Below are 55412 nucleotides of genomic sequence, written 5' to 3' on the forward strand. Positions count from 1 at the left end.
CCGCTGATCGGGCTCGCGGGAGGCGGCCACCTCGACGGTCAGCCCGAACCGGTCGAGCAACTGCGGCCGCAGCTCGCCCTCTTCGGGGTTCATGGTCCCGACGAGCAGGAAGCGTGCCGCGTGCCGTACGGAGACACCCTCGCGCTCGACGTACGAGGCGCCCATGGCGGCGGCGTCCAGGAGCAGGTCGACCAGGTGGTCGTGGAGGAGGTTGACCTCGTCGACGTACAGGATCCCGCGGTGCGCGTCGGCCAGCAGCCCCGGCTCGAAGGCCTTCACGCCCTCCGCGAGCGCCCGCTCGATGTCGAGCGCGCCCACGAGCCGGTCCTCGGAGGCGCCGACGGGCAGCTCGACCATGCGGGCCGGCCGGGTCTCGAAGGCGCCCGGCTCGTGCGGACCGTCGGGACAGGCCGGGTCGGGCCCGGCCGGATCGCACGAGAACCGGCACCCGGCGACGACGTCCACCCCCGGCATGAGCGCCGAGAGGGCGCGTACGGCCGTGGACTTGGCCGTGCCCTTCTCACCGCGGACGAGCACACCGCCCACGGCGGGCGACACGGCGTTCAGCAGCAGCGCGAGCCGCAGGTCGTCCTGGCCGACCACGGCCGTGAACGGGAACGGGGTACTCACTGGTCGTCGCCCTCCAAGTCGCCTTCGAGCTCCAGATAGGTGGCACGCAGCCGCTCCAGCGTGTCCGCGTCCGGCTCGGCCCACAGCCCCCGGTCGGCGGCCTCCAGCAGTCGTTCCGTGATGCCGCGCAGCGCCCATGGGTTGGACTTCTTCATGAAGTCCCGGTTCTCCGCGTCGAAGACGTACTCCGCGCTGAGCTTCTCGTACATCCAGTCGTCCACGACCCCGGCCGTGGCGTCGTACCCGAAGAGGTAGTCGACGGTCGCCGCCATCTCGAAGGCACCCTTGTAGCCGTGCCGCCGCATGGCGGCCATCCAGCGCGGGTTGACGACCCGGGCGCGGAAGACGCGATGGGTCTCCTCGCCCAGCGTGCGGGTCTTCACCTGGTCCGGTACGGCCGAGTCGCCGACGTACGCCTCCGGGCTCGCGCCCGTCAGGTGCCGGACCATCGCGACCATGCCGCCGTGGTACTGGAAGTAGTCGTCGGCGTCGACGAGGTCGTGCTCACGGGTGTCGACGTTCTTCGCGGCGACGGCGATGCGCCGGAACGCGATCTCCATGTCCCCGCGCGCCGCCCGCCCGTCGAGCCCGCGCCCGTAGGCGTAGCCGCCCCACACCGCGTACACCTCGGCGAGGTCGGCGTCGGAGCGCCAGTTGCGGGCGTCGATCAGGGGGAGGAGACCGGCGCCGTACGCGCCCGGCTTGGAGCCGAAGATGCGGGAGGTGGCCCGGCGCCGGTCGCCGTGCTCGGCGGTGTCCTCGTCGGCGTGCGCGCGGACGTAGTTGCGGTCGGCGGGCTCGTCCAGCTCGGCCACCGCGCGCACCGCGTCGTCGATCAGGCCCACGACGTGCGGGAACGCGTCCCGGAAGAAGCCGGAGATGCGGACCGTGACGTCGATGCGCGGCCGGCCCAGCTCCTCCAGGCCCACCACGTCGAAACCGGTCACGCGGCGCGAGGCGTCGTCCCAGACCGGGCGGCAGCCGAGCAGCGCGAGGATCTCGGCGATGTCGTCGCCCTGGGTGCGCATCGCGGACGTGCCCCAGACCGTCAGACCGACGGACTTCGGGTACTCGCCCGTGTCCTGGAGGTACCGCTGCACCAGGGAGTCGGCGAGCGACTGCCCGACCTCCCAGCTCAGCCTGGACGGGATCGCCTTGGGGTCGACGGAGTAGAAGTTGCGGCCGGTCGGCAGGACGTTCACCAGCCCGCGGGTCGGTGAGCCCGACGGGCCCGCCGGGACGTAACCGCCGTCCAGGGCGCGCAGGATGTGGGTGATCTCGTCCGTCGTCCGGGCCAGACGCGGCACGACCTCACGGCAGGCGAACTCCAGCACCGCGACGGCGTCGGGGAGTTCCCCTCCCAGGACCTCCCGTACGAGAGCGGTGCTCTCGGACGTCACCCAGCCGCGTTCCTCCATGCCCTCCGCCATCCGGCGGCACAGCTGCTCCAGCAGGTCGATCGCGTCCGCCCCGGTCCGCGCCGGCCCCTCGACGAGGTCCGTCAGCTCGACCGGCACCTTCACCGGCGCACCCGGCTCGGCGAGCAGCTCCTTCTCGACCAGGCCGAAGTACTCGGCGAGGCAGGCCCGCAGCCCCGGCAGCGCGTTCGCGGTGCCGCCCCACACCTGGGAGGCGCGCAGCACGGCCAGCACGAGGTTGACGCGCGGCTCGGCCTCCGGGCCGCCGCCGAGGATGTGCAGACCGTCGCGGATCTGCACGTCCTTGATCTCGCACAGATAGCCGTCGATGTGCATCACGAACTCGTCGAACGCCGCGTCGTCCGGCTGGTCCTCCACATGCAGGTCGTGGTGGAGTTCGGCCGCCTTGACCAGCGTCCAGATCTGCGCGCGGACGGCCGGGGCCTTCGTCGGGTCCAGGTCGGACACCAGCGCGTACTCGTCGAGGAGCTGCTCCAGCTTGGCCAGGTCGCCGTAGGTGTCGGCGCGGGCCATCGGCGGTACGAGGTGGTCGACGACCGTGGCGTGGCCGCGCCGCTTGGCCTGGGTGCCCTCGCCCGGGTCGTTGACGATGAAGGGGTAGATGAGCGGGAGTTCACCGAGGACGGCGTCCGGCGCGCAGCCGCCGCTGAGCCCGAGGCCCTTGCCCGGCAGCCACTCCATCGTGCCGTGCTTGCCCATGTGCACGACGGCGTCGGCGCCGAAGCTGTTTTCGAGCCAGCGGTACGCGGCCATGTAGTGGTGCGACGGTGGCATGTCCGGGTCGTGGTAGATCGCGATCGGGTTCTCGCCGAAGCCGCGCGGCGGCTGGATCATCACGACGACGTTCCCGAACTGGAGGGACGCCAGGACGATGTCGTCGCCGTCCACGTAGAGGCTGCCCGGCGGCTCGCCCCACGCCTCCAGCATCCCGTTCCGCAGGTCCGGGTCGAGCTTGTCGAACCACGCCCGGTAGTCGGCCAGCGGCACCCGTGCGGGCGCGGCGGCCAGCTGCTCCTCGGTGAGCCACTCGACGTCGTGGCCACCGGCGTTGATGAGCCGGTGGATCAACTCGTCGCCGTTGTCGGGGTGTCCCTCGACGACGTACCCGGCGTCCCGCAGCGCGTCGAGCACCCGTACCGCCGAGGCGGGCGTGTCGAGGCCGACCGCGTTGCCGACGCGGGAGTGCTTGGTCGGATAGGCGGTGAAGACGAGCGCGAGCTTCTTGTCGGCGTTCGGCTTGTGCTTCAACCGCGCGTGTCGTACGGCGATCCCGGCGACGCGGGCGGCCCGCTCGGGGTCGGCGACGTAGACCGGCACCTCGTCGGGCCCCTGCTCCTTGAAGGAGAAGGGGACGGTGATCAGACGGCCGTCGAACTCGGGGATCGCGACCTGCATCGCCGCGTCCATGGGGGAGAGGGCGGCGTCCGACGCGTCCCAGGCACTCCTGGACGAGGTCAGGCAGAGCCCTTGCAGCACGGGGACGTTCAGGTCGGCGAGCGCGCCGATGTCCCAGGCCTCCTCGTCGCCGCCCGCGGACGCCTCGGAGGCGTGTGTGCCGCCCGCCGCGAGCACGGTGGCGACCAGCGTGTCCGCCGTGCCGAGGATCTCGTACAGGCCCGCGTCCGCGCCGCGCAGCGAACCGCAGTACACGGCCAGCGCGTTGGCGCCGCGCGCCTCGATCGCGTCGCACAGCGTGTCCACGAACGCGGTGTTGCCGGACAGCTGGTGGGCCCGGTAGAAGAGCACGCCGACGGTCGGGCGGCCCTCGACGAACGCGCGCTCGCCGTGGACGCCGTACTCCGGCATCTTGCGCGGCTCCTCGAAGCCCTCACCCGTCAGCAGCACGGTGTCGGAGAGGAACCGGGCCAGCTCGGTGAGGTTGTCCGGGCCGCCCTCGACCAGGTAGCGCAGCGCCTCGGCGACGACACCGGCGGGCACCGACGACTCCGCCATCAGTTCGGCGTCGGGTACGGACTCCCCGCCGAGCAGCACGGTGGGGATGCCCGAGGCCTTCAGCTTCCGCAGGCCCTCCTCCCAGGCACGCTTGCCGCCCAGGAGTCGTACGACGGCGATGTCCGCGCCCTCGACGAGGGACGGCAGTTCGCCCTCGGCATCCACCCGGGTGGGGTTGCCGATCCGGTACGGGGCGCCGGAGGCACGCGCCGCCAGCAGATCGGTGTCGGCGGTCGACAACAACAACACTGTGCTCATGCGGGCGCTCCCGGTGGAATGAAAGGCAGTCCTTGCGGCGCGCCCGACTCGATGAGCCGCCACAGCGCGTCCGTGTCCGCGTGTTCCTCGATCAGATCGCCGAGCCGGTCGAGCTGCTCCTCGCGCAGCGCCGCGAACGACGTGTCGGCGGCCGGCACGAAACGACGGCCCGCGGCGGCCGCCACCTCGCGCAGGAAGGCGCGCCGGAAGCCGTCCGACTCCAGCGAGCCGTGCCAGTGCGTGCCCCAGACGGCGCCGACCCGGCAGCCGTCCAAGAACGGCTCACCGCCCGTCACATCGGCGACGCCGTGATGGATCTCGTAGCCCTCGACATGCTCGCCGAGCGCCTCCCCGACGGGCCGGGTCAGGGTCTTCTCGCGTGCGAACCGCACCCGGACCGGCAGGAGTCCGAGCCCCTCGACATGACCGGCGCGCGACTCGACCTCGTCCTCGATGTGCTCGCCGAGGACCTGGAAACCGCCGCAGATGCCCAGCACGGGCCGCCCCTCGGCGGCTCTGCGCAGGATGGCGTCCGCGAGTCCGCGCTCACGCAGCCACTCCAGCGCCTTCACCGTCCCCCGGGTCCCGGGGACGACGACGAGGTCGGCGTCGGCCAGCTCCTCGGCCCGGTCCACGAACCGCACGACGACACCCGGCTCGGCGGCCAGCGCGTCCACGTCCGTGAAGTTGGACATCAGCGGGATCGCGCAGACGGCGACGCGCAGCACGTCCTCGCCCACGGGGGAGGTCACCCGGGACTCCCGGACCGCTCCCCGCAACGACACCCGCAGCCCGTCCTCCTCGTCGATGCCGAGGCCGTGCCGGAACGGCAGGACGCCGTACGTACGCCGGCCGGTGAGGCCGTGGAGCATGTCGAGCCCCGGCTCCAGCAGGGAGACGTCCCCCCTGAACTTGTTGACGAGGAACCCGGCGACGAACTCCTGGTCCTCGCGCGACAGCAGCGCGACCGTCCCGAAGAACGAGGCGAACACACCCCCGCGGTCGATGTCGCCGACGACGAGCACGGGCAGCCGCGCATTGCGCGCGATCCCCATGTTCACGATGTCGGTCCGCCGCAGATTGATCTCGGCAGGACTGCCGGCCCCCTCACAGATCACCGCGTCATACGTGCCCCGCAACTCGGCGAGACAGTCCAGCACGGTGGAGAGGAGGGCTTCCTGCCGCCCGCCGTGGTAGCCACGGGCGGTCATCTCGCCCACGGGCTTTCCCATGAGGACGACCTGACTGCTCCGGTCGCTGCCCGGCTTGAGCAGCACGGGGTTCATGAGCGCGGTCGGCTCCACCCGGGCGGCCTGCGCCTGCATGGCCTGCGCGCGCCCGATCTCGGCGCCCTCGCGCGTTACGAACGAGTTCAGCGACATGTTCTGCGCCTTGAAGGGCGCGACCTTGACGCCCTGTCGCACCAGCCACCGGCAGATCCCGGCGGTCACGACGCTCTTGCCCGCGTCGGAGGTGGTTCCGGCGACGAGCAGCCCGCCGCTCATGACGTACGTCCCTTCCTGAGAAGCCTCTGTACGAGCAGCCGCCCGCCGGCACTCACGCCGAGGGCGAGCCAGCCGACGCGCCGTGACAGGCGTACGGCCCGCTCGATGTCGTCGACGTGCACGGCGCGCCCGGCGCCGTTGAGTTCGGGCCGGTGCTCGACGCGCCCGCCGTAGGAGAGGGTGCCGCCCAGGCGCACCCCGAGCGCCCCCGCGAACGAGGCCTCCACGGGCCCGGCGTTGGGGCTCGGATGCTTGACGGCGTCGGCGCGCCAGGCTCGTACGGCACCCCGGGGACTGTCACCCGCGAGAGCGGCGAGCACGGCGGTGAGACGAGCCCCCGGCCATCCGGCGACGTCGTCGAGCCGGGCCGAGGCCCACCCGTACCGCCGGTACCTGGGCGACCTGTGACCGACCATGGCGTCAAGGGTGTTGACGGCCCGAAAGCCCACGAGCCCCGGGACTCCGCCCACGGCCCCCCACACCAGGGCGCCCACCACGGCGTCGGAGGTGTTCTCGGCGACGGACTCGACGACGGCGCGCGCGATGCCGTCGGCGCCGAGGGCCTGGGGATCGCGCCCGCACAGATGCGGCAGCCGCTCCCTGGCCGTCTCGATCTCCCCGTCGGCGAGGGCGTCGCCGATCGCCCGGGCCTCCCGCCCGAGCGTGGTGCCCCCGACGACGGCCCAGGTGGCGGCGGCCGTCAGCGCGAGGGACGCGGCACGTGAGGGGCGTACGACACGGGAAGCGACGGCGGCGAGTCCGGCGGCACCGCCCACGCACAGGGCGGTGTGCAGTGCGCCCCACCCGCGGTGGTCCCGCCACAGCACCCGCTCCACGGCTGCCGCGCTCCGCCCGAACACGGCGACCGGATGCCCCCGGCGGGGATCGCCGAGCAGCAGGTCACCGAGGAGGCCGGCGGCGGCGCCGTACGCGAAGACGCGATCGGCACGCACGGGGTCAGCCGACCGTCAGATCGGGGGGAACCGTCGCTCGCAGGGCACTTGGGCAGCCGCGCATGGCGTTATGTCCTCACTCAGGGTGTCCGCGCCCTGGTTCGACGAGACCGGCGGGGAGAGTTCCTGGCTCCCGGGGAGTTCCTTCCCCGGTCACAGTGGCGGGACCGCGCCGGATTCACACCGGCTTCCTCTTCTGTCGCCGTACTTGGCTCCGGCAGTCCACCACGGGTTGGAAGACCCGTCAACTTGCCGTTGACCTGCGCGGGGAGAGTGTGCGAAGGCCCACATACAGGTGGGGTGCGGGACGGTGATCCGTCCCGCACCCCACCCGAAGTGGTGCCCGTTTTGGGTTACTTGCCGACGATCAGGAAGATGCCGTACGCCACCGCCGCGGCGCACGCCGCGAAGCAGACGTACGCGCCGGTGACCGCGAGGGTCGCGGAGCCGCCCTGTGCGGACGCGGACTCGCGCTTGGAGAGGCCGACGATGCCGAGGGTGAAGAGGCCGACGAGGCCGACGGTGGTCACGAGGCTGACTCCGAAGACGGAGCCGAGGGCTGCCCAGTCGATGTGCATGCTGTTCTGTCCTTACACCGTGGCCGGGCGGGTGGGCTCCGCGTCCGGGGACGGGATGGTGGTCTTCAGGTCGCCGGACAGGTCGCCGGTGACGGGGCCCGCGGGCGGCGGGGTGACGGCGGCGATCGCGGTGGTGACGACGCCCGCGGGCTCGGCGTCGACGTCGTTGACGTTGTCGACGGTGACGGGCTGGCGGCGGGAGAGCTTCCAGATCGTGCCGGCGCCGGCGACGAGCAGCGCGCCGGTGAGGACGATGCCCCAGGTGCCCTGCTTGGTGAGGAACTCGGCGGAGGCGCCGGCCAGACCGGCGGCCGGCAGGGTCAGGCCCCAGGCGACGAACATCCGGGTCGCGGTCGACCAGCGGACCACGCCGCCCTTGCGGCCGAGGCCCGAGCCCATCACGGCGCCGGAGCAGACCTGGGTGGTGGAGAGGGAGAAGCCGATGTGCGAGGAGGCCAGGATGGCCGTCGCGGCGCTGGTCTGGGCGGCGAAGCCCTGCGGCGGCGCGAGGTCCGTGAGGCCCTTGCCCATGGTGCGGATGATGCGCCAGCCGCCCAGGTAGGTGCCGAGCGCGATGGCCGTACCGGCCGAGACGATGACCCACAGCGGGGGGTTCGAGCCCGGGGCGATGACGCCGCCGGTGACCAGGGCGAGGGTGATGATGCCCATCGTCTTCTGGGCGTCGTTCGTGCCGTGCGCCAGGGAGACCAGGCCGGCGGAGGCGATCTGGCCGGCGCGGTAGCCCTTGGCGGTCGCCTTCTCGTCGGCGCGGTTGCCGATCCGGTACGTCAGGCGGGTGGCCAGCATCGCGGCGAGCCCGGCCACGATGGGCGCGGCGACCGCGGGGATCAGCACCTTGGTGACGACGGTCGAGCCGTTCACCGACGACCAGCCGGCCGACATGACCGCGGCGCCGATCAGGCCGCCGAACAGTGCGTGGGAGGAACTGGAGGGCAGACCCAGAAGCCAGGTCAGCAGATTCCAGAGGATGGCGCCGACGAGCGCCGCGAAGATCACTTGGACGCGTATGCCCTCTTCGTTGATGATCCCGCCGGAGATCGTCTTGGCGACCTCCACGGAGAGGAACGCGCCGACGAGGTTCAGCACGGCGGACATGGCCACCGCCGTCTTGGGCTTCAGAGCGCCGGTCGAGATGGTGGTCGCCATCGCGTTGGCAGTGTCGTGGAAACCGTTCGTGAAATCGAACACGAGAGCGGTGACGATCACGATTCCGAGGAGGAGCGTGATGTGTTCCATTTACCCAGGCTTCTGTTTGACGTCAGTGGCAGGTGGACCGTAGGCAACCTGAGTGAACGGAAGATGAACTGGGGCGGGCGCTGGGGTGTATCAAACGGTGGACCGCCCCTCCGTTCGTGATGACCAGTGTGCGGGAGGGGCGGCCTGACCGTTGACCAGATGTTCGAACGAAGGCGGAATTTTGGGTTCCGCCGGGGGCTGTTCGAGGGCTTCTAGCCCGCGGCGAACTGCCTGAGCCGGGTCATGGATCCGTTGAAGAGATTCTGGTCACCCGGGAGCGTGCCGCTGTTGTCGTACTGCCAGAACGTCCACGTCGACCAGCCGGCCGGCAACGCGCCCGTGTCCGCCGAGCCGTAGCGGGCGAGCCAGAGGGCGTGGTTCGCGGCGAAGGCGCCGCTGCCGCCGGTGCAGGTGTTCCACCAGTGGGTGGTCGTGTAGATGACGGGACGGCGCCCGGTCTCCCGTTCGAGTTCGTCGCTGAACGCCTGGATCCAGCTCACGATCCTGGCCTTGCTCAGGCCGTAGCACTTGTGCTTCTTGTCGTACGGGTTGTACTCCATGTCGAGCGCGGGCGGCAGTGTCCAGCCGTCCGCGCGCCAGGCGCCGCCGTTGCGCACGAAGTACGCGGCCTGGGTGGCGCCGGACGACTTGTCCGGCACCGCGAAGTGATAGGCGCCACGGAGGATCCCCGCGTCGCGCGCTCCGTCGTACTGCCGGTCGAAGTACGGATTGCGATACGTGTGGGACTCGGTCGCCTTCACATAGACGAACCGGGCGCCCTTCGCTTTCGCGCTCTCCCAGTCGACGTTCTTCTGGTGCGAGGAGACGTCGTGGCCCTTGGGTTTGGCCGCCGCGGCGACCGGGGCCCCGGCGAGGACGGTCCCCGTGGCGGTGAGCGCCGCCACGGCGGCCGTCGCCGCGAGGACGCGGGCACGGCGAAGAAGTGGTTTGTGGTCACGAGCCATATTTCCCCCCGGAATGGCGACGTGCGTGACAAATCCCCCAGAGGCTATTGGAAGATCGTTGAAAGCCCGTCGATCGCCAGCCAATCACCCCGAGGGGGCGATATATACCGTTATGCGCCCTTACGGACGCTTGTCTTCCGCCCTAAAGTGCCCTCGCCGACAGTGGGTTGACGTCCCTGCCTGGCAGGATCGCCGCATGGCTGAGCAGCGGCGGGACGCGCGGGACGTGGGGGAGAGTGCGCCGGGCGCGCGCGAGCGGGAGGTGGCGGCCGCGTGGGACGAGCTCGTCGCGACGGCCCGCCGGACGGTGGCCGACGGACTGGTCGTCGGTACGTCGGGCAACGTCTCCGTCCGGGTCGGCGACATGGTCCTGGTCACACCGACCGGAGTGCCCTACGACGGGCTGCGGCCCGAAGACGCCGTCGGTGTGGACCTCGAGGGGCGGCAGGTCCTCGGTTCGCTCGCCGCGACGAGCGAACTGCCGATGCACCTCGCGATCCACCGCGCCACCGACGCGCGGGCCGTCGTCCACACCCACGCCGCGCACGCGACGGCCGTCTCGACCCTCGTCCCCGAACTCCCCCTGATCCACTACATGGCGGGCGCCCTCGGCGGACCGGTCCGAGTCGCCCCCTATGCGACCTACGGCACCCCGGAGTTGGCCGAGAACATGCTCCGGGCCCTCACCGACCGCACGGCCTGCCTCCTCCAGAACCACGGCACCATCGCCTACGGAGCCTCGCTGTCCCAGGCGTTCGACCGCACCGCCCAACTGGAGTGGATGTCCCGCGTCTGGCTCCTGGCGTCGTCCGTGCCCGGCCTGTCCCCGACGCTGCTCTCGCCGGAACAGGTGGGCGAGGCGGGGGAACGGCTGGGGCGCTACGGGCAGGGCGGCGGGGCCGGGCCCCGGTGATCCGGCGCGGCGTACCGAGCCGGCGGTGCGGTGTCCGAGCCGGCGGTGCGGGTTGTACCGACCTGGCGGTGCCGGTGCGCGCGCTGCGCCGGCGAACGAGCCGCGCACCCCGAGGCGGGAGTCCACCGCCCGCTCCGGCTGGCCGACCGGGGGCCGCGCCGGGAGACTGAACCCGTGCGTACTGTCAAAGCGACGGCCGCGGCCGTCTCCGTAGCCCTGGCCGCGGGCGCAGCCTCCGTGGCGGCGGGCCGGTTCGCCAGCGACGCCGCGCTGAAGGCGCCGCCCGGCAGGCCACTGCCCACCGAGCCCCGGCTCACCGTGCACTCCACGGCCGCGGGCCGGATCACGCTCACCCGCGACCTGGCCTCCCTGCGCCCGGGACGGTACGGCCTCACGGGCGACGGCTCCCACGCGGTCGTCGGTCCCGTCCTGGACGACGTGCACCACACCGCCGACACGGTCGTACGCCGCCTCGAACGCGTCACCCACGGCACCCTGGAGCCCGGTGACAAGGCATGGCTCACGCCGAACCTGCACATCGGCAACCCCAGCAGCGCCCTCGGCCTCGACCACGCCGAAGTGGACGTCCCCGGCGAGCTCGGCCCGCTGCCCGCCTGGTTCGTGCCCGGCACCCGCGACACCTGGGTGATCACGGTGCACGGGCTCGGCGCCACCCGCGAGCACCCCATGAACGTGATGGAGTTCCTGCACCGCAACCAGCTGCCCGTGCTCGACCTCGCCTACCGCGGCGACCTCGGCGCACCCCGCTCCCCCGACGGCCTCAGCCACCTCGGCGAGACCGAGTGGCGCGACCTGGACGCCGCCGTGCGCTACGCCGTGCGCTACGGCGCCGACCAGGTCGTCCTGTACGGCTGGTCCATCGGCGCCACCATGGCCCTGCGCACCGCCGCGCACTCCGCCCTGCGCGAGCGGATCTCCGGGCTGATCCTGGACTCGCCCGTCCTCGACTGGGGAGCCACACTGCGCGCCCTCGCCTCGGCCCGCCACACGCCCAGCGCCCTGCTGCCGCTCGCGGTCCGTGCCGCGCAGGGCCGCACCGGTCTGCACGGCGACCGCATCCAGGAGGCCGCCGACCCCGGCCAGCTCAAGGTCCCGACCCTGATCGTGCACGGCCCGGACGACACCATCGCCCCCTGGGGCCCCTCGCGCCGCCTCGCCGAGCGCCGCCCGGACCTGGTCACCCTGCACACGGTCCCGAACGCCTCCCACGGCGCCATGTGGAACGCCGCCCCCACCTACGAAGAGGCCCTACGCCGCTTCCTCACCCCTCTGATGTAGCCACCCCTCCCCACGACGCCTCCGCGCGCAGACCCCACAAAGACCGCTCCCGCCCGCACAGCCATTCCCCGCACGCCCCGGCGGAGCCACCCCGCGCACCCCCCCCGGCGGAGCAGCCCCCCAAGGCTTCCGGTTGGGCCCAGGTCAACTCGTGCACGGCTCCGCTCACACGTGTCGAGCCCCCTGGGAACCCTGTCCATTGGCCACCCCTGTCGCCTGCTGTGACATTCCGTTTGGGTTTTCGGACCGTCAACCGGAAGACTGCACCCGTGACGTCCCGTAACCCGCGCGACTCCAGGCTCCGACTCGTCCGCTCGCGCCCCCTGGCTTCCGCCCCCCGAGCGGTGACCCAGCGCAGCTCGCGCCGACCCGCACCCCGGCCCCCCGAGGGCACCCCGCCCCCCGCGGAACTGGCCCGCATGGCCCGCACCGGCCTCGCCGCCGCAGCCCGTGTCGCCCGCTGGGCCGACGCCTCGCTCGGCCCGGGGAGCGACGGCGCGACCCCCGACGGCAAGGGCACCCTCGCCGACGCGACCGCCGAACGCGCCGCCGAGGAGTTGGGCCTGACCTCGGCTCAGGTCCGCGCGGACTGGGACACCGCACGCCTCGCCGGCCTCGTCGAGGTGCACGGTGGCATCGCCCGCCCCGGCTGGCGACTGCGCGCCTGGAACCGCGACGACAGCGCCGTCCTGCGCGGCTGGGTCGCCCTCTTCGACGCCTGGTCGCTCGCCCACCCCGAGCCGGCCGACCGCGAGGCGTCCGCCGTGGCCGAGGTCGTCTCCGCGATGCCCCAGGTGCTCTCCTTCCTCCAGCTCTCCGCCGGGCCCGTCCCCATGGAGCAGCTACTGGACCTGCTCGAACAGCGCGTCACCGAACTGCGCACCGAGCGCTGCGAGATCCCCTACGGCCCCCAGCCGGAGCCCGTCCCGGAGGCCGCCGAGATCGCGGACGCCCCCTCGAGCCCCTCCTCGACTGGGCCCTGCACGCGCTCGCCTCCGTCGGCGCGCTCACCTGCGCCGACGGGCAGGCCACGCTCACCCCGCTCGGCAGCTGGGCGGTCTGGGTCAAGCTCGAGCAGATCTGCGTCGCCGCGCAGAGCCCCGCCGGGAACATCGAGCAGCCCGCCTCGGACATGCTCCGCGGCTGCGCCCAGCTGCGCCCGAACGCGGCCCGCGCCGAGTACCGCGCCTGGCTCGCCGCCCGCCCCGTCGGCAGCGCCGTCACCGAACTCCTCGAAGCCGCCCGCGGCGAGGACGCCCTCACCCGCGGCCTCGCCTTCGAGGCGCTGCGCGTGGTCGGCGCCCCCGCCGAGCCCGACGTACGCGCCGTGGCCGACGAGTCCTGGCTGCGCCCCTACGCCCTGCTGTGGCTCGCCGAGCACGACGGCCACGACCCGGAGGACGCCCACGAGGTCCTCACCCGCGAAGAGTCCACCTGGCTCTGGGTCGACACCGCCGCCGCCGTCGCCGACCACGGTGAGGCGCCGCTTCTCGTGCGCCATCTGGAGTCCGCGGTGCAGCCCACCGTGCCCGCGCTCCTCGACGAGGTGCGCGCCGTCGGCCATCCCCGCACCGTCCAGGTCCTGGTCGCGCTCGCCGCCGCCCACCCGGACCCGGCCCTCGCCAAGGCCGTACGCCGCGCCGCCTTCCAGGTCCACACCGGAGGCAGTTAGGCCCTGTCCTCGGGATCAGCCCCGCACCCCCGCACCCCCGCACCCCGAGCCTCCGGGTCAGCCCCGTATCTCCGGGGCGTACGTGCCGAAGCTCCAGATGTTGCCCTCGGCGTCCCGGGCCAGGTAGTCCCGCGAGCCGTAGTCCTGGTCGGTCGGCGGCATGAGGATCTCCGCGCCGTGGTCCACGGCGCGCTGGTGGTGTGCGTCGACGTCGTCCACGACCACGTACACCCCCGCGGGGCCCGCGTCCTTCATCGCGCCGTCGAAGACGCCACCGCGGCCCTTGGAGCCGAGCATCACCGCGCCGTTGCCCTGGACCAACTCGGCGTGCATCACCGTGCCGTCCTCACTCTCGTACACCGAGGCCTCCGAGAAGCCGAAGGCCTCCGTCAGTTGCCTGATAGCCGCCTTCGCGTCCGCGTACAGCAGCGTCGGGTAGATGCTCGGGCGCCCGCCGTCCGTACCTGCCATGCCGATCACTCCCACCGGAACTCGTCCTGCTGGGCCGGAATGTCACCCGCTGCCCAGTCTTGCACCGGCCACTGACAACGCCCCGAGAGCCGAAGCCGCCCGCAACGCGCCGCGTCCGCGGGCTTCTCTTCGGCCCGTGCGCGCTCTCGCCACCATGCCCGCGCTCTCGCCCCCACGTCCGCGCTCTCAGCGGAAGGTGTTGCACTGCGCCATGTCGCCGGTGCGATAGCCCTGGTAGAACCACTGTTGCCGCTGCGCGGACGAGCCGTGCGTCCACGTCTCCGGGGTCACCCGGCCCTGGAACTCCCGCTGGATCCGGTCGTCGCCGACGGCGGCCGCCGCGTCCAGCCCGTCCCGGATGTCGGCCGGAGTGAGGTTCTTGATCAACGGCCTGCCCGTCGACGGGTCCTTCGTCGTCGTCGCGTGGTGCGCCCACACCCCGGCGTAGCAGTCCGCCTGCAGCTCCACCTTCACCGAGTTGCTGTTCGCGCCCGTGACACCGCTCTGGGCCCTGCCCAGCGTCCCCATCAGGTCCTGCACATGGTGCCCGTACTCGTGCGCCACCACGTACGCCTGCGCGAACGGCCCGCCGCTGGAGCCGAACTTGGTCCGCAGGTCGTCGAAGAAGCCCAGGTCCAGATAGACCTTGCGGTCACCGGGACAGTAGAAGGGCCCGACCGCCGAGGTCGCGGTGCCGCACGCGGTGTTCACCCGCCCGCTGAAGAAGACGGTCGGCGAGCGCGTGTACGTACCGCCTCGTCGTGCGAACTCCTGCGCCCAGAAGTCCTGCACGCTGTTGACCACCGCCACCATCCGGCAGTCCTCCCTGGCGTTCGCGTCCCGCCCCGTCCGGCAGGTCTGCTTGATCTGGTCGAGCGAGGAAGTGGTCACCGCGGGCTGGTCGTTGCCGGAGGACAGCCCGAGCTGATCGGGCCCGACGCCGAAGAGCAGCCCGAGGATCAGGGCGATCAGACCCGCGATGCCACCCCCGACGGTCGCCCTGCCACCAGGGATCCGGCTGCCGCGCGCATCCTGCACGTCGGAGGTGTCCAGGTCGGCGTCGTCGTCGAACTGCATGGGCACACCACCCTCTGCGTACGGCTTCGCACCTCGGCGTACGTCGCTCCGTGGCGCCATCCTCGTACGCCCTCATGGGTCCGGCGCCGGGCGGAGGGCCGAACGGGCGACACGCCCCGGCCGCCCGCCGTGTCCGACGGGCGTTCCCACCGCCCGCGCCTACGCTCTGCGCCTGATCCGTGCGCCTGGACGGCCGGACAGGTCCTGGGAGCGGCGAGTGGTGCCGATGGGGGCGAGGTGATGGCTGTGCCGGTCGAGGCGGCGGAGGCGAAACAGTCCGCCCCGGCGGCCACGGACCCCCCGGCCCCCCGGCTCCGTTCCCCCGCCGCCCGCCGCCGCGCCGCCCGCGCCCTGCTCCCCGTCGCCGTCGCCCTGCTGCTCACCGCGGCCCACGAAGCGCGTCCCGAGCCCTACGGAGACCGCCTCACCGCCCACACACGCGTGGCGCACGGGCACGGGACACGACAGCCCCCGCTGCGCGCCACGAAGGCAGCCGTCGAGGCCTACGACGGGACGACCGGCCACCCCCGCTGGACGTACGCGCGCGAGGGCCGCCGTCCGGTGGCCGTGCTCCCCGCGCGCGGGCACGCGATCGCGCTGTGGGACGACGGACTGGTCACCGACACCGCGCGCGGCGACGGCAGCGCCGTGCGCTGGCACCGGGCCCTTCCCGGGGCCGCCGGGTGGCTCGCGGACCACGGGGCGAGTGGGGTGCTGCGGCCCCTGGGCACCCGCATGCTCGCCGTCATCACCCCGCGGCGCGTCGCCGCCTACCGCATCGCCGACGGCGACCTGCGCTGGACCCTGCCCGCCCGGTACGGCTGCTCCTTCGCCCCCGAACGTGCGCTGCGTCACGGTGAGGCGCTCCTGATCGCGCAGCCCTGCGCCACCGGCGACAGCTGGACCACCGAGCTCGTCGCCGTCGACGACCTGGGCAGAATCACCCCGCACCGCACGCCGCTGGGCAACGCGTGGCGGGGCGAGCGTCACAGTGCCGAACGCGCTCACCCAGGGAAAGTGGTTGCACGGCCCCGTTAGACTGGGGCCCATGGCCATTCTCCTCGCGCATTAGACGGCGGGAACGTCCTCAGCCGTCCACCCCGCCAACGACCCTGCCCTGGAGTCTGTCCGTGATCTCCGCCTCCGGTATCGAGCTGCGCGCCGGCGCCCGCATCCTCATCGAGTCCGCCACCTTCCGCATCACCAAGGGCGACCGCATCGGCCTGGTCGGCCGTAACGGCGCGGGCAAGACGACCCTGACGAAGGTCCTGGCCGGTGAGGGCATCCCGGCCTCCGGCACCGTCGCCCGCTCCGGCGAGGTCGGCTATCTGCCCCAGGACCCCCGCACCGGTGACCTCGACGTCCTCGCCACCGACCGCATCCTCTCCGCGCGCGGCCTGGACACCCTGATCCGCAAGATGCGGGAGAACGAACAGCGCATCGCCAACGGCTCGGGCGCCACCCGCGAGAAGGCCATGCGGCAGTACGAGCGCCAGGAGACCGAGTTCCTCACCAAGGGCGGGTACTCCGCCGAGGCCGAGGCCGCCACCATCGCCGCCGCGCTCAACCTGCCCGACCGCGTGCTCGGCCAGCCCCTGCACACGCTCTCCGGCGGTCAGCGCCGCCGTGTCGAGCTGGCCCGCATCCTGTTCTCGGACGCCGACACGCTCCTGCTCGACGAGCCGACCAACCACCTCGACGCCGACTCGATCGTCTGGCTGCGCGACTACCTGAAGACCTACCGCGGCGGCTTCATCGTGATCTCCCACGACGTCGACCTCGTCGAGACGGTCGTCAACAAGGTCTTCTACCTGGACGCCAACCGCGCCCAGATCGATGTCTACAACATGGGCTGGAAGCTCTACCAGCAGCAGCGCGAGGCCGACGAGAAGCGCCGCAAGCGCGAGCGGCAGAACGCCGAGAAGAAGGCCGCCGCGCTGAACTCGCAGGCGGACAAGATGCGCGCCAAGGCCACCAAGACGGTGGCCGCGCAGAACATGGCCAAGCGCGCCGACAAGCTGCTGGCCGGCCTCGAGGCGGTCCGCGTCTCCGACAAGGTCGCCAAGCTGCGCTTCCCGGAGCCCGCGCCCTGCGGCAAGACCCCGCTGATGGCCGAGGGCCTGTCGAAGTCGTACGGCTCGCTGGAGATCTTCACCGACGTCGACCTGGCCATCGACAAGGGCTCGCGCGTGGTCATCCTGGGCCTCAACGGCGCCGGCAAGACGACCCTGCTGAAGCTGCTCGGCGGCGCCGAGCAGCCCGACACCGGCGAGGTCATAGAGGGCCACGGCCTCAAGCTCGGGTACTACGCGCAGGAGCACGAGACCCTCGACCCCGAGCGCACGGTCCTGGAGAACATGCGCTCCGCCGCCCCCGACCTGGATCTGGTCGAGGTCCGCAAGACGCTCGGCTCGTTCCTGTTCTCCGGCGACGACGTCGACAAGCCGGCCGGTGTTCTCTCCGGCGGCGAGAAGACCCGGCTCGCGCTCGCGACCCTCGTGGTCTCCTCGGCGAACGTCCTCCTCCTCGACGAGCCGACGAACAACCTGGACCCGGCCAGCCGCGAGGAGATCCTCGGCGCGCTGCGCACCTACAAGGGCGCCGTCGTCCTCGTCACCCACGACGAGGGCGCCGTCGAGGCGCTCCAGCCCGAGCGGATCATTCTGCTGCCGGACGGCGTCGAGGACCTGTGGGGCTCCGACTACGCGGACCTCGTCGCCCTCGCCTGAGCCCTCGCCCGAGTCCTCGCCCGAGCCCTCGTACGGCCTCCCGGACCGCCCCGGGGCTGCCGTCAGCACGACGTGATCGAATGACTGATCCACTGCGTATGGATCATTCGGCCGATCCGTGATCCATCATCTGTGTGAGATCTCCTCGTACCGAGGTGTGTCCTACATTCATTTCGCGGCCGAGTCCTTTGTTCCCAAGGGCTCGGCCGTCTTGCGCCGCTGACCTGGCACTTCACGGAAGAACCCGTTCGGTCGTACGGACAGAGCAGTGCGGACCCTGTGATTCCACTTGTGAGGACGGGCTCCTGTCGTCAAAACCGTGTCTTACGGACCTTGCCGAATGGGTGGCCATGAAGCCCTCGAGGGGTGATCATGAGAAGTCCAGAGCGCACTTCCCATGAGGAGGCACGGGTGGCCGAGACTCTGAAGAAGGGCAGCCGGGTAACCGGCGCCGCGCGCGACAAGCTCGCGGCAGACCTGAAGAAGAAGTACGACTCCGGTGCGAGCATTCGAGCGCTGGCCGAAGAAACCGGCCGTTCGTATGGCTTCGTGCACCGGATGCTCAGCGAATCGGGCGTCACGCTGCGAGGGCGTGGCGGAGCGACGCGGGGCAAGAAGGCCGCCTCGGCCTGAGGCCGGGCGTCCCCATCGGCTTCGGTGGTGGCCACCCGGTCGGTCGGGTGATCGACCGGGTGGTTACTGTGCAGTCACTTAGGTGTGTTCCTTGTGTCCTTCACGAGGTACGCGTCTGATCCGACCGCACCCATCGGAGGCAGCCCATGGCTTCGCTCGACAACGATCTTGACCCCGTACTCGACAAGGACGGCGTACGGCTCACCGTCGACGACGCGATCGCCACGGTGACGCTGACCAATCCGGCCAAGCGCAACGCCCAAAGTCCTGCTCTGTGGCGGGCGTTGACGGAGGCCGGGCGGTCGCTGCCGGGCACTGTCCGTGTGGTCGTGCTGCGTGCCGAGGGGCAGTCGTTCTCGGCCGGGCTCGACCGGCAGGCGTTCACGCCCGAGGGGTTCGACGGCGAGCCGTCGTTCATCGACCTCGCGCGCGGCGCCGACGCCGAGCTCGACGCGACCATCGCCGAGTACCAGGAGGCGTTCACCTGGTGGCGGCGCAGCGACGTCGTGTCCATCGCCGCCGTGCAGGGGCACGCCATCGGTGCGGGTTTCCAGCTGGCGCTCGCCTGTGACCTGCGCGTCGTCGCGGACGACGTGCAGTTCGCCATGCGCGAGACCAGCCTCGGGCTCGTTCCCGACCTGACGGGAACGCATCCGCTGGTGAGCCTGGTCGGATACGCCCGTGCGCTGGAGATCTGCGCCACGGGTCGCTTCGTGTCGGCCGAGGAGGCCGAGCGCACGGGGCTCGCCAATCTCGCGGTGCCTGTCGACCAGCTCGAGAACGCCGTGCGGGACCTCGCCGGTGCGGTGTTGGCCGCGCCTCGGGACGCGGTCGTCGAGACCAAGGCGTTGCTGCGGGGGGCGCAGGAGCGGACGTACGAGGAGCAGCGGGTCGCCGAGCGCGCGGCTCAGGCCCGGCGGCTGCGGGACCTTGCCGGCTTGGGAGAGTGAGGCCGTCTTTCGGCTGCGGGGCGGTGGGGGCTGGTCGCGCGGTTCCCGCGCCCCTGGGGCGCGCTCTACTCGACGGCCGTCACCAGTGCCGCCACTGACGGGGCGTCCGGCAGGGCGTCCGCGACCGCTGCTCTGACGGCTCTTGCCACGTCCACCGTTCGCTCCGTTGCCGCGACCGCCAGTTCGACCCGGACGTGGCGGCGGGCGAGGGCGGGATCCTTGCCGGGGACGTTCTCGATGTGCACCGGACGGCCCAGGACGTCCGTCAGGTGGATCACCCCCGGCACGGACAGGGCGGCGGTGGCCGCCCGGGCCTCGTCGGGGGTCGTCGGTACGGCGGCCGGAGGCGGGGCGGCGTGGCGTACGGCGGTCGGCGGCGCGGAGACGTCCCCCAGCTCCGTCACCAACAGGTCGACCTCCGTGACCGTCAGGCCGAGGGGTTCGGCCGCCTCGGCCAGGCTCACGCGCAGGCGGCCCGCGGTCGCGGGAAGCGGCTCGACGCCGGGGGCCGTCGGATCCACCCCGGCCGTGAACTCCGCGACGATACGCAGGGGGCCGGGCGGCAGCGCGCTGGGCGGCGGCGGTACGACGGGCTCGTGGACCAGGTCCGGGTCCGCGAGGGCGATCCGGAGCGTGCCGAGGCGGACGCCGGGCACGTCGGCCGCCGCGCGCCGCAGGAACGCGGCGGCCGCCTCCTCGGCGATCCAGGCGCCGTCGCGCGGATGCCCGAGCGGGAGCAGGCGCCCGAGCCCGAGCTGCCGCCGTACCGCCTGCGTCCATCGATCCGCGGTCATTGCTCCAGCCTGCCGCATCCCTGGCGCGCGAGCCCGCAAGCGCACCTACTGTGGGCAAGGAGGACGACCGAAAGGGACGTACGGCGATGACCGACATGACGGAGCAGAACCGGACGGACAGCCCCGGGAGCGAGAGGGAAGCCCCCCAGAGCCGCAAGCCCGGGGTCACCAAGCGCGGCGGCGGTGATCCCGCGACCCGGGGCCGGACCACGATCGCCGACGGTGTGGTGGAGAAGATCGCCGGGCTCGCCGCCCGGGACGTGCTCGGTGTCCATGCGATGGGCAGTGGGCTGAGCCGGACCTTCGGGGCCGTGCGCGACCGAGTGCCAGGGGGGTCGAAATCCGTCTCGCGTGGTGTCAAGGCCGAGGTCGGGGAGCTCCAGACCGCGCTCGACCTGGAGATCGTCGTCGAGTACGGCGTGTCGATCGCGGACGTCGCGCACGCCGTGCGCGAGAACGTCATCGCGGCCGTGGAGCGCATGACGGGACTCGAGGTGGTCGAGGTCAACATCGCGGTGAGTGATGTGAAGCTTCCCGAGGAAGAAGACGAGGAGCCGGAGGCGCGGCTCCAGTGACCGGGCCGGCCGCGCAACGGCCCACGACACCGTGGTCGTCGAACCGTTGAGGAGCGCACCATGAGCTTGGCCGTGATCGGCATGATCGCCGGAATGGCGCTGGGCTTCGCCGGGTATTTCGGGGGCTTCGGGGCCTTTCTGCTCGTGGCCGCCCTGGGTGCCGTCGGGTTCGTCGTCGGACGGTTCCTCGAAGGGGACCTGGATCTCGGTGACTTCTTCCGTCCCCGCGACGACCGGCGGCGGTGACGCCCGTGACCGGCCCGCTCGGCGACACCCGACGGCCTCTGACGGTCGTCGAGGCGGCCGAGCGCGGCGCGACCCGGATCGCCGACCGGGTCGTGGCGAAGATCGCCGCGCAGGCCGCCCGCGAGGCCCTGGACCCGCTGCCCCCGGACGCCGTACCCCCGCACGCGACGGTCGTCGTGCTTCCCCAAGCTCTCGGCTCCGCTCGAGCGGGGGAGACCCCGAGCGCCCGCGTCCGCGTCCATCTCGAACTCGGCTACCCCTGCGACATCGGTGCCCGCTGCAACGCGGTGCGTCGTCATGTCGCCGAGCGGGTACACGCGTTGACGGGGATGGAAGTCCCGGAGGTGACGGTCCACATCGAGCGGCTGCACCTGGTACCGGCGACCGCCGCGGCACAGGGGAGGACGCGATGAGCGAGCCCCAGGGCTCCGAGAACACCACCCGACGCATGCCCGTCCTGGAGAAGACCGACGCGGGCCCACCCGCCGAGGACGAACTCGGCCAGTCCGCCTCCGCGGCTGACTACGACCCGCCGCCCGCCGTCGACGACGACGCGAACGGCGGGCAGGGTCGGTTCTGGTCGGCGCGCCGCGTCCCCGCGGGGATCGTCGCGCTGCTGGTCCTCGCGGGTGCGGGCGTCCTGTTGTACGACGTCGCGGCCGTACGTGCCCACCGGCCCGCCTCGCACTGGCGCAGGTTCCTCGCCCGGCAGCTCGCCGAGCGGCCCCTCGACGACACCTGGGTGCTCGTCGGCGCCGGCCTCGCCGCCGCCCTCGGACTGTGGCTGATCGTCCTCGCGGTGACGCCGGGGCTGCGCGACGTCCTGCCGATGCGGCGCACCCATCGCGACGTACGGGCCGGGCTGCACCGGGGCGCCGCCGCGACGGCGCTGCGCGACCGGGCCATGGAGGTCTCCGGGGTGCGGTCGGTCCGGGTACGGATGGGGCGCAGGAAGGTCGACGTGCGGGCGGTCTCGCACTTCCGCGCACTCGACGACGTACGGGCGGACCTGGACGCCACGCTCGCCGACGGCATCCGGGGACTCGGGCTCGTCCGGTCGCCCGCCCTGTCGGTGCATGTCGCGCGTCCGGGCCGGAAGGGGTGAGGGCGGTGCTCAGGATCGTCAACCGTGTCCTGCTGGGAATCGTCGGGCTCGCGCTGCTGGTCCTCGGCGGCTCCGTGCTCGCCGTCGGACTGGGTGTGCGGCCGCCCTCCTGGTGGATCCACGACGGGCGTCACGACGTGCTGCTGAGCGCCGCCGAACGGACCCGGTGGCGGGACCAGGGCTGGTGGTGGCCGACCGTCATCGCCGTTCTCGCGGTCGTCGTCCTGCTCAGCCTGTGGTGGCTGTCGGCCGTACTGCGGCGCCGCCGGCTCGCGGAGGTGCTCGTCGACACCGGCGACGGTGAAGGGGCGCTGCTGCGCGGGCGGGCCCTGGAGGGCGTACTGGCCGCCGAGGCGGGACGGTTGGACGGTGTCGAACGGGCCGAGGTCCAGCTGACCGGGCGGCGCGGCGCTCCCGGGACCCGGGTCCAGCTCCTGCTGGAACCGCATGTCGATCCCGGGCAGGCGCTGCACCTGCTGACGACGGAGGCCCTGGCGCACGCCCGGGACTCCGCGGGCCTCGCCGCGCTCCCCGCGGAGGTACGCCTCCGTGGGGTCAAGCACCGGGCCGAAAGAGTGAGTTAGTCCCCTGGGCGGCGCCGGAGCGGGCTCAGAACCCGCTCCGCATGCCGCCGTCCACCGGCACCATGATGCCTGTCAGGTACGACGCGGCGGGCGAGAGCAGGAACGCCGCCGTGCGGCCGAACTCCTCCGGGGCGCCGTAGCGGCGCAGCGGAATCCGCGCCTCGTTGGCCGCGCGGGTGGCCTCCGGGTCGGCGGAGAGACCGTCGAGCTCGCGCAGGCGGTCCGTGTCGATGCGGGCCGGGAGCAGCCCCACGACACGGATGCCGCGCGGGCCCAGTTCGTCGGCGAGGGACTTGGCGAAGCCCGCGAGACCGGGGCGCAGGCCGTTGGAGATGGTCAGGCCCGGGATCGGCTCGTACACCGAGCCGGAGAGCACGAAGCCGATGACGCCGCCGTCGCCGAGCTCCGCGGCGGCCGCGCGGGCCAGCCGCACCGCGCCCAGGAAGACGGACTCGAAGGCGGCCGTCCACTGCTCGTCCGTGTTGTCCGCGACGAACCCGGGCGGCGGGCCGCCGACGCTGATCAGGATGCCGTCGAAACGGCCGAAGTGCTCGCGGGCCGCCGCGATCAGCCGGTCCGGGGTCCCCGGGTCGGCGTTGTCGGCGGCCACCCCGACCGCGTTCGGGCCCAGCGCGGACGCCGCGTCGGCGGCGGTCTTCTCGTCGCGGCCCGTGACGATCGCCTTCGCGCCGTCGGCGGTGAGCTCGCGCGCGGTGGCGTTGCCCAGGCCACGGGTGGCTCCCGTGACGACGTACACACGGTCCTTCAGTCCAAGATCCATGGCCCCCATCCTCCCCTATCCGGTCGTCTCGGCTCCTCCCGGATGCGCTTCACCGAACAGGTTGAAGGCCGTTCCCACCAGGCCGAGGTGGCTGAACGCCTGGGGGAAGTTGCCGAGCTGGCGGCGCGCGACGGGGTCGTACTCCTCGGACAGCAGCCCCACGTCGTTGGCCAGGCCGATCAGCCGTTCGAACAGCTCGCGGGCCTCCTTCGTGCGGCCCGTCATGTGCAGCGCGTCCGCGAGCCAGAACGAGCAGACGAGGAAGGTGCCCTCGCCGCCCGGCAGCCCGTCGACGTCGACGCCCTCGTCGCTGTAGCGGCGCAGCAGGAAGCCGTCGCGTGCGAGCTCGGCGCGTACCGCGTCGATGGTGCCGACGACCCTGGGATCGTCGGGCGGCAGGAATCCGACGCGGGGGATGAGCAGCAGTGAGGCGTCCAGCTCGCGTGACCCGTAGGACTGCGTGAAGGTGTTGCGTTCGCTGTCGAAGCCGTACTTGCACACCTCCTTGTGCACCTCTTCGCGCATCGTGCGCCAGCCCTCCAGGTCGCCGACGAGCTCCGGTTCGCTCTCCAGCGCCCGGACGGCGCGGTCGGCCGCCACCCACGCCATCACCTTCGAGTACACGAAGTGCCGGCGTGGGCCGCGCACCTCCCAGATTCCCTCGTCCGGCTGCCGCCAGGCGGTCCGCAGGAACTCCATCAGGGCGCACTGCAGGCGCCACATGTGTGGCTTGGACGGCAGGCCCGAGCGCCGGGCCAGCGAGAGCGAGTCGATGACCTCGCCGTACACGTCCAGTTGGAGCTGCTTCACGGCCTCGTTGCCGATCCGGACCGGGTACGAGCCGCCGAAGCCGGGCAGCCACGGCAGCTCGAACTCGGGCAGCCGGCGCTCGCCGGAGAGGCCGTACATGATCTGCAGGTCCGCGGGGTCGCCCGCGACCGCGCGCAGCAGCCAGTCGCGCCAGGCCTCGGCCTCCTCGTGGTACCCGGCCGACAGGAGCGCGCCCAGGGTGAGGGTCGAGTCGCGCAGCCAGCAGTAGCGGTAGTCCCAGTTGCGGACGCCGCCGAGTTCCTCCGGGAGCGAGGTGGTGGGGGCGGCGACGATGCCGCCGGTCGGGGCGAAGGTGAGGGCCTTGAGGGTGATCAGGGAGCGCACGACGGCGTCTCGGTGCGGACCGTCGTAACGGCAGCGCGCCGCCCACGCCTGCCAGTCCTCGACGCTGGAGCCCAGTGCCTCGTACGGGTCGACGAGCGGCGGGCGCGACTGGTGCGAGGGATGCCAGGTCAGGACGAAGGCGACCTTCTCGCCGGACTCCACGGTGAACTCCGAGTGCGTACGGAAGTCCTTGCCCCAGGTGCGTACCGCGGGTTCGCTGCGCAGCCACACCGAGTCCGGGCCCGCGACCGCCACCCGCTGGCCGTCCGCCTTGCGCACCCACGGCACGACGGAGCCGTAGTCGAAGCGCAGTTGCAGGGTGCTGTGCACCGTCACCCGGCCGCTGAGCCCTTCGACGACGCGGATGAGATCGGGGGCGTGCTCGCGCTGTGGCATGAAGTCGGTCACGCGGACCGCGCCCTCGTCCGTCTCCCATTCGGAGTCCAGGACCAGCGTGTCCTGCCGGTACGCCCGCCGGGTGCAGGGGCCCGCCCCCGTGGGTGAGATCCGCCAGCGACCGTGGTTCTCGTCGCCGAGAATCGCGGCGAAGCAGGCGGCCGAGTCGAACCGTGGCAGACAGAGCCAGTCGACGGACCCGTCCCGTCCCACCAGCGCGGCGGTCTGTTCGTCCCCGATGAGCGCGTAGTCCTCGATACGTGGGTGCACGTGGGGCGAGTTCCCGGCGAAGGCCGGGGCCAATCGGGTCGGGGGCCGACCGGGTGACACCGGCCGGGGAAATACGGGCGCGGCGGGCCAGGGGTCAGGCGGCCACCGTGGCCGCTTCCGGCGCGGTCGCGGAGGCGGCGGCCTCGGCCCGGTCGCGGCGCTCCCGGCGGACCAGGATCAGCCAGCCCACGGGCACGCCCGCGGAGAAGAGCCACCACTGGATCGCGTACGCCATGTGCGGACCGATGTCGTTGTGCTCGGGGTCGGGGATCAGTTCGGGGGAGTCACCCCTGGGCGCGGGCGCCGTCTGCTCGATGTACCCGCCGAGGACCTGCTTGCCGAGGCTCTTGGCCTGCTGCTCGCTGTTGATCAGCATGACCTGGCGGTCGGGCAGGCCCTGGATGTTCTTGATGCCGCTGTCGCCGGTCGTCTCATCGGGCATCAGCCGTCCGGTGACGGTGATCTCGCCCTGCGCGGGCGCCGGGATCTTCGGGAACGCGGTCTGTGAGCCGTTCGAGTCGATCCAGCCCCGGTTGACGAGGAGCACCCGGCCGTCGTCCAGGTCGAGGGGGGTCAGGACGTGGTAGCCGACCTCGCCGTCGGCGTTGGTGCGGCGCCGCACGACGACCTCGTGCGCGGTGTCGAAGGTGCCCTTCGCGGTCACCCGGCGGTACAGGTCCGCGTGCTTGACGTGCTGCCCCGGCGCGGTGACCGACTCGGCGGGCACCGGCGTGGCCGTCAGCGACTGCGAGATCACCTTGTTCAGCGCGACCTTGTGCTCATGACGGTGCAGCTGCCAGAAGCCCAGCTTGATCATCGTGGGGATGAGCAGGAGGGCCACGAGGGTGAGAATCACCCACTGCCGGGACAACAGGAAGCGGTACACCCCACGACCGTACAACTCGGTCGTGGGGCGTATTCAGGGGGGTGTGCGTCGCCACGCGGGGAACGTGTGCTCTGGGACCGTCCCGCTCGGCTCTCAGACCTTGTCGATGATGCCCACCTTGCCCTCCGCGCGGGCGCAGTGCGCGCCGCAGAACCAGTGGCCCTCGACCTCGACGCCCTGGCCGATGATCTGCACGCGACAGTGCTCGCAGATGGGGGCCATCCGGTGGATCGCGCAGGAGAAACAGTCGAAGACGTGCACCGCGCCCTGCGCGTGCACCTCGAAGGTCATGCCGTAGTCGTTGCCGCACACTTCGCATCTCGCCATGCGCCACAGGGTGAGGTGCCGACGCGGCGCGGGCGAGCGGGCGCCGGGCGAGTCGCCCGGCAATCACCCGTACGTCCGTCAGCGACCCCGGCCTCTCTTCAGCCCTCCGGGGTCACTTCTCCGAGGCCGGCGCCACGTCACGCAGCAGCTGGCCGAACGCCGCCTCGTCGATCACCGGTGTCCCGAACTGTTTGGCCTTGACCACCTTGGACGTACTGGAGTCCGGATCGTTGGTGACGAGCAGGCTGGTCAGCCGGGACAGACTCGTCGCGACATGCAGGCCGGCCTCGACGGCACGGTCCTCCAGCAGCTCGCGGTCGACGGACGTGTCCCCGGAGAACGCGACCCGCATACCCTGCTTGAGTGGTTTGTCCGCTTCGTAGCGACCCGGGTTGGGATAGGGGCATGCGGGGCGTTTGCGTGAGGGCCGCCAACTCCCGGACGGGTAGCCACCGGACGAGTAGCCGCCGGACGACTGACCACTCGGACCGGACTGCCGTCCGATCCGCGGTGCCGCGGGGCTCTCGGACCATTCCTTGAGCGGCCGGCACTCCAGGAGCGGCAGCCGGATGCCGTCCCGCGCGGCGGCCCGCAGGCTCGGCCGGAACGCCTCGGCCAGTACGCGCGCGTCGTCCAGCGCGTGGTGCGCCCGCTGCTGTACGACACCGAAGTGCGCGGCCAGCGACTCCAGCTTGTGGTTGGGCAGCGGCAGGCCCAGTTCCTTGGAGAGCGCGATGGTACACAGCCGCTGACGCACCGGCGCCTCACGCTCCGCGCGCGCGTACTCCCGCGCGATCATTGACCAGTCGAAGACCGCGTTGTGCGCCACGAGCACCCGGTCGGCGAGCCGGTCGGAGAACTCCTCGGCGATGTCCTGGAAGAGCGGGGCGCCTTCGAGCGCCTCGGTCGTCAGACCGTGGATCCAGACCGGGCCCGGGTCCCGCTCCGGGTTGACCATCGTGTACCAGTGGTCCTCGACCTCGCCGCGCGCGTCCAGCCGGTAGACGGCGGCCGAGATTATCCGGTCGTCGCGGGCAAGGCCGGTGGTCTCCACGTCGACGACCGCGTACCCCTGCGGATACGCGGCCGGCCAGGGGGCTGGTGACGCTGCGGTCGTCAGGTCTTCGAGCATGGTCATTGAGGATACGGGCCCTGACTGACAGTCCGGCCCCCACCTTCCCGGAACCGACGGACGGTCCGGCCCCCGGAGTTGACGCGGTCAGTGGGGGACAGGGGTGCCTTTTGTGGCGCGGGTCACCGGTTGGTCCGCCCCGGCGCGCGGTCCCGGGCGCATGGCTGACGCATGGCTATGGACCTTTCGACGGTGTCCTGCAAGCGTGCTCCGCGCCCCAGCAGGTAGCGCCTACGAAGGGCGGTACGGACATGGCACGAGTGAGGTACGGCGCACGGACCGAGGCGGAGATCGCCGCCGCGCGCACCGCGAGCGCCAAGCTCCCCGACATCTGGTCCACCGGTGTGGTGGCCGTCTGGGAGAGTGATCCGGACGCGGTCGCGGCGGTCCTGCCACCCCCGCTCAAACCCACCGGGCGCCCCCTGGTCCGGGTGAACATCAGCAAGGTGGACCTGCCGGGCTATCCGCTCGGCGCGGGCTCGTTCGCCGTCGCCGCGGCGCACGACGGCGTCGAGGGCTGGTACCCGCTGGTCATGCCGATGACCCACGAGCGGGCGCTCATCGGCGGCCGTGAGGTCTTCGGTGAGCCCAAGAAGCTCGGCGAGGTCACCGTGGAACGCGACGGCCTCGTCGTACGGGCCGCACTCGCCCGGCACGGCATCGCCTTCGTCGAGGTGCGCGGCGCGGTGAGCGGTGACCTGCCGCTGCCCGAGCCCGCCCGGAAGACCGACTTCTACTTCAAGTTCCTTCCCGCGGTGGACGGTTCGGGCTTCGACGCCCACCCCGTGCTCGTGCACTGCGTACGCAACGAGAGGGTGCGCAGGCTGGAGCGCGTCACCGGGGACGTCGTGCTGCGCGAGTCGATGTACGACCCGGTCGCCGACCTCCCCGTACGCGAACTGGTCGAGATCACCCTCGGTGAGAAGACCACCGACCAGACGGGCCGGGTGGCCGAACGCGTCAGCGCCCAGGCCCTGTTGCCGTACATCCATCAGCGCTACGACGATCCGCGGCAGATCCTCGACGGGCCGCCGGAAGGGAGCGCCTGATGGATCTCCGGGCGGGGCAGGTCGCCGTCGTCACCGGCGCGGCGAGCGGTATCGGGCTCGCGATGGCGCGCCGGTTCGCGGCGGACGGTCTGAAGGTGGTCCTCGCGGACGTCGAGGAGGGCGCCCTGGAGAAGGCCGCCGCCACGCTGCGGGAGGACGGGGCGCAGGTGCACGCGCGCGTGGTGGACGTCTCGGAGCGCGAACAGCTCGACGCGCTGGCCGCCGAGACGTACGAGAAGTACGGCGCCGTGCATGTCCTGTGCAACAACGCGGGGGTCGGCTCCGGCGCCGAGGGCCGCATGTGGGAGCACGATCCGAACGACTGGAAGTGGGCCTTCGCCGTCAACGTCTGGGGTGTCTTCCACGGCATCCAGGCCTTCGTGCCGCGGATGATCGCCGCGGGAGAGCCGGGCCACGTCGTCAACACCTCGTCCGGCGACGGCGGGATCGCCCCGCTGCCGACCGCCTCCGTGTACGCCGTCACCAAGGCGGCCGTCGTGACGATGACCGAGTCCCTGTACGCGCATCTCAAGGCGGAGCACGCGCGTGTGGGGGCGTCGGTGCTCTTCCCCGGGCCTCACATGCTCCGCACCGGCCTGTGGGAGTCGCACCGCAACCGGCCCGAGCGCTACGCGAAACAGCGCCCCAGGAAGACCCCCTACCGCAGCCTCGACCAGTGGGAGGCCGCGATGAAGGAGGCGGGGCAGGAGGTGCGGTTCACGCCGGTGGAGGAGGTCGCCGACCTGGTGGCGGACGGCATCCGGGAGGGCCGGTTCTGGCTGCTGCCCGCGAGCGAGCACAGCGACCGGCAGATCCGGGCGAGGTCGCAGTCGATGCTCGACCGGGCCGACCCGTCGTACCTAGAGCACTTCATCCTGGACTGAGGAGGCGGGCGATGACCGACCGGGACCCCTATCTGATCATCTCCTCCGACTGCCACGCCGGGCTCCCCACCGAGGAGTACCGGCCCTACCTGGACTCCCGGTTCCACCGGGACTTCGACGAGTTCCTCGCGGGCCAGGGCCGGCGCCGCGAGGAGATGAACCGGCTCGGCATCCGCAACGAGGCGTTCGCGGACCGCTGGTTCCAGGACAACGAGGAGGGCCTGCGCGGTGGTTGGGACACCGCGCAGCGCCTCAAGGAGCTGGACGGCGACGGCGTGGCGGGGGAGGTGGTCTTCCCGGACGCCGACGCCGTGGACAGCCGCACGGCGGCCCCCTTCGGCGTGGGCCTCGGCCTCTCCGGCGACCACGACCCACAGCTCGGCATGGCGGGCGCGCAGGCTCACAACCGCTGGCTGGCGGAGTTCGTCGGGGAGAACCCCGAACGGCACTGCGGGGTGGCCCTGTTGCCGATCACGGCGGCCCCCGACGCGGTCGTCGCCGAGGTGTACCGCGCCAAGGAGTCGGGACTCGGCGCCCTGATGATCCCCGCCATGTGGGTCGACAAGGAGCCCTACCACGACCGCCGTTACGACCCCGTGTGGGCGGCCGCCGCCGAGTGCGGGATGCCGGTGGTCACGCACTCCGGCGCCGCGCCGCGCCACGAGTACGGCGACCACCTGGGGATCTACGTCTCCGAAGTCACCTGGTGGCCCGCGCGCCCCCTGTGGTTCCTGCTCTGGTCGGGCGTCTTCGAACGCCACCCGGGGCTGAGGTTCGGGGTGGCGGAGTCGGGCTGCTGGTGGCTGCCGAACCTCCTCTGGTTCATGGACCGCCTCTACCTGGGCGCGCACGGCGGCAAGAAGCTGTCGCCCTTCGCCGAGCTGAAGCGGCCCCCGCACGAGTACCTCGACCGGCAGCTCTTCATCTGCGCGACGAACACCAAGCGCCGCGAACTCGCCCAGCGCTACGAGATCGGCGTCGACAACATCCTCTGGGGCAGCGACTTCCCGCACCCCGAGGGGACCTGGCCCGACACCCGCGCGTGGCTGCGGCGCACCTTCCACGACATCCCGGTCGCGGAGACCCGCCGCATGCTCGGCCTCGCGGCCGCCGAGGTCTTCGGCTTCGACGTCGAGCGGCTGACCCCGCTCGCCCGGCGCATCGGCCCGACCCCGGCCGACCTCGGCCAGAGCGAGGACCAGAGGGCCGTGGAGGCGTCCTGGGCACGCTCGCGCGAGGTGGGCCGCCACTGGCTGACCGACCACGACTTCCCGGTCCTGGGGGCGACGCCGTGAGCGCCCCCACGAACGGCCCCGTGACCGACCGCTACACCGTGATCTCCGCGGACTGCCACGCCGGAGCGGACCTCCTGGACTACCGGCCCTACCTGGCGAAGGAACACCACGAGGCGTTCGACGCGTGGGCGGCCACGTACGTCAATCCGTACGAGGACCTGCTCGCCGACACCGCCGACAGGAACTGGAACTCCGCACGGCGCCTGGCGGAGCTGGAGGAGGACGGCATCGTCGCGGAGGTGGTGTTCCCCAACACCATCCCGCCCTTCTTCCCGTCGGCCGCCCTGATGGCGCCTGCCCCCACCGCCGAGGAGTTCGAACGGCGCTGGGCGGGCCTGCGCGCCCACAACCGCTGGCTCGCGGACTTCTGCGCGGCCGCTCCGGGCCGCCGCGCGGGTGTCTTCCAGATCCTCCTGAACGACGTGGCGGAGGCGGTGAAGGAGATCAGGTGGGCCTCCCGGGCGGGCCTCAGGGGCGGCCTGCTGCTCCCCGGCACCCCACCGGGCTCGGGACTGCCCGAGCTGTACTCGTCGACGTACGACCCGATCTGGGCGGTCTGCGAGGAGCTGGGTGTCCCCGTGAACCACCACGCGGGCTCGGCGTCCCCGCCACTGGGCGAGGAACCGGCGGCCCGCGCGGTCTTCATGGTCGAGACGACCTGGTTCTCCCACCGCGCGCTCTGGCACCTCATCTTCGGCGGCGCCTTCCGCCGCCACCCGGGCCTGAAGCTGGTGCTGACCGAGCAGGGCTCGGGCTGGATCCCCGGGGTGCTCGACATGCTGGACTACTACCACGGGAGGCTGTCGGCGGCGGCGAAGAGGTCGAAGAGGTCGACGGCGGAGTCGAAGTTCGGCGCGGGACTCGCCGAGTCGATGGGCAAGGGCCCCTCGGACGTCTGGCGGGACAACTGCTTCGTCGGCGCGAGCTTCATGCGCCCGCACGAGGTGCCGCTGCGGGCGCGGATCGGCGTCGACAAGATCATGTGGGGCAGCGACTACCCGCACGACGAGGGCACCTACCCCTACTCCCGGGAGGGCCTGCGCTGCGCGTACGCGGGCGTGCCGCGCGAGGAGGTCGCCGCGATGGTCGGCGGGAACGCCGCCCGGGTGTACGGCTTCGACCTCGACGCCCTGGACGCCCTCGCGGCGAAGGCGGGACCGACCGTGGCGGAACTGGCCGAACCGCTGACGCGACCCCCGGCGGACGCGACGAGCCCGGTGTTCGCGCGGGGAGCGTCAGTACGGGTCTGGTGACGCGCCGGGTGGCATCCTCCCCGTGTGACCGTACCCATGCACGACGAGGCCCACGAAGGCACCCTCGGCTCCCGCCTGAACTGGCTGCGGGCCGCGGTGCTGGGCGCCAACGACGGCATCGTCTCCACGGCGGGCCTCGTCGTCGGCGTGGCCGGCGCCACGGACGACCGCTCCGCGCTGCTCACGGCGGGCCTCGCGGGGCTGCTGGCCGGGTCCATGTCGATGGCGGCGGGCGAGTACGTCTCGGTCTCCACCCAACTGGACTCCGAGAAGGCCGCCCTGGCGCTGGAGCGACGCGAACTGCGCGAACAGCCGGATGCCGAACTCGAGGAGCTGACCGAACTCCTGGAGCAGCGCGGCCTGACCCGCGAGGTGGCCCGCGAGGCGGCCGAGCAGCTCACGGAACGCGACGCCCTGAAGGCCCACGCGCGTGTGGAACTCGGCATCGACCCCGACGACCTCACCAACCCCTGGCACGCGGCCTGGGCGAGCTTCCTCTCCTTCACCGTGGGCGCCCTCCTCCCCCTCCTCGCCATCGTCCTGCCACCGGCGGCCTGGCGCCTGGGCGTCACCGTGCTCTCGGTACTGGCCGCCCTGGTCCTCACCGGCTGGCTGAGCGCCCGCCTGGGCTCCGCGAACCCGGGCCGCGCGGTACTGCGGAACGTGGGCGGGGGTGCGCTGGCGATGGGGGTCACCTATGCGGCGGGGGTGCTGTTGGGGGCGGCCGGGGCGTGACGAGCGCCGAGCGGACATCTGCCGGGCGGACATCTGACGGGCATCGGTCCGGACCTGTCGGCGCTCTTGGCGGAGATCACCAATAAGCAAGCGCGTACCCTCGGTAATACTTGTGGGTAACAACGTCTAGCCGCGGCCGAGCCGCGGTTCTACGGTGCATCCATGCCGAACCTGCCCGATGTCGTGCTGTGGTCGATACCCGCCTTTGTGCTGCTCACCGTGATCGAGGTGGTGAGCGTCAGGATCCATCCGGACGACGATGCCGCGGGGTACGAGGCGAAGGACGCCGCGACGAGCGTCGGCATGGGGCTCGGGAGTCTCGTCTTCGACTTCCTGTGGAAGATCCCGATCGTCGCGATCTACACGGCGATCTACGAACTGACGCCGCTGCGGGTGGCCGTCCTGTGGTGGACCGTTCCGCTGATGCTGCTGGGGCAGGACTTCTTCTACTACTGGTCGCACCGCGGGCACCACGTCATCCGCGTCCTGTGGGCCTGCCACGTGGTCCACCACTCCAGCCGGAAGTTCAACCTCACCACCGCGCTGCGCCAGCCCTGGACGACCTGGACGGTCTGGCCCTTCTACGTGCCGCTGATCGCTCTCGGTGTGCACCCCGCCGCGCTGGCTTTCTGCTCGTCGGCGAACCTCGTCTACCAGTTCTGGATCCACACGGAGCGGATAGACAAGATGCCCCGTTGGTTCGAGTTCGTGCTCAACACGCCCTCCCACCACCGGGTCCACCACGCCTCCCAGGGAGGCTATCTGGACCGCAACTTCGGCGGGATCCTCATCGTCTGGGACCGGCTCTTCGGGTCCTTCGTCGCCGAGACCGAGCGGCCCGTCTACGGGCTCACCAAGAACATCGCCACGTACAACCCCCTGCGCGTCGCCACCCACGAGTACGCCGCCATCGCCAGGGACCTGAAGGCGGCGACCGGTTGGCGCGAGCGCGCGGGGCGCGTCTTTGGCGGCCCCGGCTGGCAGCCGACGCCGAAGTCCGCGGGGCGCGAGCCGGTCACGGAGCCCGCCGCGTGAGCCCACGGCACGCGCGCGTGCTGCTCGTCTCCTTCGGCGTGGCCGCCGCCGTGGACCTCGTCTCCCTGGCCGTCGGGTTCACCCCGGGGCATCTGGTCGCCAAGCCGCTTCTGATGCCCCTGCTCGCCGCCCACGCGGTCGTACGCCGCGGACCGCGGCTCCTGGTGGCCGCCCTGCTCTGCGGCTGGGGCGGCGACGTACTGCTGCTGTCCGACGCCGACCCGGCCTTCCTCGTGGGAATGGCCTCCTTCGCGGCCGGTCACGTCTGCTATCTCCTGCTCTTCAGAAGGCCGGATGCGCCCCATCGCCCTCCACACGTGCGTGGGCCCTCGGCCTGGCTCGGTGGCGCGTACGTCCTCGCCCTCGTCGTCACCGTCACCCTCCTGTGGCCCGATCTTCCCGCCGGCCTCCGTGTCCCCGTCGCGGGCTACAGCCTGCTGCTGACCGCGATGGCGGCCGCGAGCACCCGGTTCGGACCCGTCGCGGGCGCGGGCGGGGCGCTCTTCCTGCTGTCCGACACCCTCATCGCCACCGGCGTCGCCGACTGGCCGCAGCTCCCGAGGCCGGACTTCTGGATCATGCTGACCTATGCCGCCGCCCAGTTCCTGCTGGTCAGCGGAGTGCAGGGCACCCTCGGCGCGCATACCGCGGCGAGGGCGGCGTACGGTGAGATGCGCTCAACCACCCCCTGAGCGCATCTCACCCAGCCGATCGGCCGAGAAGGATCCTCGTCATGCGCGCCACCACCATCCACGCCCCGTACGACATGCGCGTGGAGGACGTCCCCGAGCCTCTGGTGCAACTGCCCACCGACGCGGTCGTGCGGGTGCTGCGGTCCTGCATCTGCGGCAGCGACCTGTGGGCCTACCGGGGCGAGGCGGCACGGCAGGCGGGGCAGCGGATCGGGCACGAGTTCCTCGGCATCGTCGAGGAGACCGGCTCCGAGGTGGCCGGCGTCCGCCGCGGCGACCTCGTCGTCGCGCCCTTCATGTGGTCGGACGGCGTCTGCGACTACTGCCGCGAGGGCCTCACCACCTCCTGCGAGCACGGCGGGTTCTGGGGCGCGGTCGGCTACGACGGCGGTCAGGGCGAGGCCGTGCGCGTCCCCTTCGCCGACGGCACCCTCGTACAGCTGCCCAAGGAGGCGGCCTCCGACGACCACCTGCTGTCGGCCCTGCTGACGCTCTCCGACGTCATGGGCACCGGTCACCACGCGGCCCTCGGCGCGGGAGCCCGCAAGGGCGCCACCGTCGCGGTCGTCGGGGACGGCGCCGTCGGGCTGTGCGCCGTGCTGGCCGCCAAGCGGCTCGGCGCCGAGCGGATCATCGCGCTCGGACGCCACCAGGCACGTACGGACATCGCGCGCGCCTTCGGTGCCACGGACGTCGTCGCCGAACGCGGCGAGGCGGCCGTCGAGGCCGTCCGCGAGCTGACCCGCGGACAGGGCGCGCACGCCGTCGTGGAGGCGGTCGGCACCGAGCAGTCCATGCGGACGGCCGTGAACATCACCCGCGACGGCGGCGCCATCGGCTTCGTCGGTGTGCCGCACGGCAGCGGCACGGGCCTCGACCTGAGTGTGATGTTCGACCGGAACGTCGCGCTGCGCGGCGGTGTGGCGCCGGTGCGTGCGTACATCCCGGAGCTGCTGCCCGACATCCTGGACGGCACCATCGACCCGTCGCCCGTCTTCGACATGACCGTCGGTCTGGAAGGCGTGCCCGAGGGCTACAAGGCGATGGACGAGCGCACCGCCCTCAAGGTGCTCGTCACCAACGGCTCATGACCACCTGATGCTCATGACCACCTGATCGGAAGCGGAAGCGCCGTCAGCAGCCCCGACACCGCCACGACCAGGCCCAGTGCCACCACCTCCGCGCGCGCGGGCACACAGGCGCTGAGCCGGTCGGCGGCCCGGCGCAGCCGCAGCCGCGCGAGCAGCGCCAGCACGGCGACGGCGGCCACCAGGACCAGCTTGGCGAGCAGGGCGCGCCCGTAGGACGTCGCCGTCAGCTGGTCCAGGACCGTGCCGGGCGGCATGCGGCGCAGTGCGCTCCACACGCCCGTCGCGGTGAGGGCCGCGAACAGGACGGCGGCCACGCGCGCGTAGAGGCCCAGAAGCGCCGCGCCGGCCGCGTCCGCCGAAACCGCCGTCCCGGCCTTCTCCGCCGTCTCCGTCTCCCCAGAGGCGCGCCAGGCGCTCAGTATCCGCAGCACGTGCAGCAGGCCGCCCGTCCACAGGGCCGCGCAGGTCACGTGAACGAGCGTCAGACCGGAGCCGACGAGCGGGCCGTGCTCCGGCGCCGGGTGGGCGCGCAGCGCCTCCGCGAGGGCCACCGCGGCCAGCGGCCACACCTGGGCGGCCGGTCTCCGTGAGAGGGCGCAGAGCCCGGCGGCCAGGAACGCGTTGACCTCCAGGAGCGCCAGCTTGCCGTCCCGGCTCTGGTAGAGCCCGCCGACGTCCATGTCGGAGAGGTGGTGCGGCAGCAGATTGCCGGTGGCCACCACCGAGGCGAGCCCCAGCGCGGCGACGAACCCGACCGCCGCGGCGTAGGGCGCCCAGCTGCGGGGCGCGTGTTCCAGCGGCGCGCCCGGCACCCGGCGGGCCAGCCGGGCCGCGAACAGTTCGCCCACGGGGACGCACAGCGCCGCGAACAGGGCCGCGCGCAGCAGGGCGATGCCGCTGACCCCGGGGGCGGCCGCCTCGCCGGTGCCGTCCAGCGCGGTGCGCGGGCCGAGCAGCGGGATCAGGGCGGCCACGGCCACCAGGACGAGCAGGGCGACGGCGCGTCCGGCTGCGGGGCGCCGCGCCGGACCACTCGCGTCGGCCGCCTCGGCTGTCGGTCGTATCAAGGTCACCCCAAGATCTTCACCAGTCGGCACAGAACCGGGCAAGTGCAGGGAAACAAGCGGTGGTTCGGCATTCCGCCCATAGGTACGTTTCCGGCCGACGCCTCGCTCACGCCCACCGGGCGCGGTCGGCGCTCGATCCGGCCCGGTGGCTCAGGCCCACCGGGCCGGGTCCGTCCCCCAACGTCCCGGCGGCCGGGCCCAGTCGGAGGGGCCGCCGGCGAAGGAGACGGGCGACCGCGCGTATCTGAGCCGGCCCAGGCCGCTGTCGGTCTCGGCGAGCCAGGGGCCCGGTTCGTACGAGGTGCCGGCGGCCTCCTCGTCCCGGTGCGCCGGCCCGTCCACCAGCCACGCGGCCGTCCGCGCGAGCGCAAGCCGGACGAGCCGCGTCCCGCCCTGCCTGGTCTGCTCGGTGAGCGACCGGAGCACCGCGGCGGCCAGCAGGTACCCCGTGCCGTGGTCGAGGGCCTGCGCGGGCAGCGCACCCGGCCGCCGCGCGGACCCCTCGATCTCCGCGATCCCGGTGGCGACCTGCACGAGGCTGTCGAAGCCCCGCCGCCCGGACCACGGCCCGTACCCGCCCCACGCCGACAACTGCGCCACCACCAGACCGGGCCGCCGCTCCGCCAGTGCCTCCGGGGAGAGCCCGAACCGGTCCAGAGCGCCGGGCCGGTAGCCGGTGACGACGACATCGGCCTCGGCGAGCAACTCCTCGAAGGCCGGGCGATCCCCGCGCGCCGCCAGGTCGAGCGTGGCGGACCGCTTCCCGAAGTCCAGGTCGGCGTGCTGGTCGTCGATCTCGGGCAGGCGCGGGCTGTCGATCCGCAGGACGTCCGCGCCGAGGAGGGCGAGCGTGCGGGTGGCGACCGGGCCCGCGATGACCCGGGTGAGGTCCAGCACGCGTAGGCCCGCGGCGGGCAGCAGCGGATGACCGGCGAGCGGGGCGAGCCGTCGTACGGGTGCCGTGTCCAGCCGCTCGCGGACCACCAGCGGGTGTGCGGCGATCGCCCGCCCCTGTGGGTGCGCCGCCCACCGGCCGGGCGTGCGCAGGGCGATCGCGAGCCCGCCGGCCGCGTACACCGTCTTCTCCACCTCGATGGCCGAACGCTCGGCGAGCACCTCGGCGACCACCTCGGTGAGGGAGCCCCGGCCCTCCGGCACACCCAGCGCGCCCAGCAGCCGCCTTTGGTGGTGCGGATAGTTCGCGTGGGTGCGCACCCAGCCGTCCGCCGTCCGCCAGAACCGCGACAGCGGGGCGAAGTTGACCGGCTCACGACCGTCGACGCGCAGATGCCGCTCACTGTGGAACGCGGTGGCGACAGCCCCGTCGTCGACACGCACCTCGGGCGTCTTGCCTCCGGTGCGGCCCGCGGTCAGCTCGGCCCCGGCGAGGGCACAGACCGCGACACACGCCCGGGCCGTCCCGCGCACCGGCAGCCGTGCGGGCAGCACGCCCTCCCGTGCGACGGTCGAGATCCGTGAGACGAGTGCGGGGTCGCCGCCCAGAGCTGCCCACGCGAAGTCCGTACGAGTCATGGCGGCACTATGCCGGGTGTACTGGATCAACATGGCGGGAGGGGCCGGGCCGCGCGCCCCGGCCCCTCCCGCTCACAGGGCTACTTCGTGACCGCCTTCAACGCGTTGACGGTGCCCCAGCCGTAGAACCCGTTGTGGTTCTTCGTGCCCTCGCACACCGCGTCGACCTTGCCGTCGCCGTCGATGTCGTAGGGGTCGGTGCACGGCGTGGCGTCGGCCTCCGCGTACAGCAGCGCCTTCACCAGGGCGGCGGAGGCGTGCGGGTGGGTCGACTTGATGAGGGCGGCGACACCGGCGACGTGCGGGGACGCCATCGACGTACCGGCCATGTAGCCCCATGTGCCGCCGGGCAGCGGGCCGAGGATCAGGCCGCTGGTGGCGGGCGGTGCCGGGGTCTGGTAGCGCGTCGAGTCGCCGCCGGGCGCGGCGACGTCGATGACGCCCAGGCCGTGGTTGGAGAAGGACGACTTGATGCCCTTGGCGCCCGTCGCGGCCACGGTGACCACACCCGGCAGCTGGGTGGGGATGTCGTGGCACTTGGAGGGGTCGACCACCCGGTCCGAGGGCGTGCCGTCGTTCGGGGAGACCGGGTCGGTGATCGAGTCGGCGGCCAGGTCGTAGTTCTCGTTGCCCGCCGCGGCGACGTTGACGGTGCCCTTGTGCTCCGCGTACTGCGAGGCCCGGGTGATCGCGTCGACCAGGGCCTTCTGGTCCGGGTCGTCCTTGCAGTTGAAGTACCAGGGGTCGGTGTAATAACTGTTGTTGGTCACGTCGACGTGGTGCTCGGCGGCCCACACGAAACCGCAGACGACGGCCTCGGTGTAGAAGTAGCCGGCCGTCGTGGCCACCTTGATGCCGGCGACCTTCACGCCGGGCGCGACGCCGGTGACGCCGACGCCGTTCTTGGCGGCGGCGATCTCGCCCGCGACATGGGTGCCGTGCGGACTCTCCGCGGCGGTCGGCCGCCAGGCCCCGTCGGTGGTGTCCGGCTTGCCCGTCACACAGTTGACCGAGGCGTCGCGGTTGAAGTTCGGCGCGATGTCGGGGTGCGTGTCGTCGACACCGGTGTCGATCACGGCGACCGTCACCTTGCTGCTGCCGAGGGTCTTCTCGTGCGCCTTGTCCGCCTTGATGGCGGGCAGGTCCCACTGGAGGGACTCCAGCGGGTCCTGTCCGGCGGCGGCCTCGGCGCTCGCGGCCTTCTCCTGCGCCGCGGTGAGCACCTGGGGAGCGCCCATGTCGGTGGTCGACTGCGCGGGCAGCGGCGCGTTGCGCGTGTTGCCGGCCGACTGCACCCCGCGTACGCCGCGGACCGTCCTGGCGAAGTCGGCGTTCGAGGAGTGCACGACGATCACGCCGATCTGGTCGTACGACGTCACTATCGTGCCGCCCGCCTTGGCGATGGCCTTCTTCACGGAGGCGGAAGTGCCGTGCCCGGGGCGGACGTTGACGACATAGCTGAGGGCGGTCGCGTCCGCCGTCGTCGTGGCGGTCTGCGCGGCGGAGCTGTCGGTGTCGGCCGCCGAGGCGCTGACGTTCGGCAGGAAGGCGAGGGCCGTCGCCGTGGCCATCCCGAGCGGGAGGGCTATGGCGCGACGGGAGCGCTTGCGAGGCGCGGTCATGGAGTCTCCAGTTCATTCGCGGTACGAGCGGTACGAGCCGTGCGGAAGCTCATGTGACGTCCGGCCGGACTTACTCGGCCGGACCTACTTGACCGCGCGCAGCGCGTTGACGATCCCGGCTCCGTAGAAGCCGTTGACGTGCTTGCCGCCCACGCAGGTGGCGTCCACGACGCCGTCGCCGTCCCCGTCGTACGGGGCGGTCGGGCAACCGGGGTTGTCCGCCTCGGCCTTGAGGAGCGCCTGGAGCTGAGCCGGCGAGGCCCAGGGGTACTTGGACTTCAGCAGCGCGGCCACGCCCGCGACGTGCGGCGTCGCCATCGACGTGCCCTGCAGGAAGCCGTACTGGTTGTTCGGCATCGTCGACAGGATGCGGCCGTTCTTCGACGGCGTGTCCGGGATCTGGTACTTGTCGCCGCCCGGCGCGGCGACATCGATGACGCCCTTGCCGTAACTGGAGAAGTACGACTTGGCACCGGTGACGCCGGTCGAGGCGACCGTGACGACGCCCGGCAGCTGGGTCGGTACGTCGAAGCACTTGTGCGGGTCGACCGTGCGGGTCACGGCGGTCGAGTCGTCGGGGCTGGAGGCGTCCTCAAGGGCGTTCGAGTCGAGGTCGTCGTTGGAGTTGCCCGCCGCCGCGACGTTGAGAGTGCCCTTCTTCTGGGCGTACAGCTGGGCCCGGTTGACGGCGTCGACGATGGCCCTCTGGTCGGGGTCGTCGAGGCAGTTGTAGAGCCACGGGTCCACGTAGTAGCTGTTGTTGGTGATCTCCACGCCGTGGTCGGCGGCGAAGACGAAGGCGCAGACGACGCTCTCCGGGTAGAAGAGCTGGCTCGCGTCCGGCTCGGCCACGGTGATGCCCGAGACCTTCACACCGGGCGCCACGCCCGCGACACCGATGCCGTTGCGGGCGGCGGCTATCTCCCCCGCGACATGGGTGCCGTGGTAGTGGTCGGCGTCCACGGGGCGCCACGCGCCGAACGTGGTGTCCGGCTTGCCGCCCACGCAGTTCGCGGACTGCGAGGGGGAGAAGTTCGGGGCGATGTCCGGGTGGGTGTCGTCGACGCCGACGTCGATCACGGCGACCGTCACGCTCTTGCTGCCCGGGTTGGTCCTCGCGGCCTTGTCGGCGCCGATCGCGCGCAGGTCCCACTGGTCGGCTTCCAGGGGCTCCTCGCCCGCGGCGGCGGTCTTGGAGACCTTGGAAGCCTCGGCGGCGGACAGCATCTGCGCCGCGCCCTCGTCCGTCGTCCCCGCGGCCGTCAGCGGCGCGGTCCGGGTCGCGCCCGCCGACTGCACCCCGCGCACAGCGCGGATCCGCTTGCCGAAGTCCGGGTTGGCGGAATGGACGACGATCACGCCGATCTTCTCGTAGGCGATGACGACGGTGCCGCCCGCCGCGGAGATCGCCTTCTCCACCGACTCGATCGTGCGGTGGTCCGTCCTGGTGTTGACCACGTACGCGAGGTTGGGGCCGTCCGCGCTCGGCGTGGCGGACGCGGTCAGCGGGGCCGCCGACGCGGCGCCCGGCAGGAAACCGAGCGAGGCGGTGAGGGACAGGACGACCGGCACCGCGAGGGCGAGGCGACGTCTGGAACGCAGATGAGCCATGGGATCTCCACATCATCCGGAAACGAAAGCCGCCCGAACACAGGTGGTGCTCGGGCAGGTGCGTGATGGTGCTGAGGCTGGTGCGGGTGGCGCTTCGGCAGGTGCATGACGAGTACTGCAGGCCGAAGCTATCTCCCGTCCCAGCTGGCCAGCAATGACTTCCGGAGATGACTTCCGAAAGAAGTCGGGGGAGTTGAACCGGTCCACGCGTGGCGCCGTGACCTTGAGCAGGGAGCCCGAGGACGATCGAGCCCCCTGTCGGATCACGTACAGGAACAAACACGTCGCTCCCAGTTACGTGATCCAGGTCACTGTGAGGTCGCAACCGTATGTCCGCACCCCAGCCGTCCCCGTCCGCGAGCTCCGACTCGCCCCCGTCCACCGTCGTAACCGCACCCGCAACGCGAGGAGACTTCGTGGCTACCGACGCACCGCCCCCATCGAAGGCCGATCCCCGGCTGCCCTCGACCGAGCAGTTCGTCGAGGTGCAGGAGAGCGCCGAGTTCGCCGAACTGCGGCGCGCACACCGCTCCTTCGCCTTCCCGCTGACCGTCGCCTTCATCGCCTGGTACCTGCTGTACGTCCTGCTCTCGAACTACGCGGGCGACTTCATGGGCACCCAGGTGGTCGGCAACATCAACGTCGCCCTGGTCCTCGGGCTCGCCCAGTTCCTCACCACGTTCCTCATCGCCTGGTGGTACTCGCGGTACGCCGCCGCGAAGCTCGACCCCAAGGGCGAAGCGATCAAGTCCCGGCTGGAGGGCGACGCATGAGCCCCGTACAGACGACCGTGCTCGCCGCCGGTGAGGCCAGTCAGCACCGGCCGCTGATCATCACCCTCTTCGCGGTGTTCGTCGCCGCGACCCTCGTCATCACCGTCTGGGCGGGCCGCCAGACCAAGGACGCCGCCGACTTCTACGCGGGCGGACGGCAGTTCACCGCCTTCCAGAACGGCCTGGCCGTCTCCGGCGACTACATGTCCGCGGCCTCGTTCCTCGGCATCGCGGGCGCGATCGCCCTCTTCGGGTACGACGGTTTCCTCTACTCCATCGGCTTCCTGGTCGCCTGGCTGGTGGCCCTCCTCCTGGTCGCCGAGCCGCTGCGCAACTCCGGCCGCTACACCATGGGCGACGTACTGGCGTACCGCATGCGCCAGCGCCCGGTCCGTACCGCCGCGGGCACCTCCACCATCGTCGTGTCGATCTTCTACCTGCTGGCCCAGATGGCCGGCGCGGGCGTCCTGGTCTCGCTGCTCCTCGGCATCACCAGCGACGGCGGCAAGATCGGCATCGTCGCCCTCGTCGGCGTCCTGATGATCGTGTACGTCACCATCGGCGGCATGAAGGGCACCACCTGGGTCCAGATGGTCAAGGCCGTCCTGCTGATCATCGGCGCCCTGCTGCTCACCTTCCTGGTGCTGCTGAAGTTCAACTTCAACATCTCCGACCTGCTCGGCAAGGCCGCCGACAACAGCGGCAAGGGCGCGCCCTTCCTGGAGCCCGGCCTCAAGTACGGCGCCACGTCCACCACCAAGCTGGACTTCATCTCCCTGGGCATGGCGCTGGTCCTGGGCACCGCGGGCCTGCCGCACATCCTCATCCGCTTCTACACCGTGCCCACGGCGAAGACCGCGCGGAAGTCGGTGAACTGGGCGATCGGCCTCATCGGCGCCTTCTACCTGATGACCCTCGCCCTCGGCTTCGGCGCCGCCGCGCTGATCAAACCCGACGAGATCATCGCCTCCAACAAGGCGGGCAACACCGCCGCGCCACTCCTGGCACTGCACCTGGGAGGCGTCGACTCCAACTGGGGCGCCATCCTGCTCGCCTCCATCTCCGCCGTCGCCTTCGCCACGATCCTCGCCGTCGTCGCCGGCCTGACCCTGGCCTCGTCCTCCTCGTTCGCGCACGACATCTACGCGAACGTCATCAAGAGGGGGCAGGCCACGGAGAAACAGGAGATGAGCGCCGCCCGCTACGCGACCGTGGGCATCGGCGCCGTGTCCATCCTGCTGGGCGCCCTCGCCCGCGACCTGAACGTCGCCGGTCTGGTCGCGCTCGCCTTCGCGGTCGCCGCCTCCGCCAACCTGCCGACGATCCTCTACAGCCTCTTCTGGAAGCGGTTCACCACCCCGGGCGCGCTGTGGTCGATCTACGGCGGGCTGATCACGGCGGTCGGCCTGGTGCTGTTCTCGCCGGTGGTCTCGGGCAAGCCCACCTCGATGTTCCCCGACGTCGACTTCCACTGGTTCCCGCTGGAGAACCCGGGCCTCATCTCGATCCCGGTCGGCTTCCTGCTGGGCTGGCTCGGCACGCTCCTGTCCAAGGAGGAGCCGGACGCCGGCAAGTACGCCGAGCTGGAGGTGCGGTCCCTGACGGGCACCGGAGCACACTGATCCCCCTCGCCGACGGCCGCGTCGTAGATCTCTACGACGCGGCCGCGCCGCGTCTCGTGGGATCCGGCCGGGGTTGATGTCAGTCGCGTCACGTAGGCTCGATCGTGTCGAGTGAAAGTGATCCGCAACGAGGGAGGGGGCCCACGTGCTCATCGACACCTATGGCCGAGTGGCCACCGACCTGCGCGTCTCACTGACGGACAGGTGCAATCTCCGGTGTACGTACTGCATGCCCGAAGAGGGCCTGCAATGGCTGGCCAAGCCCGACCTGCTCTCGGACGACGAGATCGTCCGTCTCATCGGGATAGCGGTCACCCGCCTCGGCATCACCGAGGTCCGCTTCACCGGCGGCGAACCCCTGCTGCGCCCCGGCATCGTGGGCATCGTGGAGCGGGTCGCCGCGCTCGAACCCCGCCCCCAGATGTCCCTGACGACCAACGGCATCGGCCTCAAGCGCACCGCCACCGCCCTGAAGGCCGCGGGTCTGGACCGGGTGAACGTCTCGCTGGACACCCTGCGCCCCGACGTCTTCAAGGCCCTCACCCGCCGTGACCGCCACCAGGACGTCATCGCGGGCCTCGAAGCCGCCCGCGACGCCGGCCTGACCCCCGTCAAGGTCAACTGCGTGCTGATGCCGGGCCTCAATGACGACGAGGCCCCCGACCTCCTGGCCTGGGCGGTGGAGCACGACTACGAGCTGCGCTTCATCGAGCAGATGCCCCTGGACGCCCAGCACGGCTGGAAGCGCGAGGGCATGGTCACCGCGGGCGACATCCTCGCCTCGCTGCGGACGCGCTTCGCGCTCACCGAGGAGGGCGTCGACGAGCGGGGTTCCGCCCCGGCCGAGCGCTGGCTCGTGGACGGCGGCCCGCACCGCGTCGGCGTGATCGCCTCGGTCACCCGCCCGTTCTGCGCGGCCTGCGACCGTACGCGCCTCACGGCCGACGGCCAGATCCGTAACTGCCTGTTCGCCACCGAGGAGACCGACCTGCGCAACGCCCTCCGCTCGGACGCCCCCGACGAGGAGATCGCCCGCATCTGGCGCCTCGCGATGTGGGGCAAGAAGGCGGGCTCGGGCCTGGACGACCCCTCGTTCCTCCAGCCGGCCAGACCGATGTCGTCGATCGGCGGCTAGTGACCCCGTCGAGGCAGGGCGCCCCCTCGGGGGGGGCGCGGGGCTGTGACACATGCGGCTCCGCCGTGTGGGCGCGACAAGCCACAGCCGACCCGCACTTCCAGCACCGCTCAGCCCTCCGGCTCCTCCCAGTCCTCCAGCCGCACCACGTCCTTCAAGAAGCCCCGCACGCCGAGGAACGTGGACAGGTGCTCGCGATGCTCCTCGCAGGCGAGCCACGTCTTGCGCCGCTCGGGCGTGTGCAGCTTCGGGTTGTTCCAGGCGAGGACCCACACGGCATCGGTGCGGCAGCCCTTGGCGGAGCACTGCGGGGTGCTGGGGGCCGGGGACATGTCGGGGAGCGGGAAAGTCACGCCTCAACCCTAAACGGTCCCGAAAAGGCGACGCCGAGCAGCCACGGGGGGAGCTGCCCGGCGTCGGTCTGTCGCTCCGACGGGGGATGCGGAGCGCGTACGAAGTATGTCACGGCTAGCCCGCTGCCCGGCACCGGAACAACATGATTGATCTGAGCTTTTCTTGAGCTTGGTGAGCGATCGGATTCCGTTTTCGGCGGATCCCCCGTGGTCAGGTGAGGGTCGAGTCGGGCTCGGCCCGCTCGTGCGGGCCGCCTCCCGGACGCACCCCGGGGTCGGTCACGACGTCCTCCGGGACGGATTCCGCGGAGGTGTCCGGGCGCGGCGGCGCGATCATCGGAGGGCCGGGCAGGGTGACGAAAGTCGACGGCAGCGACGGCGCGTTCTCCCGTCCGGCGTTGGCGATCACCACGGAGATGTAGGGGAGGAGTATGCCGAGCACCAGTGCCACGATCGCGACGTGCCGCTCCACGTTCCAGAGGGTCGCGGCGAGGATCACGGCGACCGTACGGACGGACATCGAGATGACATAGCGGCGCTGCCTGCCGCGGACGTCCTCGTCGAGCCCCTGCCTGGCCCCGGTGATCCGGAAGACCTGGCCTTTGCTCTGCTTCCGCATCACGTTCCACCACCTGCTCTGTGTCGGACTCTCCCCGGCCCGTACCCGGTCCGAACCCGGTCTGGAAGCAGGCCCGAACACGTCCCACGTTACGCCGCGACTCCGTCGCCTTCGAGACCGGGGCGGGTCCGGCCTGGGTGGACATGATGCGCCGTACCGCGTACGGCCGCGCCCGACATGCGCCGTATGGCGCACACGCCGAGACTGGGCGTAATGCTCACGTAGAGCCGTACTAGGAGGCAGACATGGGCTGGTTGTGGGCGATCATCGTGGGCTTCGTGCTGGGCCTGCTGGCCAAGGCGATCCTTCCGGGCAAGCAGCACAGCCCACTCTGGCTGACCACCATCTTCGGCATCCTCGGAGCCATCGTCGGCAACGCGATCGCCCGGGCGGTCGGCGTCGCCGAGACCCGAGGCATCGACTGGAGCCGCCACGCCTTCCAGCTCGTGGCCGCGATCATCATCGTCTTCCTCGGCGACATGGCGTACATGGCGCTGCGGGGCAACAAGCAAAGAGCCTGACGAGCAAGCGCGAAGCCCGATGATCGCGTACGCCGAAGGGGCGGTCTCCCGCACGGGAAACCGCCCCCTCGTCGTGTCCGGGCCTCAGCGACTCGTGTCTAGGCCTCTGTGACCTCCACCGCCGCCAGGTTCTTCTTGCCGCGGCGCAGCACCAGCCAGCGCCCGTGCAGCAGGTCCTCCTTGGCGGGGACCGCGTCCTCGGCGGTGACCTTGACGTTGTTCACGTAGGCACCGCCCTCCTTGACCGTGCGGCGCGCGGCGGACTTGCTGGCCACCAGGCCGACCTCCGCGAAGAGGTCCACCACCGGGCCGAGCTCGGCGACCTGGATGTGCGGCACCTCGGAGAGTGCCGCGGCCAGCGTCCGTCCGTCGAGCCCGGTCAGCTCGCCCTGGCCGAAGAGAGCCTTGGACGCGGCGATCACCGCGGCCGTCTGGTCGGCGCCGTGCACCAGCGTCGTCAGCTCCTCGGCCAGCGCGCGCTGGGCGGCGCGGGCCTGGGGGCGCTCCTCGGTCTGCTGCTCCAGCTCTTCCAGTTCCTCGCGGGACTTGAAGGACAGGATCCGCAGGTACGTCGAGACGTCCCGGTCGTCCACGTTCAGCCAGAACTGGTAGAACGCGTACGGCGTCGTCATCTCGGGGTCGAGCCAGATGGCGCCGCCCTCGGTCTTGCCGAACTTGGTGCCGTCCGCCTTGGTCATCAGCGGTGTCGCCAGCGCGTGCACGCCTGCGTGCGGCTCCAGGCGGTGGATCAGGTCCAGGCCCGCGGTGAGGTTGCCCCACTGGTCGCTGCCGCCCTGCTGCAACGTACAGCCGTGACGTCGGTACAGCTCCAGGAAGTCCATGCCCTGCAACAGCTGGTAGCTGAACTCCGTGTAGCTGATGCCTTCCTCGGACTCCAGGCGCCGGGCCACGGAGTCCTTGGTCAGCATCTTGTTGACGCGGAAGTGCTTGCCGATGTCCCGCAGGAACTCGATGGCCGACAGGCCGGCCGTCCAGTCCAGGTTGTTCACCATGACCGCGGCGTTCTCGCCCTCGAAGGACAGGAACGGCTCGATCTGCGAGCGCAGGCGCGTCACCCAGTTCGCGACCGTCTCCGGGTCGTTCAGCGTGCGCTCGGCGGTCGGGCGCGGGTCGCCGATCTGGCCCGTCGCGCCGCCGACCAGGGCCAGCGGGCGCAGGCCCGCCTGCTGGAGACGACGCATGGTGAGGACCTGCACCAGGTGCCCCACATGCAGGCTGGCCGCGGTCGGGTCGAAGCCGCAATAGAACGTGACGGGACCGTCCGCGAGCGCCTTGCGCAAAGCATCTTCGTCGGTGGACAGGGCGAACAGCCCCCGCCACTTCAGCTCGTCGACGATGTCCGTCACGGTTCTCGTATCTCCTTGGGTGGTCTCGTGAATCAGGTACGAGGTTATACGCCCTGGCTGACAGAGCTCATATTGAAGTCGGGCACCCTCAGCGCGGGCATCGCAGCCCTAGTGAACCAGTCGCTCCACTCACGGGGCAGCGTCTTTTCCGTGCGCCCCGCCTCCGTGGCCCGCGACAGCAGGTCCACCGGGGACTCGTTGAACCGGAAGTTGTTCACCTCGCCGACGACCTGGCCGTTCTCGACGAGGTAGACGCCGTCCCGGGTCAGCCCCGTGAGCAGCAGCGTCGCCGGGTCGACCTCGCGGATGTACCAGAGGCAGGTCAGCAGCAGACCGCGCTCGGTGGCGGCGACCATCTCCTCCAGGGAGCGGTCCTCGCCGCCGTCCAGGATCAGGTTGCCGATGATCGGGGCGACGGGCAGCCCGGTGAGGCCCGCGCTGTGCCGGGTGGTGGACAGACGGGTCAGTGTGCCCTCGCGCACCCAGTCCGTCGCCGACAGCGGCAGCCCGTTGTCGAACACGGAGGCGTCGTCGCCCGAGGAGTGCGTGAGCACGAAGGGCGCGGACTCGAGCCCCGGCTCGTTCGGGTCGCTGCGCAGGGTCAGCGGCAGCTCAGTGAGCTTCTCGCCGACGCGGGTGCCGCCACCGGGCTTGCTGAAGACAGTCCGGCCCTCGGCCGCGTCCCGGGCCGCCGCCGACCACATCTGGTAGATCAGCAGGTCCGCGACGGCGGTCGGCGGCAGCAGCGTCTCGTAACGGCCGGCGGGCAGGTCGACGCGCCGCTCGGCCCATCCGAGCCGGGTCGCGAGCTCGGCGTCGAGGGCGGCCGGGTCGACGTCCTTGAAGTCCCGCGTGGACCGCCCCGCCCACGCCGAGCGTGTCCGGTCGGGCGACTTGGCGTTGAGTTCCAGCGTCCCGTTCGGCTGGTCGTGGCGCAGACGCAGCCCCGTCGACGTACCGAGATAGCTGGAGACGAGCTCGTGGTTGGCGAAGCCGTACAGCTCGCGCCCGCCCGCACGCGCGCGGGCGAAGGACTCGCCGAGCGCCGGGGCGAAGTCGGCGAAGACGGCGGAGGAGGTCTCGGCGGGCGCGTCGGTGAAGTCGGGGGACTCCGGCACGCCGGTGACCAGCGGCTGGGCGTCCTCGGCGGGCGCCGCGCCGCGTGCCGCCGCCTCCGCGGCCCGCACCAGGGGCTCCAGCTCGTCCGCGGTCACGGCCGCGCGCGAGACGACCCCGGAGGCCGTGCCCTCACGGCCGTCGACGGTCGCGATGACGGTCAGGGTGCGCCCGCGCGTGACCCCGTTCGTGGTCAGCGCGTTGCCGGCCCAGCGCAGGTTGGCGGTCGAGTGCTCGTCGGCGATCACGACGCAGCCGTCGGCGCGGGAGAGTTCGAGGGCGCGCTCGACGACCTCGTGCGGCTTGTTCGTACGGGCGCTCATCGACCGGCCTCCTGAGTCGTGTTGAGGATATTGACCCCCTGGAAGAGAGCCGACGGGCAGCCGTGCGAGACCGCCGCGACCTGACCCGGCTGGGCCTTGCCGCAGTTGAAGGCACCGCCCAGGACGTACGTCGCCGGACCACCCACCGCGGCCATCGAACCCCAGAAGTCGGTGGTCGTGGCCTGGTACGCGACATCCCGCAGCTGCCCGGTGATCCGGCCGTTCTCGATCTTGAAGAACCGCTGGCCGGTGAACTGGAAGTTGTACCTCTGCATGTCGATGGACCAGGACCGGTCACCGACGACGTAGATGCCGCGGTCCACGCCCCCGATCAGGTCCTCGGTCGAGTGCCCCGCGGGGTCCGGCTGGAGCGAGACGTTGGCCATGCGCTGTACGGGCACGTGCCCGGGGGAGTCGGCGTAGGCGCACCCGTTGGACCGGTCGAAGCCGGTCAGCTTCGCGATCCGCCGGTCGAGCTGGTAGCCGACGAGGGTGCCGTCCTTCACGAGGTCCCAGGACTGTCCCTCGACGCCCTCGTCGTCGTACCCGATGGTCGCGAGGCCGTGCTCGGCGGTGCGGTCACCGGTGACGTTCATCCGCTCGGAGCCGTACCTCAGCTTGCCGAGCTGGTCGAAGGTGGCGAAGGAGGTGCCGGCGTACGCGGCCTCGTAGCCCAGCGCGCGGTCCAGCTCGGTGGCGTGGCCGATGGACTCGTGGATCGTCAGCCACAGGTTGGAGGGGTCGACGACGAGGTCGTACAGCCCCGCCTCGACGCTGGGGGCCCGCATCTTCTCGGCGAGCAGTTCCGGGATCCGCGCGAGCTCGGACTCCCAGTCCCAGCCGGTGCCCGTCAGGTACTCCCAGCCGCGTCCGACGGGCGGCGCGATGGTGCGCATGGAGTCGAACTCGCCGCTGGACTCGTCGACGGCGACGGCGGTGAGCTGCGGGTGCAGCCGCACACGCTGCTGGGTGGTCACGGTCCCGGCGGTGTCGGCGTAGAACTTGTTCTCGTGGACGGTCAGCAACGAGGCGTCGACGTGGTTGACGCCGTCGGCCGCGAGCAGCCGCGCGCTCCAGTCCGCGAGCAGCCCGGCCTTCTCCTCGTCCGGCACGGAGAAGGGGTCGATGTCGTACGACGAGATCCACGTCTTCTCGGCGTGCACCGGCTCGTCCGCCAGCTCCACGCGTTCGTCGGAACCCGCCGCCTTGATCACCTGGGCCGAGAGCTTCGCCATCGCCACGGCCTGCGACGCGACCTTCGCGGCCGCGTCCATCGTCAGATCCACACCCGACGCGAACCCCCAGGTTCCGCCGTGCACCACCCGTACCGCGTACCCCAGGTCCGTGGTGTCCGACGATCCGGCGGGCTTGGCGTCCCGCAGCCGCCAGGACGCGCTGCGCACCCGCTCGAACCGGAAGTCCGCGTGCTCGGCCCCCAGCGCCCGCGCCCGCGCGAGCGCGGCGTCGGCCAGGGCCCGCAGCGGCAGTGCCGTGAAGGCTTCGTCGATGGAATGAGGCACGGAGGTCTCCCTGCTGTCGTGGCCTGTCGGGTCCGATCATGTCGCGCGGGCGGGCCCGGGGGCCACATCTTTGCCTCCGCGCATCGAGGCTTTCTGTAGGGATCCGACAGTGAGTCCCCCGCGCCACTGTCGGTGCCCGATTCTCCGGGAGGCGTAGGGGACCGATAGGTTTCCAGGGAAGGCGCCTGTCTTGCAGGGGTTTCAGACAGCTATCGAAAGGGTGAACCGTTGAGCCGCTCGGTTCTCGTCACCGGAGGCAACCGGGGCATCGGCCTCGCCATCGCCCGCGCTTTCGCCGATGCCGGCGACAAGGTCGCGATCACATACCGCTCGGGTGAGCCACCGGCCGCCCTCACCGCATTGGGCTGCCTCGCCGTCAAGTGCGACATCACCGACACCGAGCAGGTGGAGCAGGCCTACAAGGAGATCGAGGCCGAGCACGGCCCCGTCGAGATCCTGGTCGCCAACGCGGGCGTCACCAAGGACCAGCTTCTGATGCGGATGTCCGAGGAGGACTTCACCTCCGTCGTCGACACCAACCTCACCGGCGCCTTCCGGGTCGTCAAGCGTGCCAACCGTGGGATGCTCCGTGCCAAGAAGGGGCGGGTCGTCCTCGTCTCGTCGGTCGTGGGGCTGCTCGGCTCCGCGGGGCAGTCGAACTACGCCGCCTCCAAGGCCGCCCTGGTCGGCTTCGCGCGTTCGCTCGCCCGCGAACTCGGCTCGCGCAACATCACCTTCAACGTCGTCGCGCCCGGTTTCGTCGACACCGACATGACCAAGGCGCTCACCGACGAGCAGCGTGCGGGCATCGTCGCCCAGGTGCCGCTCGGCCGGTACGCGCAGCCCGAGGAGATCGCCGCGACGGTGCGGTTCCTCGCCTCGGACGACGCCTCGTACATCACTGGAGCCGTCATTCCGGTTGACGGCGGACTGGGAATGGGTCACTGATCACCATGAGTGGAATCCTCGAGGGCAAGCGCGTCCTGATCACCGGTGTGCTGATGGAGTCCTCCATCGCCTTCCACACCGCCAAGCTGGCCCAGGAGCAGGGCGCGGAGATCATCCTGACCGCGTTCCCGCGGCCCACGCTGACCGAGCGCATCGCCAAGAAGCTCCCCAAGCCCACCAAGGTCATCGAGCTCGACGTGACCAACGACGAGCACCTGGCGCGTCTCGCCGACATCGTCGGCGAGGAGCTCGGCGGCCTCGACGGCGTCGTGCACTCCATCGGCTTCGCGCCGCAGGACGCCCTCGGCGGCAACTTCCTCAACACCCCCTTCGAGTCGGTCGCCACGGCCATGCACGTCTCGGCGTTCTCGCTGAAGTCGCTGACCATGGCCTGCCTGCCGCTGATGCAGAACGGCGGCTCGGTCGTCGGCCTCACCTTCGACGCGCAGTACGCGTGGCCGCAGTACGACTGGATGGGCCCGGCCAAGGCCGCCCTGGAGTCCGTCAACCGTTACCTCGCCCGCGACCTGGGCAAGCAGAACGTGCGTTCCAACCTGATCTCGGCGGGCCCGATCGGCTCCATGGCCGCCAAGTCCATCCCGGGCTTCGGCGAGCTCGCCTCCGTCTGGGACACCCGGGCGCCCCTCGAGTGGGACCTCAAGGACCCGGAGCCGGCCGGCCGCGGTGTCGTCGCCCTGCTGAGCGACTGGTTCCCGAAGACCACCGGCGAGATCATCCACGTGGACGGCGGACTGCACGCCATCGGCGCCTGATTTCCCCCATGTGGCCGACGCCCCGATTCCCGCAGTGCGGGGAGCGGGGCGTCGCCCGTTCGGCCTAGTCGGCCGGGCGTCCCGGGCATCGCACCGCGCACGCTGGGACTACGCACCGCCCCGCAGCCGTACGGCCGAGGAGGTCCCCGTTGTGCGCCTGTCCCGCCGTTTTGCCCCGGTGTTCGCCGCTGTCGCCTTCATGATGGTCCTGCCGTACGACGCCGTACCCCACACGCGCGTAGTGCACGGAAAACTCCCCGTCCCCCAGCCTTTCGGCGCTGAGTGTCGCACCGCGGTCCAGGGTTCGCACGTGACCGCGTACTGCCACAACCCCTACCCGGAGACCGACCGGGTCGCCCTGCACATCGAGTGCGACCGCTGGTGGGACATCGACACCGACACCGACGTGGTCGACGCGGGTCCCGCGATGACGGTCCGGCTGGCCGGCCGGTGCTGGGAGGAGGTCCGGTCGGCGTGGGTCAGTCACCAGAGGTGACCGTGTTCGTCAGCTGCCGGAGGCCAGGGGCCTGAGCCGTCCCGGACGGCACTGGAACGGATAGCCCCCGGCTTCCGCGCCCGCCGCCTCCGCGTCCCCCGCGCGGATCGCGTCGACGAGCCGGGCGTGGTCCATGTACGTCTCGGGCGTCAGCTTCCCGCCGACGTCCTCGCGCAGCCAGTCGCGCAGCACCTCGCCCAGGTCGGCGTACATCGCCGTCATGACGTCGTTGTGGGACGCGGCCACCACCGCCAGGTGGAAGGTCGCGTCGGCGGCCACGAAGGCCTCCGCGTCACCCGACTCCCAGGCCTCCTCCCGCCGTACGAGGAGCGCGTCGAGCTGCTTCAGATCGCGCTCGGTGCGCCGCTCGGCGGCCAGCTTCGCCGCGCTCGACTCCAGCGTGGCGCGCAGCTCGGCGATGTGCCGCGGATCGGCGTCGGCGAACCGCCGGTGCATCACGCCCGCGAGCTCGCTGGTCGCCACGACATAGGTGCCCGAGCCCTGGCGGATGTCGAGCAGACCGTTGTGGGCCAGCGCGCGGACGGCCTCGCGGACGGTGTTGCGGGCGACGCCCAGCTGGTCGACGAGCTCCGGCTCGGTGGGGATGCGGGAGCCGACCGGCCATTCGCCCGAAGTGATCTGGTTCCGCAGTTCGGAGATGACCTGCTCGGACAGCGCCGAACGGCGGGGGTGGCTCAGCGGCATGGCGGTCCTTCGTACGGGCCCGGTGTGATCGTTCGCGCGGGGCCGGAGAATCCGGAGATTAACGCAAGGGGATTGGACAGCCAATCATCCCATGATTCTATGATGAGCCTCATGGTGAGCGAGGAGACCGGGACGACGACGTCCACACCCATACGCAGTTCCGCCGAGAGCGCGGAGCCCCGATCGCACCCCACGCGCGCGTGGGCGACGCGGCTCGTGACGGTCGGCATCGTCCTCACGGCCCTCAATCTGCGCCCCGCCATCACCAGCTTCGGAGCGCTCCTGGAAGACGTGCGCGACGGGCTCGGCATGAGCGGCAGCGTCGCCGGACTGCTCACCTCCGTACCCCCGCTCTGCTTCGCCGTCTTCGGCGTCATGGCGCCGCGCCTCGCCCGCCGCTTCGGGCCCGGCGCGGTCGTCTGCGCCGGAATGGTCGCCATCACGGCGGGGCTCGCGATCCGGCCCTACACCGGCAGCGCGGCCGGCTTCCTGGCCGCCAGCGCCCTCGCACTGATGGGCATCGCCGTCAGCAACGTCCTGATGCCGGTGATCGTCAAACGCTGGTTCCCGGACCGGGTCGGCTCCATGACCGGCCTCTACTCGATGGCGCTCGCCCTGGGCACCTCGGCCGCGGCGGCGGTGACCGTGCCCGTGACCGACGCCCTGGGCGGCGGCTGGCAGTCGGGCCTCGCGGTGTGGGCGGGCCTGGCGGCGGTCGCCGTACTGCCGTGGATCGCGCTGGTACGCGTGCGGGACGCCGATCCCCGCGACGGCGAGCGGGCGCGGGCGGCACACCCCGTCCCGGCGGAGACCGGCGGGCTGCGCATCACCCGCAGCCGGACCGCCTGGGCGCTCGCCGTCTTCTTCGGACTCCAGGCCACCGCCGCGTACATCACGATGGGCTGGATGGCGCAGATCTTCCGCGACGCGGGCGTCTCCGCGGGCACCGCGGGCCTGCTCCTCGCCGTCACGATGGTGATGGGCGTGCCCCTGGCCTTCGTCATCCCACGCCTCGCCACCCGCATGCCCCACCAGGGGCCGATCGTGGTCGCGCTCGGTGTCTGCGGCCTCGCGGGATACGCGGGCCTCTACCTCGCCCCGGCGGGCGGAGCCTGGGCCTGGGCCCTCCTGCTCGGCGTCTCCAACTGTGCCTTCCCGCTGGCCCTCACCATGGTCGGCATGCGGGCCAGGACCGGCGCGGGCGTCGCCCAGCTGTCGGCGTTCGCGCAGAGCACCGGGTATCTGATCTCGATCCCGGGGCCCCTCCTCGTGGGCGTGCTCTACCAGCACAGTGGCGGCTGGGGGCTGCCGATAGCGCTCATGGCCGCCCTGATGATCCCGCAGATCGCGGTGGGCGTCCTGGCCGGCCGGGACCGTACGGTGGAGGACGAGGCCGCACGCGGGCGCCGCGCCTGAGACCCCCCGAGGCCGGAGGTGGGGACGAAGGGTGCGAGACTGGCCGTATGGCGCTCGACCCGAACCCCCAGAACGGCCAGAAGAAGCTGCTGCTCGTGCTCGGCGCGATGCTGGCCATCACCGTGATCATCGCCGTCATCGCGTCGATCGCCTCACCCTGACCACCACCGCCCGCCCCCTGGGACAGCGATGGTGGGGCTAGCCCCCCTGTCCCCTAGGGGGTGAGTGTCAGGGTCAAGTGGGTGGATCACCGGATGGGTTGACGGCCCGGGAATCCGTAACTTCGAAGTGTGGCCGTAAGGACGCGGACCACGGAGTACTCGAA

Annotated in this window: 53 protein-coding genes, 1 pseudogene and 1 riboswitch (1 of these 55 cut by a window edge); of the genes and pseudogenes, 29 read left to right on the forward strand and 25 right to left on the reverse strand. The window is 71.7% G+C overall.

Features of this window, described 5'->3' with window-relative positions:
- The 7 genes from AQJ27_RS09260 to AQJ27_RS09290 form a co-directional block, all read right to left on the reverse strand.
- Positions 1-630 carry the start of a putative cobaltochelatase gene (locus tag AQJ27_RS09260; protein ID WP_067364469.1) on the reverse strand. 1410 nt of this gene lie to the left of the window's left edge, so the window shows 630 of its 2040 coding nt (coding positions 1-630); it begins with the start codon at positions 628-630; the stop codon falls past the left edge of the window.
- Entirely contained in the window at positions 627-4280 is a 3654-nt protein-coding gene (cobN, locus tag AQJ27_RS09265; protein WP_067364472.1) for a cobaltochelatase subunit CobN, read from the reverse strand. Before cobN ends, AQJ27_RS09260 begins: the two co-directional genes overlap by 4 nt.
- Positions 4277-5785, reverse strand: a complete 1509-nt coding sequence (locus tag AQJ27_RS09270) for a cobyric acid synthase (RefSeq protein WP_067364475.1) — start codon at positions 5783-5785, stop codon at positions 4277-4279. The genes cobN and AQJ27_RS09270 overlap by 4 nt, the downstream gene beginning before the upstream one ends.
- The gene (locus AQJ27_RS09275; RefSeq protein ID WP_067364478.1) at positions 5782-6738 is read right to left on the reverse strand and encodes a cobalamin biosynthesis protein; all 957 of its coding nucleotides are present in this window, start codon (positions 6736-6738) and stop codon (positions 5782-5784) included. The genes AQJ27_RS09270 and AQJ27_RS09275 overlap by 4 nt, the downstream gene beginning before the upstream one ends.
- Positions 6739-6839: 101 nt before the next feature.
- A riboswitch (cobalamin riboswitch) is annotated at positions 6840-6980 on the reverse strand.
- A gap of 111 nt (positions 6981-7091) precedes the next feature.
- Entirely contained in the window at positions 7092-7316 is a 225-nt protein-coding gene (locus AQJ27_RS09280) for a hypothetical protein (RefSeq protein ID WP_054232266.1), read from the reverse strand.
- Between the two features lie 12 nt (positions 7317-7328).
- Positions 7329-8573, reverse strand: a complete 1245-nt coding sequence (locus AQJ27_RS09285) for an inorganic phosphate transporter (protein ID WP_067364481.1) — start codon at positions 8571-8573, stop codon at positions 7329-7331.
- Positions 8574-8785: 212 nt separating this feature from the next.
- The gene (locus tag AQJ27_RS09290; RefSeq protein ID WP_067364484.1) at positions 8786-9538 is read right to left on the reverse strand and encodes a lysozyme; all 753 of its coding nucleotides are present in this window, start codon (positions 9536-9538) and stop codon (positions 8786-8788) included.
- A gap of 196 nt (positions 9539-9734) precedes the next feature.
- Between AQJ27_RS09290 and AQJ27_RS09295 the strand changes: the two genes are divergently transcribed.
- From AQJ27_RS09295 to AQJ27_RS09305, 3 genes and pseudogenes are all read left to right on the forward strand, one after another.
- A complete protein-coding gene (locus tag AQJ27_RS09295) occupies positions 9735-10451 on the forward strand; it encodes a class II aldolase/adducin family protein (RefSeq protein WP_067364487.1) in 717 nt (238 codons plus the stop codon).
- 174 nt (positions 10452-10625) lie between these two features.
- Positions 10626-11750 (forward strand): alpha/beta hydrolase family protein, encoded by a 1125-nt coding sequence (locus AQJ27_RS09300; RefSeq protein ID WP_067364490.1) that lies wholly within the window; start codon positions 10626-10628, stop codon positions 11748-11750.
- Positions 11751-12169: 419 nt separating this feature from the next.
- A pseudogene (locus AQJ27_RS09305) lies at positions 12170-13422 on the forward strand (hypothetical protein).
- Positions 13423-13479: 57 nt separating this feature from the next.
- Here the strand turns inward: AQJ27_RS09305 and AQJ27_RS09310 are convergent.
- Positions 13480-13893: a VOC family protein gene (locus tag AQJ27_RS09310; RefSeq protein ID WP_067364865.1), complete on the reverse strand. Its 414-nt coding sequence runs from the start codon at positions 13891-13893 to the stop codon at positions 13480-13482.
- A 186-nt stretch (positions 13894-14079) separates the two neighbouring features.
- The gene (ypfJ, locus tag AQJ27_RS09315) at positions 14080-14970 is read right to left on the reverse strand and encodes a KPN_02809 family neutral zinc metallopeptidase (RefSeq protein WP_067364493.1); all 891 of its coding nucleotides are present in this window, start codon (positions 14968-14970) and stop codon (positions 14080-14082) included.
- 240 nt (positions 14971-15210) lie between these two features.
- Between ypfJ and AQJ27_RS09320 the strand changes: the two genes are divergently transcribed.
- From AQJ27_RS09320 to AQJ27_RS09335, 4 genes are all read left to right on the forward strand, one after another.
- Entirely contained in the window at positions 15211-16008 is a 798-nt protein-coding gene (locus AQJ27_RS09320; protein ID WP_201264282.1) for a PQQ-binding-like beta-propeller repeat protein, read from the forward strand.
- 92 nt (positions 16009-16100) lie between these two features.
- Positions 16101-17699: an ABC-F family ATP-binding cassette domain-containing protein gene (locus AQJ27_RS09325; RefSeq protein WP_067364496.1), complete on the forward strand. Its 1599-nt coding sequence runs from the start codon at positions 16101-16103 to the stop codon at positions 17697-17699.
- A gap of 411 nt (positions 17700-18110) precedes the next feature.
- Complete coding sequence (locus tag AQJ27_RS09330; protein WP_006123601.1) at positions 18111-18332, forward strand: helix-turn-helix domain-containing protein; 222 nt, start codon at positions 18111-18113, stop codon at positions 18330-18332.
- 146 nt (positions 18333-18478) lie between these two features.
- Complete coding sequence (locus tag AQJ27_RS09335) at positions 18479-19282, forward strand: enoyl-CoA hydratase/isomerase family protein (protein ID WP_067364499.1); 804 nt, start codon at positions 18479-18481, stop codon at positions 19280-19282.
- Positions 19283-19347: 65 nt separating this feature from the next.
- On the opposite strand, the gene AQJ27_RS09340 is transcribed toward AQJ27_RS09335, so the two are convergent.
- Positions 19348-20076, reverse strand: coding sequence for a nucleopolyhedrovirus P10 family protein (locus AQJ27_RS09340; protein ID WP_067364501.1), 729 nt, complete (start codon positions 20074-20076; stop codon positions 19348-19350).
- Between the two features lie 86 nt (positions 20077-20162).
- On the opposite strand from AQJ27_RS09340, the gene AQJ27_RS09345 reads away from it, so the two are divergent.
- From AQJ27_RS09345 to amaP, 5 genes are read left to right on the forward strand one after another with little or no spacing between them, the layout of a single operon-like run.
- Positions 20163-20651 (forward strand): Asp23/Gls24 family envelope stress response protein, encoded by a 489-nt coding sequence (locus AQJ27_RS09345; RefSeq protein ID WP_067364504.1) that lies wholly within the window; start codon positions 20163-20165, stop codon positions 20649-20651.
- Between the two features lie 60 nt (positions 20652-20711).
- Positions 20712-20897, forward strand: a complete 186-nt coding sequence (locus tag AQJ27_RS09350; protein WP_054232254.1) for a hypothetical protein — start codon at positions 20712-20714, stop codon at positions 20895-20897.
- Between the two features lie 5 nt (positions 20898-20902).
- Positions 20903-21310, forward strand: coding sequence for an Asp23/Gls24 family envelope stress response protein (locus AQJ27_RS09355; RefSeq protein ID WP_067364869.1), 408 nt, complete (start codon positions 20903-20905; stop codon positions 21308-21310).
- Entirely contained in the window at positions 21307-22002 is a 696-nt protein-coding gene (locus AQJ27_RS09360; protein WP_067364507.1) for a DUF6286 domain-containing protein, read from the forward strand. Before AQJ27_RS09355 ends, AQJ27_RS09360 begins: the two co-directional genes overlap by 4 nt.
- Entirely contained in the window at positions 21999-22586 is a 588-nt protein-coding gene (amaP, locus tag AQJ27_RS09365) for an alkaline shock response membrane anchor protein AmaP (RefSeq protein ID WP_179858129.1), read from the forward strand. The genes AQJ27_RS09360 and amaP overlap by 4 nt, the downstream gene beginning before the upstream one ends.
- Positions 22587-22611: 25 nt before the next feature.
- On the opposite strand, the gene AQJ27_RS09370 is transcribed toward amaP, so the two are convergent.
- From AQJ27_RS09370 to AQJ27_RS09390, 5 genes are all read right to left on the reverse strand, one after another.
- Positions 22612-23367, reverse strand: a complete 756-nt coding sequence (locus AQJ27_RS09370; protein ID WP_067364511.1) for an SDR family oxidoreductase — start codon at positions 23365-23367, stop codon at positions 22612-22614.
- A gap of 15 nt (positions 23368-23382) precedes the next feature.
- Positions 23383-25188 (reverse strand): glycoside hydrolase family 15 protein, encoded by a 1806-nt coding sequence (locus AQJ27_RS09375; RefSeq protein ID WP_067364514.1) that lies wholly within the window; start codon positions 25186-25188, stop codon positions 23383-23385.
- A 94-nt stretch (positions 25189-25282) separates the two neighbouring features.
- Positions 25283-26074, reverse strand: a complete 792-nt coding sequence (locus tag AQJ27_RS09380) for an SURF1 family cytochrome oxidase biogenesis protein (RefSeq protein WP_067364517.1) — start codon at positions 26072-26074, stop codon at positions 25283-25285.
- A 93-nt stretch (positions 26075-26167) separates the two neighbouring features.
- Complete coding sequence (locus AQJ27_RS09385; protein WP_054232337.1) at positions 26168-26401, reverse strand: hypothetical protein; 234 nt, start codon at positions 26399-26401, stop codon at positions 26168-26170.
- 112 nt (positions 26402-26513) lie between these two features.
- A complete protein-coding gene (locus AQJ27_RS09390; protein WP_067364871.1) occupies positions 26514-27533 on the reverse strand; it encodes a DEDDh family exonuclease in 1020 nt (339 codons plus the stop codon).
- Between the two features lie 251 nt (positions 27534-27784).
- Here AQJ27_RS09390 and AQJ27_RS09395 point away from each other — a divergent pair, with 251 nt between their 5' ends.
- The 8 genes from AQJ27_RS09395 (at position 27785) to AQJ27_RS09430 (ending at position 35567) form a co-directional block, all read left to right on the forward strand.
- Entirely contained in the window at positions 27785-28582 is a 798-nt protein-coding gene (locus AQJ27_RS09395) for an acetoacetate decarboxylase family protein (RefSeq protein WP_067364520.1), read from the forward strand.
- A complete protein-coding gene (locus AQJ27_RS09400) occupies positions 28582-29466 on the forward strand; it encodes an SDR family oxidoreductase (protein ID WP_067364523.1) in 885 nt (294 codons plus the stop codon). The genes AQJ27_RS09395 and AQJ27_RS09400 overlap by 1 nt, the downstream gene beginning before the upstream one ends.
- Before the next feature lie 11 nt (positions 29467-29477).
- Positions 29478-30761 (forward strand): amidohydrolase family protein, encoded by a 1284-nt coding sequence (locus AQJ27_RS09405; protein ID WP_067364526.1) that lies wholly within the window; start codon positions 29478-29480, stop codon positions 30759-30761.
- A complete protein-coding gene (locus tag AQJ27_RS09410) occupies positions 30758-32014 on the forward strand; it encodes an amidohydrolase family protein (RefSeq protein WP_425275193.1) in 1257 nt (418 codons plus the stop codon). Before AQJ27_RS09405 ends, AQJ27_RS09410 begins: the two co-directional genes overlap by 4 nt.
- Before the next feature lie 24 nt (positions 32015-32038).
- Complete coding sequence (locus tag AQJ27_RS09415) at positions 32039-32749, forward strand: VIT1/CCC1 transporter family protein (RefSeq protein WP_067364532.1); 711 nt, start codon at positions 32039-32041, stop codon at positions 32747-32749.
- 162 nt (positions 32750-32911) lie between these two features.
- Positions 32912-33784, forward strand: a complete 873-nt coding sequence (locus AQJ27_RS09420) for a sterol desaturase family protein (protein WP_067364535.1) — start codon at positions 32912-32914, stop codon at positions 33782-33784.
- The gene (locus tag AQJ27_RS09425; protein WP_067364538.1) at positions 33781-34476 is read left to right on the forward strand and encodes a lysoplasmalogenase; all 696 of its coding nucleotides are present in this window, start codon (positions 33781-33783) and stop codon (positions 34474-34476) included. Before AQJ27_RS09420 ends, AQJ27_RS09425 begins: the two co-directional genes overlap by 4 nt.
- Positions 34477-34517: 41 nt before the next feature.
- Entirely contained in the window at positions 34518-35567 is a 1050-nt protein-coding gene (locus AQJ27_RS09430; protein ID WP_067364541.1) for a zinc-dependent alcohol dehydrogenase family protein, read from the forward strand.
- Between the two features lie 11 nt (positions 35568-35578).
- Here AQJ27_RS09430 and AQJ27_RS09435 read toward each other — a convergent pair whose 3' ends face one another.
- The 4 genes from AQJ27_RS09435 to AQJ27_RS09450 all read right to left on the reverse strand — a co-directional run bounded on the left by AQJ27_RS09435 (position 35579) and on the right by AQJ27_RS09450 (position 41400).
- Positions 35579-36640, reverse strand: coding sequence for a CopD family protein (locus AQJ27_RS09435; RefSeq protein ID WP_067364544.1), 1062 nt, complete (start codon positions 36638-36640; stop codon positions 35579-35581).
- A 144-nt stretch (positions 36641-36784) separates the two neighbouring features.
- On the reverse strand, positions 36785-38167 hold the full coding sequence (locus AQJ27_RS09440; protein WP_067364874.1) for a CoA transferase: 1383 nt from the start codon (positions 38165-38167) through the stop codon (positions 36785-36787).
- A gap of 80 nt (positions 38168-38247) precedes the next feature.
- A complete protein-coding gene (locus AQJ27_RS09445; protein ID WP_067364547.1) occupies positions 38248-39789 on the reverse strand; it encodes a S8 family peptidase in 1542 nt (513 codons plus the stop codon).
- Between the two features lie 84 nt (positions 39790-39873).
- Entirely contained in the window at positions 39874-41400 is a 1527-nt protein-coding gene (locus AQJ27_RS09450; RefSeq protein WP_067364550.1) for a S8 family serine peptidase, read from the reverse strand.
- Between the two features lie 416 nt (positions 41401-41816).
- Between AQJ27_RS09450 and AQJ27_RS09455 the strand changes: the two genes are divergently transcribed.
- The 3 genes from AQJ27_RS09455 to moaA all read left to right on the forward strand — a co-directional run bounded on the left by AQJ27_RS09455 (position 41817) and on the right by moaA (position 44930).
- Positions 41817-42173, forward strand: a complete 357-nt coding sequence (locus tag AQJ27_RS09455; protein WP_067364553.1) for a DUF485 domain-containing protein — start codon at positions 41817-41819, stop codon at positions 42171-42173.
- Complete coding sequence (locus AQJ27_RS09460; RefSeq protein ID WP_067364556.1) at positions 42170-43795, forward strand: solute symporter family protein; 1626 nt, start codon at positions 42170-42172, stop codon at positions 43793-43795. Before AQJ27_RS09455 ends, AQJ27_RS09460 begins: the two co-directional genes overlap by 4 nt.
- A gap of 145 nt (positions 43796-43940) precedes the next feature.
- Positions 43941-44930: a GTP 3',8-cyclase MoaA gene (gene moaA / locus AQJ27_RS09465; RefSeq protein ID WP_067364560.1), complete on the forward strand. Its 990-nt coding sequence runs from the start codon at positions 43941-43943 to the stop codon at positions 44928-44930.
- A 110-nt stretch (positions 44931-45040) separates the two neighbouring features.
- On the opposite strand, the gene AQJ27_RS09470 is transcribed toward moaA, so the two are convergent.
- The gene (locus AQJ27_RS09470) at positions 45041-45262 is read right to left on the reverse strand and encodes a hypothetical protein (protein WP_067364563.1); all 222 of its coding nucleotides are present in this window, start codon (positions 45260-45262) and stop codon (positions 45041-45043) included.
- A 232-nt stretch (positions 45263-45494) separates the two neighbouring features.
- A complete protein-coding gene (locus AQJ27_RS09475; RefSeq protein WP_079064875.1) occupies positions 45495-45902 on the reverse strand; it encodes a DUF3099 domain-containing protein in 408 nt (135 codons plus the stop codon).
- 245 nt (positions 45903-46147) lie between these two features.
- On the opposite strand from AQJ27_RS09475, the gene AQJ27_RS09480 reads away from it, so the two are divergent.
- Complete coding sequence (locus AQJ27_RS09480) at positions 46148-46423, forward strand: GlsB/YeaQ/YmgE family stress response membrane protein (protein WP_067364569.1); 276 nt, start codon at positions 46148-46150, stop codon at positions 46421-46423.
- A 98-nt stretch (positions 46424-46521) separates the two neighbouring features.
- Here AQJ27_RS09480 and tyrS read toward each other — a convergent pair whose 3' ends face one another.
- The 3 genes from tyrS to AQJ27_RS09495 are packed head-to-tail and all read right to left on the reverse strand — an operon-like array spanning position 46522 to position 50749.
- Positions 46522-47790 carry a tyrosine--tRNA ligase gene (tyrS, locus tag AQJ27_RS09485; protein WP_067364572.1) on the reverse strand — a complete coding sequence of 423 codons (1269 nt, stop codon included), beginning with the start codon at positions 47788-47790 and terminating at the stop codon, positions 46522-46524.
- A 44-nt stretch (positions 47791-47834) separates the two neighbouring features.
- Positions 47835-49229: a metallopeptidase TldD-related protein gene (locus tag AQJ27_RS09490; protein WP_067364575.1), complete on the reverse strand. Its 1395-nt coding sequence runs from the start codon at positions 49227-49229 to the stop codon at positions 47835-47837.
- The gene (locus AQJ27_RS09495; protein ID WP_067364577.1) at positions 49226-50749 is read right to left on the reverse strand and encodes a TldD/PmbA family protein; all 1524 of its coding nucleotides are present in this window, start codon (positions 50747-50749) and stop codon (positions 49226-49228) included. The genes AQJ27_RS09490 and AQJ27_RS09495 overlap by 4 nt, the downstream gene beginning before the upstream one ends.
- Positions 50750-50977: 228 nt before the next feature.
- Here AQJ27_RS09495 and fabG point away from each other — a divergent pair, with 228 nt between their 5' ends.
- The 3 genes from fabG (at position 50978) to AQJ27_RS09510 (ending at position 52966) form a co-directional block, all read left to right on the forward strand.
- The gene (gene fabG / locus AQJ27_RS09500) at positions 50978-51697 is read left to right on the forward strand and encodes a 3-oxoacyl-[acyl-carrier-protein] reductase (protein ID WP_067364579.1); all 720 of its coding nucleotides are present in this window, start codon (positions 50978-50980) and stop codon (positions 51695-51697) included.
- A 5-nt stretch (positions 51698-51702) separates the two neighbouring features.
- Positions 51703-52470, forward strand: a complete 768-nt coding sequence (gene fabI, locus AQJ27_RS09505) for an enoyl-ACP reductase FabI (RefSeq protein ID WP_054232228.1) — start codon at positions 51703-51705, stop codon at positions 52468-52470.
- 151 nt (positions 52471-52621) lie between these two features.
- The gene (locus AQJ27_RS09510; RefSeq protein WP_067364581.1) at positions 52622-52966 is read left to right on the forward strand and encodes a hypothetical protein; all 345 of its coding nucleotides are present in this window, start codon (positions 52622-52624) and stop codon (positions 52964-52966) included.
- A 9-nt stretch (positions 52967-52975) separates the two neighbouring features.
- Here the strand turns inward: AQJ27_RS09510 and AQJ27_RS09515 are convergent, their stop codons facing one another.
- On the reverse strand, positions 52976-53671 hold the full coding sequence (locus tag AQJ27_RS09515) for a FadR/GntR family transcriptional regulator (protein WP_067364583.1): 696 nt from the start codon (positions 53669-53671) through the stop codon (positions 52976-52978).
- A 111-nt stretch (positions 53672-53782) separates the two neighbouring features.
- Here AQJ27_RS09515 and AQJ27_RS09520 point away from each other — a divergent pair, with 111 nt between their 5' ends.
- Both AQJ27_RS09520 and AQJ27_RS60135 read left to right on the forward strand, forming a co-directional pair.
- Positions 53783-55087 (forward strand): CynX/NimT family MFS transporter, encoded by a 1305-nt coding sequence (locus AQJ27_RS09520; protein ID WP_235613497.1) that lies wholly within the window; start codon positions 53783-53785, stop codon positions 55085-55087.
- A 47-nt stretch (positions 55088-55134) separates the two neighbouring features.
- A complete protein-coding gene (locus AQJ27_RS60135) occupies positions 55135-55248 on the forward strand; it encodes an SGM_5486 family transporter-associated protein (protein WP_095855419.1) in 114 nt (37 codons plus the stop codon).
- The last annotated feature ends 164 nt before the right edge of the window (positions 55249-55412 follow it).

Origin of the sequence: Streptomyces olivochromogenes (assembly GCF_001514115.1) — a bacterium.
GTDB lineage: Bacteria > Actinomycetota > Actinomycetes > Streptomycetales > Streptomycetaceae > Streptomyces > Streptomyces olivochromogenes.

Bases quoted from the DNA above. Each gene is read 5' to 3' on its own strand.
- cobN (WP_067364472.1), bottom strand. From the start codon at position 4,280: ATGAGCACAGTGTTGTTGTTGTCGACCGCCGACACCGATCTGCTGGCG.
- AQJ27_RS09270 (WP_067364475.1), bottom strand. From the start codon at position 5,785: ATGAGCGGCGGGCTGCTCGTCGCCGGAACCACCTCCGACGCGGGCAAG.
- AQJ27_RS09280 (WP_054232266.1), bottom strand. From the start codon at position 7,316: ATGCACATCGACTGGGCAGCCCTCGGCTCCGTCTTCGGAGTCAGCCTC.
- AQJ27_RS09285 (WP_067364481.1), bottom strand. From the start codon at position 8,573: ATGGAACACATCACGCTCCTCCTCGGAATCGTGATCGTCACCGCTCTC.
- AQJ27_RS09290 (WP_067364484.1), bottom strand. From the start codon at position 9,538: ATGGCTCGTGACCACAAACCACTTCTTCGCCGTGCCCGCGTCCTCGCG.
- AQJ27_RS09295 (WP_067364487.1), top strand. From the start codon at position 9,735: ATGGCTGAGCAGCGGCGGGACGCGCGGGACGTGGGGGAGAGTGCGCCG.
- AQJ27_RS09310 (WP_067364865.1), bottom strand. From the start codon at position 13,893: ATGGCAGGTACGGACGGCGGGCGCCCGAGCATCTACCCGACGCTGCTG.
- ypfJ (WP_067364493.1), bottom strand. From the start codon at position 14,970: ATGCAGTTCGACGACGACGCCGACCTGGACACCTCCGACGTGCAGGAT.
- AQJ27_RS09320 (WP_201264282.1), top strand. From the start codon at position 15,211: ATGGCTGTGCCGGTCGAGGCGGCGGAGGCGAAACAGTCCGCCCCGGCG.
- AQJ27_RS09335 (WP_067364499.1), top strand. From the start codon at position 18,479: ATGGCTTCGCTCGACAACGATCTTGACCCCGTACTCGACAAGGACGGC.
- AQJ27_RS09340 (WP_067364501.1), bottom strand. From the start codon at position 20,076: ATGACCGCGGATCGATGGACGCAGGCGGTACGGCGGCAGCTCGGGCTC.
- AQJ27_RS09345 (WP_067364504.1), top strand. From the start codon at position 20,163: ATGACCGACATGACGGAGCAGAACCGGACGGACAGCCCCGGGAGCGAG.
- AQJ27_RS09350 (WP_054232254.1), top strand. From the start codon at position 20,712: ATGAGCTTGGCCGTGATCGGCATGATCGCCGGAATGGCGCTGGGCTTC.
- AQJ27_RS09360 (WP_067364507.1), top strand. From the start codon at position 21,307: ATGAGCGAGCCCCAGGGCTCCGAGAACACCACCCGACGCATGCCCGTC.
- AQJ27_RS09370 (WP_067364511.1), bottom strand. From the start codon at position 23,367: ATGGATCTTGGACTGAAGGACCGTGTGTACGTCGTCACGGGAGCCACC.
- AQJ27_RS09385 (WP_054232337.1), bottom strand. From the start codon at position 26,401: ATGGCGAGATGCGAAGTGTGCGGCAACGACTACGGCATGACCTTCGAG.
- AQJ27_RS09390 (WP_067364871.1), bottom strand. From the start codon at position 27,533: ATGCTCGAAGACCTGACGACCGCAGCGTCACCAGCCCCCTGGCCGGCC.
- AQJ27_RS09395 (WP_067364520.1), top strand. From the start codon at position 27,785: ATGGCACGAGTGAGGTACGGCGCACGGACCGAGGCGGAGATCGCCGCC.
- AQJ27_RS09400 (WP_067364523.1), top strand. From the start codon at position 28,582: ATGGATCTCCGGGCGGGGCAGGTCGCCGTCGTCACCGGCGCGGCGAGC.
- AQJ27_RS09405 (WP_067364526.1), top strand. From the start codon at position 29,478: ATGACCGACCGGGACCCCTATCTGATCATCTCCTCCGACTGCCACGCC.
- AQJ27_RS09420 (WP_067364535.1), top strand. From the start codon at position 32,912: ATGCCGAACCTGCCCGATGTCGTGCTGTGGTCGATACCCGCCTTTGTG.
- AQJ27_RS09430 (WP_067364541.1), top strand. From the start codon at position 34,518: ATGCGCGCCACCACCATCCACGCCCCGTACGACATGCGCGTGGAGGAC.
- AQJ27_RS09440 (WP_067364874.1), bottom strand. From the start codon at position 38,167: ATGACTCGTACGGACTTCGCGTGGGCAGCTCTGGGCGGCGACCCCGCA.
- AQJ27_RS09445 (WP_067364547.1), bottom strand. From the start codon at position 39,789: ATGACCGCGCCTCGCAAGCGCTCCCGTCGCGCCATAGCCCTCCCGCTC.
- AQJ27_RS09450 (WP_067364550.1), bottom strand. From the start codon at position 41,400: ATGGCTCATCTGCGTTCCAGACGTCGCCTCGCCCTCGCGGTGCCGGTC.
- AQJ27_RS09460 (WP_067364556.1), top strand. From the start codon at position 42,170: ATGAGCCCCGTACAGACGACCGTGCTCGCCGCCGGTGAGGCCAGTCAG.
- AQJ27_RS09470 (WP_067364563.1), bottom strand. From the start codon at position 45,262: ATGTCCCCGGCCCCCAGCACCCCGCAGTGCTCCGCCAAGGGCTGCCGC.
- AQJ27_RS09475 (WP_079064875.1), bottom strand. From the start codon at position 45,902: ATGCGGAAGCAGAGCAAAGGCCAGGTCTTCCGGATCACCGGGGCCAGG.
- AQJ27_RS09480 (WP_067364569.1), top strand. From the start codon at position 46,148: ATGGGCTGGTTGTGGGCGATCATCGTGGGCTTCGTGCTGGGCCTGCTG.
- AQJ27_RS09490 (WP_067364575.1), bottom strand. From the start codon at position 49,229: ATGAGCGCCCGTACGAACAAGCCGCACGAGGTCGTCGAGCGCGCCCTC.
- fabI (WP_054232228.1), top strand. From the start codon at position 51,703: ATGAGTGGAATCCTCGAGGGCAAGCGCGTCCTGATCACCGGTGTGCTG.
- AQJ27_RS09515 (WP_067364583.1), bottom strand. From the start codon at position 53,671: ATGCCGCTGAGCCACCCCCGCCGTTCGGCGCTGTCCGAGCAGGTCATC.
- AQJ27_RS09520 (WP_235613497.1), top strand. From the start codon at position 53,783: ATGGTGAGCGAGGAGACCGGGACGACGACGTCCACACCCATACGCAGT.
- AQJ27_RS60135 (WP_095855419.1), top strand. From the start codon at position 55,135: ATGGCGCTCGACCCGAACCCCCAGAACGGCCAGAAGAAGCTGCTGCTC.